50 protein-coding genes, 1 tRNA gene and 2 rRNA genes (2 of these 53 only partly in view) are annotated in these 57671 nt (G+C 54.0%); 34 read left to right on the plus strand and 19 right to left on the minus strand.

From position 1 onward, the window contains the following. The 3 genes from QBD29_RS03920 to QBD29_RS03930 all read left to right on the plus strand — a co-directional run. Window positions 1–2257: ribosomal RNA gene (locus QBD29_RS03920) — 23S ribosomal RNA — on the plus strand (it extends 572 nt beyond the left edge of the window). Window positions 2258–2336: 79 nt separating this feature from the next. After that, window positions 2337–2451 (plus strand): 5S ribosomal RNA (gene rrf / locus QBD29_RS03925). Window positions 2452–2615: 164 nt separating this feature from the next. Continuing rightward, on the plus strand, window positions 2616–3215 hold the full coding sequence (locus QBD29_RS03930; protein WP_280100015.1) for a hypothetical protein: 600 nt from the start codon (window positions 2616–2618) through the stop codon (window positions 3213–3215). A 34-nt stretch (window positions 3216–3249) separates the two neighbouring features. Here the strand turns inward: QBD29_RS03930 and QBD29_RS03935 are convergent, their stop codons facing one another. Further along, entirely contained in the window at window positions 3250–3657 is a 408-nt protein-coding gene (locus tag QBD29_RS03935; protein WP_280100016.1) for a YkgJ family cysteine cluster protein, read from the minus strand. 264 nt (window positions 3658–3921) lie between these two features. Here QBD29_RS03935 and QBD29_RS03940 point away from each other — a divergent pair, with 264 nt between their 5' ends. Together QBD29_RS03940 and QBD29_RS03945 are read left to right on the plus strand one after the other, a co-directional pair. Beyond that, entirely contained in the window at window positions 3922–4422 is a 501-nt protein-coding gene (locus tag QBD29_RS03940) for an acyloxyacyl hydrolase (RefSeq protein WP_280100017.1), read from the plus strand. A gap of 99 nt (window positions 4423–4521) precedes the next feature. Then, window positions 4522–4598: transfer RNA gene (locus tag QBD29_RS03945), tRNA-Met, on the plus strand. Window positions 4599–4793: 195 nt separating this feature from the next. On the opposite strand, the gene QBD29_RS03950 is transcribed toward QBD29_RS03945, so the two are convergent. The 3 genes from QBD29_RS03950 to QBD29_RS03960 all read right to left on the minus strand — a co-directional run bounded on the left by QBD29_RS03950 (window position 4794) and on the right by QBD29_RS03960 (window position 9359). Beyond that, window positions 4794–6365 carry a sulfatase-like hydrolase/transferase gene (locus QBD29_RS03950; protein ID WP_280100018.1) on the minus strand — a complete coding sequence of 524 codons (1572 nt, stop codon included), beginning with the start codon at window positions 6363–6365 and terminating at the stop codon, window positions 4794–4796. Next, window positions 6362–8281 carry a TRAP transporter fused permease subunit gene (locus QBD29_RS03955; protein WP_280100019.1) on the minus strand — a complete coding sequence of 640 codons (1920 nt, stop codon included), beginning with the start codon at window positions 8279–8281 and terminating at the stop codon, window positions 6362–6364. The genes QBD29_RS03950 and QBD29_RS03955 overlap by 4 nt, the downstream gene beginning before the upstream one ends. 70 nt (window positions 8282–8351) lie before the next feature. Further along, window positions 8352–9359: a TAXI family TRAP transporter solute-binding subunit gene (locus QBD29_RS03960; protein WP_280100020.1), complete on the minus strand. Its 1008-nt coding sequence runs from the start codon at window positions 9357–9359 to the stop codon at window positions 8352–8354. A gap of 89 nt (window positions 9360–9448) precedes the next feature. On the opposite strand from QBD29_RS03960, the gene QBD29_RS03965 reads away from it, so the two are divergent. Next, window positions 9449–10348 (plus strand): LysR family transcriptional regulator, encoded by a 900-nt coding sequence (locus QBD29_RS03965; RefSeq protein ID WP_280100021.1) that lies wholly within the window; start codon window positions 9449–9451, stop codon window positions 10346–10348. 207 nt (window positions 10349–10555) lie between these two features. Next, window positions 10556–12514 (plus strand): acetate--CoA ligase, encoded by a 1959-nt coding sequence (gene acs, locus QBD29_RS03970; RefSeq protein WP_280100022.1) that lies wholly within the window; start codon window positions 10556–10558, stop codon window positions 12512–12514. 65 nt (window positions 12515–12579) lie between these two features. On the opposite strand, the gene truA is transcribed toward acs, so the two are convergent. Beyond that, window positions 12580–13347, minus strand: a complete 768-nt coding sequence (gene truA / locus QBD29_RS03975) for a tRNA pseudouridine(38-40) synthase TruA (protein ID WP_280100023.1) — start codon at window positions 13345–13347, stop codon at window positions 12580–12582. Window positions 13348–13460: 113 nt separating this feature from the next. Here truA and QBD29_RS03980 point away from each other — a divergent pair, with 113 nt between their 5' ends. Then, window positions 13461–14867 (plus strand): YcjX family protein, encoded by a 1407-nt coding sequence (locus tag QBD29_RS03980; protein WP_280100024.1) that lies wholly within the window; start codon window positions 13461–13463, stop codon window positions 14865–14867. Next, window positions 14864–15847 (plus strand): TIGR01620 family protein, encoded by a 984-nt coding sequence (locus tag QBD29_RS03985; RefSeq protein WP_280100025.1) that lies wholly within the window; start codon window positions 14864–14866, stop codon window positions 15845–15847. The genes QBD29_RS03980 and QBD29_RS03985 overlap by 4 nt, the downstream gene beginning before the upstream one ends. 158 nt (window positions 15848–16005) lie before the next feature. Here the strand turns inward: QBD29_RS03985 and QBD29_RS03990 are convergent, their stop codons facing one another. Together QBD29_RS03990 and QBD29_RS03995 are read right to left on the minus strand one after the other, a co-directional pair. After that, window positions 16006–16425, minus strand: coding sequence for a group III truncated hemoglobin (locus QBD29_RS03990; RefSeq protein ID WP_280100026.1), 420 nt, complete (start codon window positions 16423–16425; stop codon window positions 16006–16008). Next, window positions 16422–16577, minus strand: a complete 156-nt coding sequence (locus QBD29_RS03995) for a hypothetical protein (RefSeq protein WP_280100027.1) — start codon at window positions 16575–16577, stop codon at window positions 16422–16424. The genes QBD29_RS03990 and QBD29_RS03995 overlap by 4 nt, the downstream gene beginning before the upstream one ends. An 87-nt stretch (window positions 16578–16664) precedes the next feature. Here QBD29_RS03995 and QBD29_RS04000 point away from each other — a divergent pair, with 87 nt between their 5' ends. After that, window positions 16665–17087 (plus strand): Rrf2 family transcriptional regulator, encoded by a 423-nt coding sequence (locus QBD29_RS04000; protein ID WP_280100028.1) that lies wholly within the window; start codon window positions 16665–16667, stop codon window positions 17085–17087. Here QBD29_RS04000 and QBD29_RS04005 read toward each other — a convergent pair. Next, complete coding sequence (locus tag QBD29_RS04005) at window positions 17051–18247, minus strand: NAD(P)/FAD-dependent oxidoreductase (RefSeq protein ID WP_280100029.1); 1197 nt, start codon at window positions 18245–18247, stop codon at window positions 17051–17053. The two genes, QBD29_RS04000 and QBD29_RS04005, sit on opposite strands and share 37 nt — an antisense overlap. A gap of 223 nt (window positions 18248–18470) precedes the next feature. On the opposite strand from QBD29_RS04005, the gene ileS reads away from it, so the two are divergent. Further along, window positions 18471–21377, plus strand: coding sequence for an isoleucine--tRNA ligase (gene ileS / locus QBD29_RS04010; RefSeq protein ID WP_280100030.1), 2907 nt, complete (start codon window positions 18471–18473; stop codon window positions 21375–21377). Window positions 21378–21533: 156 nt separating this feature from the next. On the opposite strand, the gene QBD29_RS04015 is transcribed toward ileS, so the two are convergent. The 4 genes from QBD29_RS04015 to rbfA are packed head-to-tail and all read right to left on the minus strand — an operon-like array spanning window position 21534 to window position 24069. Then, window positions 21534–22040 carry a DUF1643 domain-containing protein gene (locus QBD29_RS04015; protein WP_280100031.1) on the minus strand — a complete coding sequence of 169 codons (507 nt, stop codon included), beginning with the start codon at window positions 22038–22040 and terminating at the stop codon, window positions 21534–21536. After that, window positions 22033–22944, minus strand: a complete 912-nt coding sequence (truB, locus tag QBD29_RS04020) for a tRNA pseudouridine(55) synthase TruB (RefSeq protein WP_280100032.1) — start codon at window positions 22942–22944, stop codon at window positions 22033–22035. The genes QBD29_RS04015 and truB overlap by 8 nt, the downstream gene beginning before the upstream one ends. Then, window positions 22944–23630, minus strand: a complete 687-nt coding sequence (locus QBD29_RS04025) for a phosphodiester glycosidase family protein (protein ID WP_280100033.1) — start codon at window positions 23628–23630, stop codon at window positions 22944–22946. The genes truB and QBD29_RS04025 overlap by 1 nt, the downstream gene beginning before the upstream one ends. A 37-nt stretch (window positions 23631–23667) precedes the next feature. Next, window positions 23668–24069 carry a 30S ribosome-binding factor RbfA gene (gene rbfA / locus QBD29_RS04030; RefSeq protein WP_280100034.1) on the minus strand — a complete coding sequence of 134 codons (402 nt, stop codon included), beginning with the start codon at window positions 24067–24069 and terminating at the stop codon, window positions 23668–23670. Window positions 24070–24197: 128 nt separating this feature from the next. Here rbfA and dapB point away from each other — a divergent pair, with 128 nt between their 5' ends. After that, window positions 24198–25016, plus strand: coding sequence for a 4-hydroxy-tetrahydrodipicolinate reductase (dapB, locus tag QBD29_RS04035; protein ID WP_280100035.1), 819 nt, complete (start codon window positions 24198–24200; stop codon window positions 25014–25016). 68 nt (window positions 25017–25084) lie between these two features. Here dapB and QBD29_RS04040 read toward each other — a convergent pair whose 3' ends face one another. Then, a complete protein-coding gene (locus QBD29_RS04040) occupies window positions 25085–25267 on the minus strand; it encodes a DUF1674 domain-containing protein (protein ID WP_280100036.1) in 183 nt (60 codons plus the stop codon). Between the two features lie 78 nt (window positions 25268–25345). On the opposite strand from QBD29_RS04040, the gene QBD29_RS04045 reads away from it, so the two are divergent. The 9 genes from QBD29_RS04045 (at window position 25346) to rmuC (ending at window position 37019) form a co-directional block, all read left to right on the plus strand. Then, window positions 25346–26632 (plus strand): transcription antitermination factor NusB, encoded by a 1287-nt coding sequence (locus QBD29_RS04045; RefSeq protein ID WP_280100037.1) that lies wholly within the window; start codon window positions 25346–25348, stop codon window positions 26630–26632. 59 nt (window positions 26633–26691) lie between these two features. Beyond that, the gene (locus QBD29_RS04050; protein WP_280100038.1) at window positions 26692–28395 is read left to right on the plus strand and encodes a heparinase II/III family protein; all 1704 of its coding nucleotides are present in this window, start codon (window positions 26692–26694) and stop codon (window positions 28393–28395) included. 44 nt (window positions 28396–28439) lie between these two features. Then, on the plus strand, window positions 28440–30032 hold the full coding sequence (gene purH / locus QBD29_RS04055; RefSeq protein ID WP_280100039.1) for a bifunctional phosphoribosylaminoimidazolecarboxamide formyltransferase/IMP cyclohydrolase: 1593 nt from the start codon (window positions 28440–28442) through the stop codon (window positions 30030–30032). Window positions 30033–30046: 14 nt separating this feature from the next. Beyond that, the gene (gene lspA / locus QBD29_RS04060; RefSeq protein ID WP_280100040.1) at window positions 30047–30511 is read left to right on the plus strand and encodes a signal peptidase II; all 465 of its coding nucleotides are present in this window, start codon (window positions 30047–30049) and stop codon (window positions 30509–30511) included. A gap of 54 nt (window positions 30512–30565) precedes the next feature. Further along, window positions 30566–31105 (plus strand): DUF3035 domain-containing protein, encoded by a 540-nt coding sequence (locus tag QBD29_RS04065; protein WP_280100041.1) that lies wholly within the window; start codon window positions 30566–30568, stop codon window positions 31103–31105. Window positions 31106–31203: 98 nt separating this feature from the next. Then, entirely contained in the window at window positions 31204–32541 is a 1338-nt protein-coding gene (locus QBD29_RS04070) for a pitrilysin family protein (protein ID WP_280100918.1), read from the plus strand. Next, a complete protein-coding gene (locus tag QBD29_RS04075) occupies window positions 32538–33854 on the plus strand; it encodes a pitrilysin family protein (RefSeq protein ID WP_280100042.1) in 1317 nt (438 codons plus the stop codon). The genes QBD29_RS04070 and QBD29_RS04075 overlap by 4 nt, the downstream gene beginning before the upstream one ends. Before the next feature lie 77 nt (window positions 33855–33931). After that, a complete protein-coding gene (mutL, locus tag QBD29_RS04080) occupies window positions 33932–35752 on the plus strand; it encodes a DNA mismatch repair endonuclease MutL (protein ID WP_280100043.1) in 1821 nt (606 codons plus the stop codon). Window positions 35753–35807: 55 nt separating this feature from the next. Further along, window positions 35808–37019, plus strand: a complete 1212-nt coding sequence (gene rmuC / locus QBD29_RS04085; RefSeq protein ID WP_280100044.1) for a DNA recombination protein RmuC — start codon at window positions 35808–35810, stop codon at window positions 37017–37019. Between the two features lie 81 nt (window positions 37020–37100). Here the strand turns inward: rmuC and QBD29_RS04090 are convergent, their stop codons facing one another. After that, complete coding sequence (locus tag QBD29_RS04090) at window positions 37101–37739, minus strand: ChrR family anti-sigma-E factor (RefSeq protein WP_280100045.1); 639 nt, start codon at window positions 37737–37739, stop codon at window positions 37101–37103. Window positions 37740–37744: 5 nt separating this feature from the next. Then, window positions 37745–38305, minus strand: a complete 561-nt coding sequence (locus QBD29_RS04095; protein WP_280100046.1) for a sigma-70 family RNA polymerase sigma factor — start codon at window positions 38303–38305, stop codon at window positions 37745–37747. A gap of 221 nt (window positions 38306–38526) precedes the next feature. Here QBD29_RS04095 and QBD29_RS04100 point away from each other — a divergent pair, with 221 nt between their 5' ends. From QBD29_RS04100 to QBD29_RS04125, 6 genes are read left to right on the plus strand one after another with little or no spacing between them, the layout of a single operon-like run. After that, window positions 38527–39813 carry an FAD-dependent oxidoreductase gene (locus QBD29_RS04100; RefSeq protein ID WP_280100047.1) on the plus strand — a complete coding sequence of 429 codons (1287 nt, stop codon included), beginning with the start codon at window positions 38527–38529 and terminating at the stop codon, window positions 39811–39813. Beyond that, window positions 39804–40568, plus strand: coding sequence for a DUF1365 domain-containing protein (locus QBD29_RS04105; RefSeq protein ID WP_280100048.1), 765 nt, complete (start codon window positions 39804–39806; stop codon window positions 40566–40568). Before QBD29_RS04100 ends, QBD29_RS04105 begins: the two co-directional genes overlap by 10 nt. Then, complete coding sequence (locus QBD29_RS04110) at window positions 40565–41098, plus strand: hypothetical protein (RefSeq protein WP_280100049.1); 534 nt, start codon at window positions 40565–40567, stop codon at window positions 41096–41098. The genes QBD29_RS04105 and QBD29_RS04110 overlap by 4 nt, the downstream gene beginning before the upstream one ends. Continuing rightward, entirely contained in the window at window positions 41099–42343 is a 1245-nt protein-coding gene (locus QBD29_RS04115) for an MFS transporter (protein WP_280100050.1), read from the plus strand. It abuts the gene before it with no gap. Window positions 42344–42395: 52 nt separating this feature from the next. After that, window positions 42396–42896, plus strand: coding sequence for a DUF3833 domain-containing protein (locus QBD29_RS04120; RefSeq protein ID WP_280100919.1), 501 nt, complete (start codon window positions 42396–42398; stop codon window positions 42894–42896). Then, window positions 42896–43681: an SDR family NAD(P)-dependent oxidoreductase gene (locus QBD29_RS04125; RefSeq protein WP_280100051.1), complete on the plus strand. Its 786-nt coding sequence runs from the start codon at window positions 42896–42898 to the stop codon at window positions 43679–43681. The genes QBD29_RS04120 and QBD29_RS04125 overlap by 1 nt, the downstream gene beginning before the upstream one ends. 305 nt (window positions 43682–43986) lie before the next feature. Here QBD29_RS04125 and QBD29_RS04130 read toward each other — a convergent pair whose 3' ends face one another. Beyond that, a complete protein-coding gene (locus QBD29_RS04130) occupies window positions 43987–44514 on the minus strand; it encodes a hypothetical protein (RefSeq protein ID WP_280100052.1) in 528 nt (175 codons plus the stop codon). 223 nt (window positions 44515–44737) lie between these two features. Between QBD29_RS04130 and fdhF the strand changes: the two genes are divergently transcribed. Further along, window positions 44738–47518, plus strand: a complete 2781-nt coding sequence (gene fdhF / locus QBD29_RS04135) for a formate dehydrogenase subunit alpha (protein ID WP_280100053.1) — start codon at window positions 44738–44740, stop codon at window positions 47516–47518. A 187-nt stretch (window positions 47519–47705) separates the two neighbouring features. Beyond that, a complete protein-coding gene (locus tag QBD29_RS04140) occupies window positions 47706–48047 on the plus strand; it encodes a hypothetical protein (RefSeq protein ID WP_280100054.1) in 342 nt (113 codons plus the stop codon). Here the strand turns inward: QBD29_RS04140 and QBD29_RS04145 are convergent. From QBD29_RS04145 to QBD29_RS04155, 3 genes are read right to left on the minus strand one after another with little or no spacing between them, the layout of a single operon-like run. Next, window positions 48017–49354 carry an aminotransferase class I/II-fold pyridoxal phosphate-dependent enzyme gene (locus QBD29_RS04145; RefSeq protein ID WP_280100055.1) on the minus strand — a complete coding sequence of 446 codons (1338 nt, stop codon included), beginning with the start codon at window positions 49352–49354 and terminating at the stop codon, window positions 48017–48019. The genes QBD29_RS04140 and QBD29_RS04145 overlap by 31 nt on opposite strands. Before the next feature lie 47 nt (window positions 49355–49401). Further along, the gene (locus QBD29_RS04150; RefSeq protein WP_280100056.1) at window positions 49402–50112 is read right to left on the minus strand and encodes a response regulator transcription factor; all 711 of its coding nucleotides are present in this window, start codon (window positions 50110–50112) and stop codon (window positions 49402–49404) included. Continuing rightward, a complete protein-coding gene (locus QBD29_RS04155) occupies window positions 50109–52028 on the minus strand; it encodes a PAS-domain containing protein (protein WP_280100057.1) in 1920 nt (639 codons plus the stop codon). The genes QBD29_RS04150 and QBD29_RS04155 overlap by 4 nt, the downstream gene beginning before the upstream one ends. 267 nt (window positions 52029–52295) lie before the next feature. Here QBD29_RS04155 and QBD29_RS04160 point away from each other — a divergent pair, with 267 nt between their 5' ends. The 5 genes from QBD29_RS04160 to QBD29_RS04180 form a co-directional block, all read left to right on the plus strand. Continuing rightward, window positions 52296–54263, plus strand: a complete 1968-nt coding sequence (locus QBD29_RS04160; protein WP_280100058.1) for an AMP-binding protein — start codon at window positions 52296–52298, stop codon at window positions 54261–54263. Beyond that, the gene (locus QBD29_RS04165) at window positions 54260–55072 is read left to right on the plus strand and encodes an ABC transporter ATP-binding protein (protein ID WP_280100059.1); all 813 of its coding nucleotides are present in this window, start codon (window positions 54260–54262) and stop codon (window positions 55070–55072) included. The genes QBD29_RS04160 and QBD29_RS04165 overlap by 4 nt, the downstream gene beginning before the upstream one ends. A 53-nt stretch (window positions 55073–55125) precedes the next feature. Continuing rightward, window positions 55126–56031 carry a branched-chain amino acid ABC transporter permease gene (locus tag QBD29_RS04170; protein ID WP_280100920.1) on the plus strand — a complete coding sequence of 302 codons (906 nt, stop codon included), beginning with the start codon at window positions 55126–55128 and terminating at the stop codon, window positions 56029–56031. Between the two features lie 3 nt (window positions 56032–56034). Then, window positions 56035–57123: a branched-chain amino acid ABC transporter permease gene (locus tag QBD29_RS04175; protein ID WP_280100060.1), complete on the plus strand. Its 1089-nt coding sequence runs from the start codon at window positions 56035–56037 to the stop codon at window positions 57121–57123. A gap of 108 nt (window positions 57124–57231) precedes the next feature. Continuing rightward, window positions 57232–57671: the start of an ABC transporter substrate-binding protein gene (locus QBD29_RS04180; protein ID WP_280100061.1), read on the plus strand. It continues 859 nt past the right edge of the window; the window shows 440 of its 1299 coding nt (coding positions 1–440); its start codon is at window positions 57232–57234; its stop codon lies off the right edge, out of view.

Here is a 57671-nt window from a genome sequence, read left to right on the forward strand (position 1 = left end):
CTGACGGCGTACCTTTTGTATAATGGGTCAACGACTTGGTCTTACTAGCAAGCTTAAGCCGATAGGTGTAGGCGCAGCGAAAGCGAGTCTTAATAGGGCGAATGAGTTAGTAGGATCAGACCCGAAACCGAGTGATCTAGGCATGACCAGGTTGAAGGTAAGGTAACACTTACTGGAGGACCGAACCCACACCTGTTGAAAAAGGTCGGGATGAGTTGTGCCTAGGGGTGAAAGGCCAATCAAACTCGGAGATAGCTGGTTCTCCGCGAAATCTATTTAGGTAGAGCGTCGTCTGAATACCCCGGGGGGTAGAGCACTGGATGGGTAATGGGGCCCCACAGGCTTACTGATCCTAACCAAACTCCGAATACCCGGGAGTACTAGACGGCAGACACACTGCGGATGCTAACGTCCGTAGTGGAGAGGGAAACAACCCTGACCTCCAGCTAAGGCCCCTAATTCATGGCTAAGTGGGAAAGCAGGTGGGACGACCAAAACAACCAGGAAGTTGGCTTAGAAGCAGCCATCTTTTAAAGATAGCGTAACAGCTCACTGGTCTAATTAAGTTATCCTGCGGCGAAGATGTACCGGGGCTCAAGCCATGAGCCGAAGCTGAGGACGCACTATGTGCGTGGTAGCGGAGCGTTCTGTGATATAGAACGCTGCGTCTTTAGTACCTTCGGGTATTACGGACGCAATGTTCTGACTGTGAAGCCGGCCTGTAAGGGATCCGGTGGAGTGATCAGAAGTGAGAATGTTGACATGAGTAGCGATAAAGAGTGTGAGAGACACTCTCGCCGAAAGTCCAAGGGTTCCTGCTTAAAGCTAATCTGAGCAGGGTAAGCCGACCCCTAAGGCGAGGCCGAAAGGCGTAGTCGATGGGAAACCGTTTAATATTACGGTGCCAGGAAGATGTGACGGATCATGAAGATTGTTCGCCCTTATTGGATTGGGCGGGCCGTTAATTGGTCCCTGGAAATAGCCTTCCATTAGATCGTACCCTAAACCAACACAGGTGGACTGGTAGAGTATACCAAGGCGCTTGAGAGAACTGCATTGAAGGAACTCGGCAAAATGCCTCCGTAAGTTCGCGAGAAGGAGGCCCGGTCAGTAGGCAACTATTGGCTGGGGGCACAGACCAGGGGGTGGCGACTGTTTACTAAAAACACAGGGCTCTGCGAAGTCGCAAGACGACGTATAGGGTCTGACGCCTGCCCGGTGCCGGAAGGTTAAAAGGAGGAGTGCAAGCTCCGAATTGAAGCCCCGGTAAACGGCGGCCGTAACTATAACGGTCCTAAGGTAGCGAAATTCCTTGTCGGGTAAGTTCCGACCTGCACGAATGGCGTAACGACTTCCCCGCTGTCTCCAATGCAGACTCAGCGAAATTGAATTGCCTGTTAAGATGCAGGCTTCCCGCGGTTAGACGGAAAGACCCCGTGCACCTTTACTACAGCTTCACACTGGCAATAGGTCAGACGTGTGCAGGATAGGTGGTAGGCTTTGAAACTCGGACGCCAGTTCGGGTGGAGCCTCCCTTGAGATACCACCCCTGTCTGTCTTATTGTCTAACCGCGGACCGTTATCCGGTTCCGGGACCCTGTGTGGCGGGTAGTTTGACTGGGGCGGTCGCCTCCTAAAGAGTAACGGAGGCGCGCGATGGTGGGCTCAGACCGGTCGGAAATCGGTCGTCGAGTGCAATGGCATAAGCCCGCCTGACTGCGAGACTGACAAGTCGAGCAGAGACGAAAGTCGGTCATAGTGATCCGGTGGTCCCGAGTGGAAGGGCCATCGCTCAACGGATAAAAGGTACGCCGGGGATAACAGGCTGATACTGCCCAAGAGTCCATATCGACGGCAGTGTTTGGCACCTCGATGTCGGCTCATCTCATCCTGGGGCTGGAGCAGGTCCCAAGGGTACGGCTGTTCGCCGTTTAAAGAGGTACGTGAGCTGGGTTTAGAACGTCGTGAGACAGTTCGGTCCCTATCTGCCGTGGGTGTAGGAGACTTGATGGGAGTTGCCCCTAGTACGAGAGGACCGGGGTGAACGATCCACTGGTGGATCTGTTGTTGCGCCAGCAGCAGTGCAGAGTAGCTATGATCGGACAGGATAACCGCTGAAGGCATCTAAGCGGGAAGCCCCCCCAGAAACAAGGTCTCCCTTGAGGGCCGTGGAAGACCACCACGTCGATAGGTCGGAGATGTAAGCGTAGTGATACGTTCAGTTGACCGATACTAATTGCCCGATAGGCTTGATTTGATCCAGTAATAGTAAGACTGGACAAAAGTCGGAAAGACGACCTGCTTAGCAGGGTCTCGTGTAAAGAATGTTTTTTTGGTTTGGTGGTCATAGCACAAGTGAAACACCCGATCCCATCCCGAACTCGGCCGTTAAGCACTGTTGCGCTGATGGTACTGCGTCTTAAGACGTGGGAGAGTAAGTCACTGCCAGACCTAAAAAGCATTCTTAGTGTTCTCGAACGATGAAATAACGCCAAGGCTGTCCGCAAGGGCGGTTTTTTGCGTTTTGGACTGGTGATTTCTGCAAATTTTGGCTGTATATTTGTCTTCAATGTTCCCGTTGGGATCATATTGATTGGTTTTTTGAGGAACGATCTATGAAATTCAGCCCTATACTTCTTTGCTTGGTTGCTCTTTTGATGGCAACAGCAACAAAAAGTAATGCGGACGAGATCGACCCAGCCGGGTACAAGATTATTCGCCATTTCGACAAAGTGTTGTCTCGCAAAGGGACACGAGATTTGGGGAGAGCTTTTGTAAAATATGGATATTTTAGTGCGTTTGCCGTGTCTTCCGCCCCTGGCGAGACCACATATGGGTTCAAGGTTGGGGCGTCTGACCGAGAATTTGCGCAAAAACGGGCTATTGCGATATGTTCCAGCTATTTAAAACGTAACAGGCACAAGGGACCGTGCAAATTATACGCTGAGGTTATCCCTTCGAATGCACAGAAGGTGTATACTGTGAATGGCGATACTCTGTCTCAATGGACCGCGAAGGGCTATGCTCGTTATCTGGCTGACACAAAGAATAAGCACAAAGCCTTTGTCTATACGCGCAACGGAGGGTGGGCGTATGGCAAAAGCGCAGTCAGTTTTGATGATGCGAAGCGAAAGGCGATGACAAAGTGTAAGGGCTACACCAAGAGGACATCTGAATTGCCAAGCGAGATCACCATGTGTCGACTCGCGCCCTAACACGAGCGAATGCGGTTAGGTTTAGGTTGAGGGCTTATGCACGCAGAAATGCGGTCTTTAGTAGCTTTTTGAACGCGACTTTGGCCTGCTTTGCCTCTTCTCCGCCCGCATGATCGGCTGTGTCTTTTAGGTCTTTTAGTTGCGCGATCAGCGCTTGTGCTTTGTCCTTTGTGATGGCGCCGATTTGGGCGCGATGTAGGACAGAACAGGAAAACACGGCGCAAGACTTTGGCCTAATATGATACGCTGTACAGCCTTCAAATCGACTGAGGGCGATGCAGGGTAGGGACAAATCGGTTGTTGATCCGTTGCACATGCCAGGTTGGTGTTGTTCCAAACGACGCGCTTCGGTGGCGGAAATAGAGATAGACTTAAACAAAGAGCCATTGCAGCACATTTGGCAAGACACGCAGAGATCGGAAGCAAGAGTGCTGTCAGTCATTTGGAACCCCAGTTTTGTTGCTCAATGCTACCATATGGTTTTCAGAACAAAGGCCAAGGGAGCTGGCCCTAAATTCGTAGAGTGACTTCGAAATCAAGCATTACCTAGGTGCAACACAGTGAGGCGATCGCGCCCAAACACAAAATTGTAACTTGCAGTGTGGAACAAGAATGTGGTATTTTCCAAGAAAAGACGATGATTTGATTTTAGAATATTTATTTAAATCATCTTGTAAAAAACCGAATAATCGAAGGATTACTAGAAATGCAGAAGAGTTCTTTCTGTAAAAGCCTCCTAATTGCCCTGTGTAGCTCTTTCTGTGCAAGCGCCGCTTCAGCGGACGAACTTGTTTTTGGCGTCGCGACAGATTTTGGCAATAGCCAAAGAGATTCTATTCATGCTCTCGATGTCGAGTATCACTTTGACCCGTTCCGGAGATTTCTTGGCGGGCAGCTGGCGGTGTTTGGTGTTGGGCAAATTGATAACCAAGGGAGCGTCTATCTGGGGCTTGGCTTGTCAAACCAATGGAAGATTGGCGGGAATTGGTTTGCTGAAGGCAGTTTTGCAGCTGGTTATTACGATGCTGGTTCAACTGGGCTTGATCTGGGCGGGAATGTGCAGTTCCGAACGCTTGTTGGTGTTGGATATCAGCTGACAGAACAAAGCCGAATTTCCCTTGCTGTGGACCATATGTCGAATGCTAGCTTGGAAGAGTTAAACCCAGGGATCGACAAAGTCTCAGTGAGATACAGCCGAAAATTTTGATGGGCCAACGCCGTACGGGTTTGCAAAAAAATTGAAAAATTGTGTGTTTTTGCCATTGTAGTTGGCGTGTAACGGGGGTACATCGGGCTTCTAAATTGGCGCGGGGTGGAGCAGCCCGGTAGCTCGTCAGGCTCATAACCTGAAGGTCGTAGGTTCAAATCCTACCCCCGCAACCAACTTAGTTTCCCTTACATTGACGGTACGTGCGCCACTTCTTTTGCGCAGAACCTACGCTCTAACGGTCTATCGCTTTCGGGTTTTGTTACAAAACCCTGCCGCGACTGCGGACATCGGGATTGCTGGTTTTGAACCAAGGGTCCTGCACGCGTTGGAGTGCAGGGCCTTTGCTTTTTCGGCCCGCGTGTAGGCGATTATGCTCTGTATGCGGGGAGCGGTGCGCGGTCTTGGAGGTCGATCATACGGCGGAGCATTTGATCGCTGACCTTTGCACGGATCTGTTCGTTTGCGGGATCGCCGTAGAGGTTGTTCACCTCGTCTGGGTCGTTTTCCAGATCATACAGCTCGTCCCAGTCTTCGCCTTCGCGCAGGGACATGCGGTATTTGTCTGTGACAACCGTGCGCACCCGTTGGGGGCGGTCAAAACCTGTCATTGTGCGTTGGCTGTCTTCTTCGACGATGATCGCTTCTGGGGGAGTCGCGTTTAGAAGATCGCGACCTTGAAGGCCGTTGTAAGGTTGAATTCCAGCACGTGCGAGAATGGTGGCAGAGATATCAATGGACGAGCCGAGCCCCTGATCGAGTGCGTTTGACGCGGGTGCGGCGGGATCGTTCCAAATGAAGGGAACACGAATAATGCCTTGATAATGCAGCAGCAATTTCAGCATCAGACTGTGATCACCCATGTAATCGCCGTGATCTGACGTGAATATAACAACCGTATTGTCAGCCAAGCCGAGTGTTTCCAAACGTTTTAGGACCCGCCCAATCGCATCGTCGATCATTGTGATCATACCGTACGTCAGAGCGATAATGGCGCGAGCTTCGTCTTCGGTTACCGCAAATGGGCTTTGATTGTCGCGCGGGTCAGTTCCATTCTCCATCGCGTCTTTCATGGCTTTGATCGGGGGGAGCGTGCTTTTGCCAAAGGACGACGGCAGGGGAATATCCGCAGGGTCATACATATCCCAGTACCGACCAGGGGGTGTGAAGGGATGGTGTGGATCTGGGAAGGACATTTGCAAAAAGAACGGTGCGTCTTGTTCGGCTTGTTCTGCAAGCCACGCTTCGGAGCGATCAGCAACCCATGTGGTTGAATAAAGCTCTTCTGGGACCGCGGTGCGCCAGGCTTGTGGTGCGTCGATTCGATCGTCTGGCAGGGCGTTGTCTTTGCCTGTCAGGTTGTCAAAATCTGGATGCTGTTCACGCGCCCACAACAGATAGTCGCCCGATGCCTGATCGGCGTGGTCTGCGCAGACTTCAACGTGGTTAAACCCATAGAAATCACCGTCAATGCGGTCCGCCAATGGGGTATCCCATTGAGGCGCAAGTTCGAGATCGTAGTCTTCGGAGTGGCGGTTGTCTTTGTAAGCATCACGCAGGTTTGCGGATGGGGTGGACATGCCGTCTTTGGCTTCGAATGTGTTGGTTGCGGGCAGGCCGGTGAAGCTTTGGAGGTGGGACTTGCCAATCAATCCTGTATTGTAGCCCGCATCACGCAGCAATTCGACAAAGGTCGTGTGGTCCTTGGACAAAGGAATGCCGTTGTGACGTGCCCCATGCACTGAACACATGCGCCCTGTCATAATAGAGGCGCGATTGGGCATACAGATCGGATTGGCAACGTAGAATTTATCCCAGCGTGTTCCGCCTTTGGCGATGCCGTCGATGTTTGGCGTTTGCACGATGTTGTTGCCGTAACAGCCAAGATGATCCGCCCGATGCTGGTCGGTGATGATGAACAGAAAATTTGGTTTTTTGGTCATTGTGCTGCCTCGGAGTTGGATGCCGCAGTGCGAGCCGCGCGCACATCAAAGGCGATAAGCGCGAGGCCGAGGCATACGGCGGGGACGTGGAACATTGGGTCAGTGGCCAAGCAGGTGAAGGCCGTAACGAAGCGGATGACAATCTCGGGGATTGTAAGTTTGCGACGATCAAACCCTGACAGTGCGGAAGAGAACAGCCAGATGCAAAAACATGTGCGTGCTGTGATCCAGAGGAAGGGGAGCAGGCTGAATTCTTCGACGATCAGAATGGTCGGGTAGAAGGCAAAGACAAAGGGGATGATGAATTTTGCCATACCAAGTCTGAACGACATGAATGCAGTCATCAAAGGGTTTGCGCGCGCAATGGGCGCGGCGGCATAGGCAGCGATGGCCACAGGCGGCGTGAGTGAAGACGCAACACCGTAGTAGAAGACAAACATGTGTGCTGTCAGCATGGATACGCCCAAGGCTTGGATCGCGGGACCCATCACGAGGATGATGATGAGGTAGGCTGGCAAAGTTGGCATGCCCATGCCCAAGATCAAAGCCCCTGCCATGGCAACGAGCAGTGCGGAGAACAGGCTTTCACCACGAATGGCTGCGATGACATTGGCGAGTTTCAGCCCCAAGCCCGTGGAATCAAGCGAGCCTACAAGGATGCCGATGGCCGCGATTGCGATAAGCAATGTGGCCCCAGATTCAGCCCCCTTGAGGAAAGATTTCCAAACGCGGCTAGGGTCGCGGCGCACTTCGGGATTGATGGCGCACAAAAGCACCAGAACAACCACGGCGTAAAAGCCTGATGCAGATGTGGACATACCTGCCAGAAGAGAGCCAATCACGACGAGGATCGGACCCACAAACAGGACAGAATTGATCATGTCTGTGCGTGTGATTTCATCATCCACGGTCATTTCTTGTACGTCGATGCCTTGGCGGCGTGCTTCGACTGTGACGGCGGAAAACAGGCTGAAGTAATAGAACAAAGCGGGGAACAGGGCCGCGACAATGATGCTAAGGTAGCCAACACCTGTCAGGTCCGCCATGACAAGCGCCGCAGCCCCCATGATGGGCGGCATGATTTGTCCGCCAGAGGAGGCCGTTGCCTCAATCCCGGCGGCAAAGGTGGGGGAGAAGCCACGCTTTTTGATCATTGGAATTGTGAAAGTACCAGTGCCAACAATGTTGGCAACTGTCGAACCAGACATGGTGCCAAACATAGACGAGGACAGAATCGCAGCGTGAGCAGGGCCGCCCCGTGTGCGGCGCGTGGCGAGGAAGGCGAATTTCAGAAGTGTATCGCCGGCGCCTGTTCCTTCGAGCAAGACGCCGAAAATGATGAAGATAAAGACGGTGCTGAGAACGATATTGGTGATAGAGCCGAACACACCTTTGTTGGTGTTGTACCAGAGTGCTTCTGCCACTTCTTTGAGGGAGAAGCCTGAGTGGGCGAGAATGCTTGGTAGGTCTTGGCCGAAGAGCAAATAGACAACGCCGAAGGTGCCAACCCCAAACAGCCCCCAGCCCCAGAGGCGGCGGCACAGTTCGAGAAAGACAACAAGCCCAGCGAGTGCGGGCCACGCGTCTTTGGATGTGACGTCGTAGAGTGCTGTTTCCATTTCGGATTGCACGAAGTGGAAAGACCAGATCGACCAAAGCCCGACCACGACCAAAGCGAAATCGATAACGAGGTGAAACGGTGCGGATGTTGCGCCACGTTCTGCGCGACGTTTTTGTGACACGGAGACGGCAACGATCAGAGCGAGTGCAAAGCCAGCGGCCCGATGCAGTTTCGGATCAATCAGGCCAATGCCCGAGCTGTAGAGTGTGATCAGACCCAGCGCGAGGCAGGCAATGGCCGCAGCGATTGCAAACAGGCGGGTCGTGACGCTGGCTGTGGGGGCCGCATCCGTCATGGCGTTTCACTTTCTGAGAAATAAAAAAGAAGGTGTCGGGCAGCGTGTGCCGCCCGACAGGTGTACTTGATTAAGGGCGCAGAGCGTCTGGGATCGTGAAGCCTGCTTCTTCGTAGTAGCGCAAAGCACCTGGGTGCAATGGAACGTTCACAGATGTGAAGGCGCTTTCTTTTGTGACTTCTTTCAGGAAGAACGCGGTTGCGTGTACTTCGTCGAGGTTTTCCCAGAATGCTTTGGTTGCGTTGTACACAACGTCATCGGATACACCTGCGTGCGTGCCAACGAATTGTGTAAAGCCGAGAGCTGTGATTTCGCCTGTTGTCAGCTGGCCTTTGTAAACGCCGCCGTCAAATTGCAACATGCCACGACCAGGACGGCCAAACAGAGCCTTCATTTCGTCGCTGGCGATTTTGTCTGCTGGAATGGACAGAACGCGGAATTCGCCTGACAGGCCGAAGCGTTCGATGTTGGCTGACCCGATTTCAGCAGGGCGGACCATCATGTCGATTTTGCCGTCTGCCAGAGCGGCATAACCTTCGCCCCAGCTGAGGCGTACTGCGGTGTAGTCTTCACCTGCAACAAAACCAGTGACGATTTTGATCAGGGCTTCGGATGTGGCAGACGCGGAGCCAGCTGGCGGACCCGTGAACACGGTTTTGCCTTTGATGTCTGACCAGTCTTCGATGCCAGAACCCGCCAGCGTTACAGGGTGGTATGCGCCCGCTTTAAAGCCGAGGATTGCGCGAATGTTTTTTGACAATTCGCCTGCGCCTTCGACGTTTTTATACATGCGCTTTTGGCCAGCCATCAGATTTACCAAAGACGGCACGGTTGAGAAAAAGTCGATGTCGCCTTTGGCGCCTTTGAGCATGGATTTCGTGAGCGTTTGGCCCGCGTTTACCTGAATTTCCACATCTGCTTTGCCTGCTTGGTTTGCAAAAGCCACAAACATTGTGTGAACAGGATCACCGACGCCGGCGGTTTCGCCTTTGAAGATTTCTGCGGACACTGCGGCAGGCAGTGACAAAGCAAGAGTTGCAGCCAGAACCGTTTGGCCCAGCGATTTTAAGTTGATCATAGTATCCTCCGATTGAACTTGCCGCGATGGTATCAGGTTCGATTGTTGTGGAATAATCAATTTATTCGAGGTATACATATCAATTAGTTATGAAAATTGATCCCAAACATTTGGCCCAGCTTTCGGTTATCGTCGAAGCAGGGTCGTTTCAGTCGGCCGCCAATCGGTTGGGCACGACACAGCCTGCGTTAAGCCGAAATATGAAGGCGTTGGAAACGCGGTTGGGAACACCATTGTTTCATCGGGAAGGGCGCAGATCGGTCGCGAACAGTCTGGCGTTGCGTTTGGCGCGGAATGGGATGGCAATCCGTTTGGCCGAAGAGCAGGCGGGTATTGTGGCGGATCAGACAGCAAAAGGATCGGTGGGTGAGTTGCGCATCGGTGCGCCGCCCATTGTGTCGGGGCGGTTCCTGAGCGAGCCCATGACACGGTTTATCCGAGCAAACCCAAATTGCAGCGTCGAGATTCGCACTGGGCTGGTGCATGAGTTGCGCAGTATGTTGGAGCGCGGACAGATTGATCTTGTGTTTGGGCCAGACAGTTTGGCCGAACCGATGGATGGATTGGTGTTTGAAGAATTGATCGATGACGGCGTGGGCGTGATGTGCCGTTCTGGCCATGTTTTGGCGACCCGCAAGCAGATTATGGCGTCTGATCTTGAAGCGCAGGTTTGGCTGGCGCATTCGCGGGGTAGTTTGTTACGGCAACAAACAGAAGCGGCCATGACCGCATCTGGTGTGCGATCCATGCAGATTGGGTGTGAAACGGATTCAATTCGCTCGGTTCTGGAAATCGTGGCTGAGACAGATTTGATTACAACAATGCCCAAAGCAACGACGGCCCCATACCTTGAGGATCGATTGGTATTTTTGCCGTTTGATCATCCGCAGTTTCACAGACCCCTTGGTGCGATACGGCGCGGCAATACTCGATCGAGCAAGATTGAGGATAGTTTTCTGCACTTGCTGCGGCAGATGTTTCAGAGCTGAATCGATGCCAATAGAGGATGGGAATGGGTTGTGAGTCACAAAATTGATCAATAATTGGGCCATTCCGTAAGAAATTTTACAAAAAATGCGTTCTAAACCATTGGATTAGGCGATTTTTGACAGATTTCCCTGTATGCGTTGACTAAAGGTGCGGGGTTCGGTCAATTGGGCGGACACGCTTGTTTGGACTTTGTGGGAGAACGACCAATGGCTGCTGACAGCTCTAACTCTGAAATTATTCCTGTTCCTGCGGATATCGCAGCCAATGCGCATATTGATGCGGCCAAGTACAAGGCGATGTATGATGCGTCCATTGCGGACCCTGACGCATTTTGGGGGGAACAGGCCCAGCAGTTGCAGTGGTCAAACCCGTTCACAAAGGTGAAGAACACAACATACGAACATCCAAATGTTTCCATTAAGTGGTTCGAAGATGGTGCGTTGAACGTGTCTGAGAATTGTATTGATCGCCATGTGGCGACGCGCGGTGATCAAACGGCGATCATTTGGGAGCCAGACAGCCCGACCGAAGCATCCAAGCATATCACCTACAAGGAATTGCACACTCAGGTGAGCAAGTTGGCGAATGTGTATAAATCCTTGGGCGTTGGCAAAGGGGATCGTGTGGTTTTGTATATGCCTATGATCCCAGAGGCGGCTTATGCGATGCTGGCTTGTGCGCGGATTGGGGCGATTCATTCGATTGTTTTCGGTGGTTTTTCCCCAGATGCCTTGGCGGCGCGGATTTCTGGGTGTGATGCGAAACTGGTTGTTACGGCGGATCAAGCACCACGTGGCGGCAAGGCGACGCCGTTGAAAGTGAACGCGGATAAGGCGATGGAATCCTGCGGTGACGTGACCATGTTGGTTGTGGAACGCACGGGTGCGGATGTTGGGTTGAAGGCGGGGCGGGATCATTCCTATTCTGCGTTGATGGCCGATGCGTCTGCTGACTGTCCTGCCGAGCAGATGAACGCTGAAGACCCGCTGTTTATTTTGTACACGTCTGGGTCAACAGGGATGCCCAAAGGGGTTGTGCATTCCACGGCGGGATATTTGCTGTATGCAGCGATGACGCATAAATATGTGTTTGATTACAAAGATGGCGACATTTTCTGGTGTACGGCAGATGTGGGCTGGGTCACGGGGCACAGCTATATCGTGTATGGGCCGCTGGCGAATGGGGCGACGACCCTGATGTTTGAAGGGGTTCCGACATACCCAGATGCGAGCCGTTTCTGGCAGGTGTGTGAAGAGCATAAAGTGAACCAATTCTATACCGCACCAACGGCCATTCGAGCGTTGATGGGGCAGGGCGATGATTTTGTCACCAAATGCGATTTGTCGTCTTTGCGGATTTTGGGCACAGTTGGTGAGCCGATCAATCCAGAGGCGTGGAATTGGTACAACGACGTGGTTGGCAAAGGGAATTGCCCGATTGTGGATACGTGGTGGCAGACAGAAACAGGGGGTCATTTGATGACGCCGCTGCCAGGAGCCATTGGCACAAAGCCTGGATCCTGTACCTTGCCGTTCTTTGGGGTGCAGCCCGTGATTTTGGAGCCGACAACGGGTGAAGAAATTCACGATGTTGAGGCCGAGGGCGTATTGTGTATCAAAGACAGCTGGCCTGCGCAGATGCGCACGGTCTATGGGGATCATGATCGGTTCGTGAAGACGTATTTCGACGATTATAAGGGATATTATTTCACGGGTGATGGCTGTCGTCGGGATGCGGATGGGTATTACTGGATCACAGGTCGTGTGGATGATGTGATTAACGTATCTGGCCACCGCATGGGTACGGCGGAAGTGGAAAGCGCGCTTGTGGCCCATGACAAAGTGGCCGAAAGTGCGGTTGTTGGCTATCCGCACGATATCAAAGGGCAGGGAATTTACGCCTATGTTACGTTGATGTCTGGCGAGGAGCCAACGGAAGCGTTGCGTAAGGAATTGTCTGATTGGGTGCGAAAGGAAATCGGCCCGATTGCAAAGCCTGATTTGATTCAATGGGCTCCAGGATTGCCAAAAACGCGGTCAGGCAAAATCATGCGGCGCATTTTGCGCAAGATTGCTGAGGATGATTTTGGTGCGCTGGGCGATACGTCAACGCTGGCGGACCCAAGTGTGGTGGATGATCTGATTGAGAATCGGATGAACCGCTGACGGCAAATTTTGAGTATTTTAGGACAAAAGAAACAGGGCGTTGGAGTTTTTTCAGCGCCCTTTTTCTATGCGAATGGGTCAGTGGGGTATTTCACATGGGCGAGGTAGAGGCCGTGTGGGGGGCAGACTGTTCCGCAATGGCTGCGGTCTTTTGCGTCTAACGCGTCTCGCACGCGGCCGGGGTGCCAAGAGCCGCTGCCCACGTGCTCTAGGGTGCCAACAAAGCTGCGCACTTGGTTGTGGAGGAAGGAGCGGGCGCGAATTTTGAAGTGGTATTCTGTGCCGCCTTCGTAGGCGTGTTCGGTGATGGAGAGTTCATCGAGTGTGCGCACAGGGCTGTCTGCTTGGCAGATTGTGGAGCGGAACGTTGTGAAATCGTGGCGGCCCAAAAGGTGGTTTGCCCCCGTTTGCATGGCGGCAAGGTCGAGGGGTTTGCGGACTTGCCACACAAGGCCTTCGTCGTGGGTGACGGGGGCGCGGCGTGCGATGAGGCGGAAGTGGTATGTGCGTTCCAGCGCAGTGAATCTGGCGTGGAAATCATCTTCAACGCGGGCGCAGTTGGTGATGGCGATGGGATTCGGTTTGAGGTGGAAATTCAACGCCTCGGACAAACGAAAAGGGTCCCAATCGGTGGCCATGTCCAGATGTGCCACTTGGCCGGTTGCGTGAACGCCTGCGTCGGTGCGGCCCGCCCCTTGTATGCCTTGATGATCTTTCTCCAGCACGCGCAAGGCGGATTCGATGCAGCCTTGCACCGAAGTGAGGTCCGTTTGGCGTTGCCAGCCGACAAAAGGTTTGCCGTGGTATTCGATTTTGAGCGCATATCTGGGCATTTCAGTGCGATACCCTGTGGATGCGTGTTTGCCAAGTCTATGAAATGGAGCGCAGCATGCCTACATTAGGACGGAAGCGTTGAAAGGATTGCGTTATTTTAGGCATTGGCACAGTGATTGATGGCATCACGCGGCAGGTTGAATTGCTGTCTGATGGGGTGAGTGAAACGTTTTTCGAACCTGTTATTCGGTTGGGGGTGACGGGTTTGTCACGCGCCGGTAAGACGGTGTTTATCACGTCTTTGGTGGCGAACCTGCTTGATCGGGGGCGGATGCCGGCCTTGCGGGCTGCGGGGCAAGGACGGATTGAGGCGGCGTTTTTGCAGCCTCAACCCAATGATATTGTGCCGCGGTTCGACTATGAAACACATCTGTCTGCGATGACGGGTGAGGGTGCGCATTGGCCCGAAAGCACACGGGCGATTTCGCAGTTGCGGTTGTCGTTGAAGGTGGCCCCTGCGGGGGTGTTGTCGGCGCTGAAATCGGCGCGGACCGTACATATTGATATTGTGGATTACCCTGGTGAGTGGTTGTTGGATTTACCGCTGATGGAACAAAGCTTTGCTGAATGGTCCGAATCGGCGATTTCGCTGGCGCGTGGACCAGCGCGCGCGGAGATGGCGGCAGAGTGGTTGGCGCTGTTGGACGAAACGGACGGGGCGTCGGCGCTCGCGGAGCCAGTGGCGCAAAAGTTGGCGGCGGCGTTTACGGATTATTTGCAAGCGTGTCGGGCGGCTGGACTTTCGGCTTGTGCCCCTGGTCGGTTCTTGATGCCAGGGGATTTGGCTGGGTCGCCTGCGTTAACGTTTTCACCGTTATTGCCGAGCGATACGCCGCGCCGCTCTTTGGCGCGTGAAATGGCACGGCGGTATGAGGCCTATAAAAATCAGGTGGTGTATCCGTTTTTTCGGGATCATTTTTCGCGCATAGATCGCCAAGTGGTGTTGGTGGATGCGCTGGGCGCAATCCATGCGGGCCCCCAAGCGGTGGGTGATTTGCGCGATGCACTGGCCGAGATTATGGGATGTTTTAAAGCGGGGCAGAACGGTTGGTTTTCGGCGTTGCGCGGTAAATCTGTGGAGCGGGTTTTGTTCGCTGCCACAAAGGCGGACCATGTGCATCAATCCCAGCATCAGGCGTTGACCCATATCATGGGTGCGTTGGTGCGGTCGGCGCGGCAAAAGGCAGAATTTCAGGGGGCACGCACGGATGCGATGGCGATTGCGTCTTTGCGGGCCACGACCGAAGAAACGCGCACGCATGATGGGGAAACTCTTGATCTTGTGCGCGGGCGCTCGCTTGAAACAGGGAAGCAGGTGGCGATGTATGCGGGGGCGTTGCCAGAGGATGCGTCGGTTTTGCTGAAACCTGCAGAAGCGGATCAGCAAGGGTGGTTAAACGGAGAATATGCGGTGATGGGATTTGCACCTGCGGAGGCATCGCCCAAGGCAGGGGATGGGCCACCCCATATTCGGCTGGATCGTGTGGCGGAGTTTTTGATTGGGGATCGGTTGGGATGAGTAAAAAGCCTGTGGTGATCGAGCTGGATGACAGCGAGCCTGTGCCGACTCCTGTAGACGCCCCTGTTGTGATGAGCGAAACGCCCGCGCCTGCGCTGGAACATGGCTTGCGATTTGCGGCGCGGCGGCGTGGGTTTGGAATTTGGCGGCTATTTTGGGCGGCGGTGGTTGCGTTGATCACGTTTATGATTGGCGTGTTCGTCTGGGATTTTGCGGCAGAAATGCTGGCGCGCAATGTTTGGCTGGGCCGTGCGGCGCTGATCCTGCTGGGGTTGGCGATGTTGGCGTTACTAAGCGTGGCAGGGCGCGAGTTGGCGACCCTATCGCGGCTCAAACGGATTGATGGGCTGCGCGGTGATGCGGAAGCTGTCATTCAATCAGGGGACATGGGGCAGGCCAAAGCGTTTCAAGCGCGATTGCTGCGGCTGTATCGCGGGCGGGCCGATGTGCGCTGGGCGCTTGCAGAGATCGAGGATGGGCAGGCGGATGTGTTTGATGCGGCGTCGTTGGTGCAGCTGAATGAAACCCAATTGATGCGGGCATTGGATGACCAGGCGCAAGGGTGTATCGAAAACGCCGCGCGGCAGGTGGCAACGGCAACGGCGATTGTACCTTTGGCCTTTGCCGATGTGATTGTGGCGTTGACGGCGAATTTGCGCATGATCCGACAGATTGCGCAGATATATGGCGGGCGATCTGGCACCTTTGGCGCGTGGCGATTGACCAAAGCGGTTGCGGCGCATTTGGTGGCCACGGGAGCTGTTGCTATTGGCGATGATCTGATTGGATCGGTTGCTGGTGGCGGTGTTTTGTCAAAAATCTCGCGTAGGTTTGGGGAAGGTGTGATCAACGGCGCGTTGACCGCGCGGGTTGGAGTTGCCGCGATGGAAGTGTGCCGCCCGATGCCGTTTATAAATGAAGACAAGCCGCGTGTGACGGGAATTATTAAGCGCAGTTTGACGGGGCTGTTTGGCCGATGATGTCCCGAGAGGTTTGGCGCAAAGCTTAACAATGAGTTAACCTTGACGCGTCTTAGAACACGCGTCGTCAACAACGCGTCGAGCAAGACGCGTCTGGGTTAGGTGTTTGGTAAGGACTTGGGGGCAATTGACGGCGCTGTCGTTTGATGGGCGGCGTTTCATACCAAATTTGGTGGTGCTCCGGTGCGATGGCTTTGCATCTCTACCCCCATGCGCAGGCTCCGCCCGATGCGGTGGGCAAGGGCAGACCATTGAACTGCGATTTCTGGTGAGAGTATGGCGCTTAACGTTGCATCAAAAAGGTTCAGCCAATCCGTAAACATGCGCGGTTCGAGGGCTGAGATGCCCGAATGTACGAGCATGGGATTGCCGTCATAGCCGCGTTCATACAGGAGCGCATTGGACCAGAAATCTGTGATTTTGGCTTCATGGGCGTGCCAGATAGCGGGGTCTTTGGACAAGATGTCATTAAACAGCGGTCCAAGAACAGGATCCACACGCACGTTTGCGTAAAATTGGTGAACCACCTGTTCGATTTGGGGGCGTGTAACGGCTATGCGTGGCGGTTGCGCGGTCAATTCAGAATCCAAACCACGATCAGCCCAAGCGGCAACCAAAACAGCATGTTGAAAAAGGAGCGGAGCAAGCCGAGCTCGCCTTTTGGGTCTACGTCGAAGGCTTCGCACATTTTGGTGCCAGGCCAGAGGATGACATCTGCGATCTTTTCCATTTGGGGAGTCCTTTAATAGGTATTTTGGATGCGTATTTTATATACTTGTTAAATGCGTATTGTAAATGCTAATTATGTCGCATGCAGATGACGAAATACACAGACTATGGTTTGCGGGTGCTGATGGCGCTGGCGGTTACGGACGAAAAAGCGTTGGGCGCTGGGGTGATTGCGGCGCAGTACGGAATATCAACACACCATGTGGCCAAAATCGCAACGGCGCTGGTGGCTGGCGGTTTCATTGTTTCAGAACGTGGGCGCGGCGGTGGGTTGCGTTTAGCGCGCCCTGCGGCGCAGATCAGTTTGGGCGCAGTGGTGCGGCATCTGTCTATGGGGGACACATTGGTGGAATGTTTGGGCGACGGATCAACCTGCTGCATCCTGCCTGCCTGTGGGTTGCGCGGACCGTTACAGGTGGCGCAAGAGGCGTTTTTTACAACGCTGGATGGGTACAGTGTGGCGGATACAGTGGTTCAACGTTCGGCGTTAAGATCGCTGTTGGCGAGTTGACCGAGGGAGGTTAATTCGCCGCTGACCATCTTTTGCAGGACCGTGCGGATCACGGGCAAGTCACTGACAGGGGCCAAGAGGTGATCGCGCAGGATTGGCAGGATCGTGCTGTCAGATTGATAAAACGGCGTAAACGCACGGCTCATGACTTGATAAATGCGTACATGCCAGCGGCGCAGGGTTGCATAATCGGCCAGTGCCATCTCCACCGTTTTGTGGCGCAGAGAGTGCGCAAGGGCCATGGCATCAAGCAGAGCCATATTGGCCCCTTGGCCGAGTTGTGGGCTGGTACGGTGGGCGGCATCACCGATAAAGGCAAGGCGGTCATCGGTTGGGTTGCGCAATGTGCCGTGGCTGTAACGGGCCATGGTGAGGTCGCTGTGATCTGTCAGCAATTCTGCATAGGGGGCAAAATCGGGCCAAAGGGATGAAGCCTGTTTTTTCCAATCCGCAAACGGAGCCATACGCCAATCTTCAAAGCTGTCACGCGGCAAAGACCAGAACAGCGCGGTTTTGTGGGCTTGGTCATTTGGTAGAAAACCCACGGGCAAAATACCGACCATAGTAGAGGCCTTGCGGTAGCATTGGGCGAGGGTATTCTGTGGTGCGATTGGTGTGTCCACGACCCCCCAAAGCGCGCCATAACTGAGCGGGATCGGTTGCATGGGGGACAAGGGGGAATCAACGCCGCTGCCGTCAATAACAAGATCGAAAGGGCCGAGGTCTGTATCATTGCTGAACAGGTGGCGGCCAGCGGTGCGGTTTTTGCTGGCGGTGATCGGGGTGGCTGATACGATGGTGGCACCTGCCGTTATCGCAGCGTGATGGACGCAATCAAACAGGCTGGCGCGGTGCATGGCGAGGCCGAAACGGGTTCGCTCTTTGTCGTAAGTAACGTTCAGAACTTTGCGCCCAGAGGTGGCCTCTACCCCGATCATATCGTGGATTTTGTTGCCCAAACCCATGGCGCGATCCCCCACGCCAAGCGCGTTGAGAACCATCAGTCCAATAGGTTGCATCACAAGTCCAGAGCCAACGGGGGCGGGGGCATCGAATTGATCAAAAACGGTGACGGCGTGGCCATCGCGAGCAAGAAACGCTGCGGCGGCGAGACCGCCAATCCCAGCCCCTGCCACGGCAATATTGTATTTAAGTGTCATGGCCTGAGCCTAGCGCAATACGGGCGAATTGGAATGCCCGCGATTGTCGCATTTCATTGGCTGGACGGATGCGCGCAGCGTGGTTATAAGGCCTGCCATGGAACAGATATTCGGCATTATTATTCGAATTACTTACCCGGCGCTCTAAGAGTTGAGACGCCGGGACAAGGCGTTTGAATCCCGCGCCGCCCCTCTGACATGATGACAAGACGGAGCCACGACCATGTGTGCCGATACCCCTGAATACAAAGACACCCTGAACCTGCCGCAAACGGATTTCCCAATGCGGGCGGGTTTGCCAACGCGCGAGCCTGTGTGGCTGGAGCGCTGGGCCAATCAAGACATTTACCACACGCAACGCAAAAATGCAGAAGGGCGCGAGCCGTTCATCCTGCATGACGGACCACCCTATGCGAACGGCAATTTGCACATCGGTCACGCGCTGAACAAAATCCTGAAGGATTTTATTGTGCGCAGCCAGCAGATGATGGGCAAGGACGCGCGGTATGTGCCGGGCTGGGATTGTCACGGTCTGCCGATTGAATGGAAGATCGAGGAACAGTACCGCAAGAAGGGCAAGAACAAGGATGATGTGCCGATCATCGAGCTGCGTCAGGAATGCCGCAAGTTTGCCGATGGTTGGATTGATATTCAACGTGAAGAGTTCAAGCGGTTGGGCGTTCAGGGTAACTGGGAAGACCCGTATTTGACGATGAATTTCAGCTCTGAGGCGGTGATTGCCGAGGAGTTCATGAAGTTCGTGATGAACGGCGCACTGTACCAAGGGTCCAAGCCTGTGATGTGGTCGCCGATTGAACAGACTGCGCTGGCCGAGGCAGAGGTGGAGTATCACGACAAGGAAAGCTTCACGGTTTGGGTGAAGTTTAAGGTTGTTGGTGACAGCGATTTGGCCGACGCGTTTGTCGTGATCTGGACAACGACCCCTTGGACCATGCCGTCGAACAAGGCTGTGGTTTATGGCGAAGGTATTTCCTACGGCTTGTATGAAGTCACTGGCACGCCTGATGAATCTTGGGCGAATGTTGGGGACAAGTTTATCCTTGCGGATAATCTGGCTGTTGACGTGATGACCAAGGCGCGTTTGGAAGAGGGGCAGTACACGCGGGTGCGCGATGTTGCGGCGTCTGATCTGGAAGGTCTTGGTTTGTTGCACCCACTGGCTGGGGCCGAAGGGTCCAATGGCGAGTGGGATGATGTTCGTGATTTCCGCGCGGCTGAGTTTGTGACCGATACAGAAGGCACAGGTTTTGTGCATTGTGCGCCGTCCCACGGGATGGAGGAGTATGAGCTGTACCGCGATCTGAACATGCTGGAGCAGGTGATCACCTATAACGTGATGGATGACGGGTCTTTCCGCGCTGATTTGCCGTTCTTTGGTGGGAAGTACATTCTGAGCCGCAAGGGCGGTGAAGGGGATGCGAACAAGGCGGTGATTGATAAACTGGTTGAGGTTGGTGGTTTGCTGGCGCGTGGCAAGATCAAGCACAGCTATCCACATTCTTGGCGGTCCAAAGCGCCTGTGATCTATCGCAACACTCCACAGTGGTTTGCGGCGATTGATAAGCCGATTGGCGGCAACGATACCTATGGTAAGACCATTCGTGAGCGGGCGTTGAATTCCATCGATCAATTGGTGAAATGGACCCCCGTGACGGGGCGCAATCGGCTGTATTCCATGATCGAAGCGCGGCCTGATTGGGTGCTGTCACGCCAGCGGGCCTGGGGTGTTCCGTTGACGTGTTTCACGCGTCGTGGCGCTTTGCCAACGGATGCAGATTACATTCTGCGCGATGATGCCGTGAATGCGCGTATCGCCGAGGCGTTCCGCGCAGAGGGTGCAGATTGCTGGTATGAGGATGGTGCGAAGGCACGGTTCTTGGGTGACGATTTCAACCATGATGAGTGGGATCAGGTGTTCGATATTCTGGATGTTTGGTTTGACTCTGGCTCGACACACTCTTTTGTGGTGCGGGACCGTGAAGACGGGTCTCCTGACGGGATTGCGGATGTGTATTTGGAAGGGACCGACCAGCACCGTGGGTGGTTCCATTCGTCGATGTTGCAGGCCTGTGGCACCAAGGGGCGCGCGCCGTATAAGGCGGTTGTGACACACGGATTTACGCTGGATGAGAAGGGCATGAAGATGTCCAAGTCCATCGGTAATACGATTGTGCCAGAGACCATTGTGAAACAATATGGTGCGGATATTCTGCGCCTTTGGGTGGCGCAAACGGACTTTACTGCCGATCAGCGGATTGGGCCTGAAATCTTGAAAGGGGTGGCGGACAGCTATCGTCGTTTGCGCAATACGATGCGGTTTATGCTGGGCAACCTGCATGGCTTTACGGATGCCGAAAAGGTTGAGCCGAGCGAGATGCCTGAGTTGGAACGCTGGGTTCTGCACCGTTTGGCGGAGTTGGATGTGGTGGTTCGAGAGGGCTATGCTGCCTATAATTTCCAAGGTGTTTTACAGCAGCTGTTCCAATTTGCGACTGTGGATTTGTCCGCCGTGTATTTCGATATCCGCAAGGATGTTTTGTACTGCGATGGGAATGATACTCTGCCGCGGCGCTCGGCCCGTACAGTGCTGGATATTCTGTTTGATCGTCTGACCACTTGGTTGGCACCGATGTTGGTGTTCACCATGGAAGACGTTTGGTTGCAGCGGTATCCAGGTGAGGACAGTTCTGTTCATTTGCGCGATTTTGCAGAGACACCAAGCGATTGGTTGGATGCGGATTTGGCAGCGAAGTGGGATGCAATTCGCAAAGTGCGCCGCGTTGTGACAGGCGCGATTGAAGTGCAACGCCGCGACAAAGTGATTGGTGCGAGCCTTGAGGCGGCGCCGACGGTGTATGTGGCGGACGCTGATGTATTTGCGATGCTGGCATCCGTTCCGTTTGATGACATCTGTATCACATCGGGCATTTCGGTATCTGGTGACGCGGCCCCAGAAGGGGCATTCACAATGCCAGACACAGACGGCGTTGCGGTGGTGTTTGATACGGCCGACGGCGAGAAGTGCCAGCGATGTTGGAAGATTTTGCCAGACGTTGGCACACATTCCCATGCGGGTGTGTGTGGACGATGTGAAGACGCGCTTAGCTGATATTCAAGGGCCCTTTAAAGCGTTTCGACTTTATTTTGAAACGCAATTCCCTGCCTGTGGCCAAGGCCACAACGGGATTTGCGTTACATGATGATCAAAGGGTCGAAACGCTATAGGGCCCTTTTTCTTTGAGTATTTTAGGAACAAAGAAACGGCTTAGCGCCAGAGTTCGGGCTGCACCGCATAGCTGATGTAAAGCGGATGTTTGGGGTGGCCTGCTTTGGATAGGCCGAGGTGGTAGAGCGGTTTGGGCTGGGCGCGCAGCACGGTTTCCATTTCAGGGCCGCGGTTCAGGTGTTCGCCGTGTGTGCCCCATGCGCAGATGATTTGATCGGCGGTTTTAGCAGCATTTAGGATGGCGGCGTCATTTTCAGGGCCCGTTGGATCGGCTTGGGCACGCATTACGCGTGGATCGGTGGCGCGGAAGGCGAAGATGTTGGTCACTGTAAACGCGGCAAAACCGAGCGCACGCGCGCGCCGTTCGCAGCGTTCCACCGTTGGATCGTTCTGGACCTCGGTCGCTTTGGATGGGTTGAGCATGATGAAGAGAGCGTGTTTGCCCGTTTCGCCCCATGTGCGTGTCAGCGTGTAGCGGTAGTTTTCGCAGTCGGAGTAGGTGGCGATGCTGGCGGCGTCACCTTTTTGATGGGTGCGTTCAATCATGTTTCACGAACACGCGGGTTGGATGCAATTCGCCCGCTTTGTAGATGCCGATGGCGATGGGTTCGTCTTGACAAGCGACCCATGCTTCGTCACCATATTCAAGGTCTGAAGCGATGACCATAGCGGCGTTGCCGTTGCGCAATTTGCCAACGTCTTCGGGTTTGCAGGTAAGGCGGGGGAGTTCGTCGAGGCCGACTTCCAGAGGATGGAGGTATTGATCGAGGTCTGGGGTTTTGGCTAATGCGTCGATTTGTTCAATGGTGATGCCGTCAGTGGTTTCAAAGGGGCCTGACCAGATGCGGCGCAATTCACGCACGTGTCCATAGCAACCAAGGGCTTCGCCCAAGTCACGTGCGATAGAACGCACATAGCCGCCTTTGCCGCAGGTGAGTTCGAGTTCCACATGATCCGCATCGAGGCGGGACAGGAATTTGAGGTCTTCGACATAAAGATCGCGCGGGGCGATTTCGATGTCTTCGCCTGCGCGGGCCAGTTTGTAGGCCCTTTGCCCGTCGATCTTTACGGCGGAGAATTTGGGGGGAATTTGTTCAATATCGCCAATGAAGGCGGGCAAAGCAGCGATGATTTCGGCTTCTGTTGGGCGTGTTTCGCTGGTGGCGATAACCTCGCCTTCGGCGTCATCCGTGTTTGTGGCTTGGCCCAAGCGGACGATGAATGTGTAGGCTTTGAGCGCATCGGTGATGTAGGGGACGGTTTTGGTGGCTTCGCCCAGAGCCACGGCCAAAACACCTGTGGCATCAGGGTCAAGCGTGCCTGCATGGCCTGCTTTGTTCGCGGTGAGGGCCCATTTGACCTTGTTCACCACAGCGGTGGAGGTCATGCCTGCGGGTTTGTCCACCACGAGCCAGCCCGAAATGTTGCGTCCGTTTTTCTTGCGTCCCATTATTTGTCCTCTGTCACGGCGATGATGGGGCCAAGTGTGTGGAACCCAAAATCGGATCGGCTGATGGAAGGTGCGTACAGGCGCGAGATATTGCCGTCAAAATACAGGGCTTGGTCAATGTTCAGCGCATCGCGAAAGTAGCTGGCGAAGGCGTGGAATGTGACCGTGTTGTTGGAAATCACGAAGGTGGCCGTGGTGCCATCGCGAGAGGTGCCAACACCGTTGCGGATGTATTTGCTGGTGCTGTTTTTCAAAAATCGCGGGTGCAATTTCCCATCAATCACCAGCATGGGGCCAGATTGAGTGGCGTGTGTACAGGTCGGGTTGGTTGCTTTGAATTTCAGGGTTTCGATCACATTTGCTCGGTTTTTGCCGATGCAAAATACGCCATTGGGCAGCAGGCCGAAGTTGCCCGGACCTGCGTTTGTGATCAGACCTTTGAGCTGTTTGCCGTTTTCGACGTAATGGCCCACAGGATCGCGTTTTTCGTGGTACATGCCTGCATTCATGGCGAATGCCAGTTGTTTACCTGTGGCAATCAGGGCGCGATCAAGTGTGGTGAATTGGCCGTAGGGTTTGCCATCTGGTTTGTACAAAAACAGGGATATGTCGGCGGTTGTTACATCCACCGTGCATTTTGTGTAGCTGTTGTCTTGGTAAACCTCATCCACGCACTCCACGGACATTGCAGGGCCCGCGAGACACAAAAAGAGGGCGGCGAGTTTAGCCTTCATCGTCAGTGAGATCCTGTTTCACGCTGTCTTGGTTAAGTAAGCGGCGGGTTTCGTCCATTTGATCAAAGGTCTGATCGTAGACGAATTTCAGATCGGGCGAATACTTTAGCGTGATGGATTTGTTAATGGCACGGCGCAATTCATGTTTGTTGCGGTTCAGTGCGGCAATCACCACATCGGCATTGATCCCGCCAAGGGGTGAAACATGCACAATGGCCATGCGCAGATCGGGTGTGGCGCGAACCTCGCCCACAGTCACGGAGACATGTGCCAGATCGGGATCGTGGATGTCCCCACGGGCCAGCGTTTCGGCCAATGAACGGCGCAGCAATTCGCCAACGCGCAATTGTCTTTGGCTGGGGCCAGCGGAGGAAAACGTGTTTTTTGCCATGATATATCCTTTGGACGTTCATTTAGGGCAGAAAAGGCGCTGATACAACACAGGTTTGCGTGGGTTGGGGTTTGATTTCGCCGCTAAGCGGGGGTAAGCCGAAAGGCGAAAAACGAAGGATGACCCTGATGACTGACCTGCCTGCGATTGCGATTGTTGGAGCCTCTGGCCGAATGGGACAGATGCTGATCAAGACTGTTCTTGAAAGCGATGCCTGTACTTTGGCGGGTGTGACCGAGCGCACCGGACATGATTGGGTTGGCCGTGATTTAGGGGCCTGTATGGGCGGTGGCGATCTGGGGATTGTTGTGTCTGATGATCCGCTTGAAGTGTTTGCCAAGGCGCAGGCGGTGATTGAGTTTACATCCCCTGCGGCAACGGTGGCCCATGCAGCGCTGTGTGCGCAGGCCCGCGCGGTGCATGTAGTGGGAACCACAGGCATGACCGATGCGGATATGGACAAATTGCGTGCAGCCGCCCGCCATGCGCCAATCGTGCAGGCTGGTAACATGAGCCTTGGGGTGAACCTGTTGGTGCAACTGACCAAGAAAGTGGCGGCAGCGCTGGATGAAGATTTTGATATCGAGGTGATCGAAGCGCATCATCATCACAAAGTAGATGCGCCAAGTGGCACGGCATTGATGCTGGGCGAAGCCGCAGCCGAGGGGCGCGGTGTGGCGTTGGCAGATGTGCGTGACAGCGGGCGTGATGGGATTACAGGCGCGCGCAAGCGTGGCGATATCGGGTTCACGGCCATTCGTGGGGGCGACATTGTAGGCGAGCATGATGTTCTATTTGCCGCCGCAGGGGAGCGCATCGTGTTGCGGCATCTGGCGACGGATCGTAGCATTTTTGCCCGTGGCGCGATTAAGGCTGCCTTATGGGGACAGGACAAAGGTCCTGGTCTTTACAATATGTTGGATGTGCTGGGCTTGTCAGAGGACTGAGGCGCGTTGCGCCGCAATTTTGGTTTATGCCTGCGGCGCGGTTATTTTTGGACAAAAGAAGCTGAGCGTTAGAAATCGGACGTAATGCCCTTTTTCTCCCAATCGCCAAAGCGGGTGGGTTCGGGGCCGTCACGTCCGCCAAGTTCGGTTGGCAGTTCTGATTTGGCGGCTTTGGATTTGCGGGCTTCTGCCTCGGCCAAGGCGCGTTTGGCGGCGTCTGCCAGCTTTTGTGCTTTTTCTGAATCGGTCATTTGTGTGTGTCCTATTTGTGGTCTAAGTAGGCCGCAACACAGGGCGTGGCAAGGTTGGCACGCGGATAGGAGTTGGCCATGACCACTGCAACGATTTCAGCGCGATTTGGGGCCGTTGCCTTGATCCATGCGGTTTTGATGGACAAGCAGATGCTGGGCGATGCGATTTCGCGCGAAGATGGGCCGATTTCAAAGTTGGCACCGCCAGATCGGGCACGGGCGCAAAGTTTGGCGGCGCTGACCCTGCGCCATATGCCGCGATTGGATGCGATCCTTGATGGGTTTTTGGAACACAAACCGCCATTGCGTGCGTTAAATGCGCTGCGGGTCTGTGCGGCAGAGATTGTACTGGATGGAATCCCGGCCCATGGAGCGGTGAATGCGGCGGTGGAAATTGTACGTGGCAGCACCAAAACCAAACATCTGGGTGGGATGGTGAATGCGGTGGGGCGCAAACTTGGATCACTCGATGTAGATAGTTTGCAGGATTTACCTGTCCCGCAGCTGCCAAAGGCGCTGCGCGGAGCGATGGTGAAAGCCTATGGTGAAGAGAGCATGGTTGCCATTGAGCGTGCGCATTTGGAACGCCCGCCGTTTGATTTATCGCTCAAAGACATACGCAAAGCGCAGCAATGGGCCGAAACTTTGGGGGCAGAGGTTTTACCAACGGGCAGTTTGCGATTGCGCAAATCCGTGCAGATTTCTGCAATGCAAGGATATGAAAGCGGCGATTGGTGGGTTCAAGATGCGGCAGCGGCGATGCCTGTGCGCTTGCTTGGGGACATCAAGGGTAAACGGGTGCTTGATTTGTGCGCCGCACCTGGTGGCAAAACGATGCAGTTGTGTGCGGCGGGTGCGGATGTCACCGCACTTGATCTGTCACCGGAGCGGATGCACCGGGTGATGGAAAACACGCGACGCATGGGGTTCAAGCCGCGCATGGAAGTGGCCAACGCGATGGACTGGGAACCTGATGCGCCGTTTGATGTGATCCTTTTGGATGCGCCGTGTTCCGCAACAGGGACCATTCGTCGCCATCCTGATTTGCCTTATGTGCGCCCTACGCTTGATCTGAAGCCGTTGTTGAATTTGCAACAGGCGATGATGCAACGTGCGGCAGGGTGGCTTAAGGCGGGGGGGCAGATGGTTTATGCCACTTGTTCATTGATCCCAGCCGAGGGAGAGCGGCAGATTGCGCGGGCTGTTGACGGTGGCGCATTGGAAGAGGCCAGCCTTGATCCTGCAACATTTGGGTTGGACCCTGCGTGGGCAGTTTCCACGGGGGCCATTCGGTTACGGCCTGATTACTGGTCTGATCTGGGTGGCATGGACGGGTTTTATATGGCGCTGTTGAACAAGCGGTGATGACAGGGGCCGCGAGGCCACCTATACATTTCAAAACAACGGGCGGGCGATCTTTGTAAATGAACGGAGCATTTCGAATTTTGCAAACTGTGGTGGCGCCCTTGCGCGGGGTGCGCCGTGTTGGCCCACGTGTTGCGGATCGGATTGCATTGCGCACGGCGCGGTTGTCATCGCCTGCGACAGCGTTTGTTTCGCAGCCAGAGCCGCGGTCTTATGGAGAGGCGGCGCATGGAGTGCAAATGCTGGCGGGCAATTACCTTGTGCGCGGCAATATTTATCAAAAACCCGATACGGCGCCATGGGATGTGGTGAATTTGGGCGCGGATCAACGTGTGGCCTTACATGGGTTTGCATGGCTGGACGATGTGGTGGCCGTGGACACGCCCCAAGCGCGGGAAAAGGCACAAGAATGGGTGTTTGACTGGTTGGATCGCTATGGGCGCGGGCGCGGGGATGGGTGGTCGCCTGATTTGGCAGGACGGCGTGTGGTGCGTTGGATCAATCATGCGATTTTGATCCTGCATCGGGCCGACAGCGCGCAATCGAATCTGTTTTTCAAAAGCCTGTCGCATCAGGCGCATTTCCTGCGCAAACGGTGGAAATCTGCACGGGTTGGATTGCCACGGTTCGAAGCGTTGGCGGGCTTGGCCTATTGCGGGTTGGCGTTGGAGGGGCAGGGGCATTTGCTGCAGCCTGCGCTGCGGGCGTTGGGCCGTGAATGCGCCAAGGAAATTGATGGGGATGGGGGGATTGCCAGTCGGAACCCTGAAGAGTTGATGGAGATTTTCACGCTGTTGTCGTGGACCAATCAGGCCGCCAGTGATCAGGGACAAGACGTTGATACAGAAATCTTGCTGGCGCTCGAACGTATTGCGCCTGCGATCCGTGCCCTGCGGCTGGGCGATGGGCATATGGTGCAATTCAATGGCGGATCTGCTGGTGTGGCAGAACGTGTGGATCAAGCATTGGCGGATGCCGGTATTCGCAGCCCTGCAAATATTGGCGGTGTTATGGGGTATTCGCGAATTGCCGCAGCGGGCACGGTTGTGGTGATGGACACGGCCAAGATGCCCGAAGGCGTGCAGGCACAGAACGCCCATGCGGGTGTTTTGTCGTTCGAAATGTCATCGGGGCGGCAACCGGTTTTGGTCAATATGGGGCCTGCGCGTGGATATTCGGGTGCCATTCGCGCCGCCGCAAAGGCAACAGCGGCGCATAATGCAACGGTTGTGGATGGCAAATCTTCGGCGCGGTTTGTGAATGCAGATCACAATTTACAGTGGGTCGAGGTGCCAGAGGTTGTGGGCGTTCAAAAAGAGGACAACGAACATGGGCAGGCGCTGTTGGCGCAACATGATGGGTTCAGTCAGTCCCATGGCTTAGTTCATTCGCGCCAGCTGGCAGTGGTTCACTCAGGGGATGAAGTGCAGGGTGAAGAGCGGTTCTTTTGCGAAACAACCGCACATCGGGTTCGGTTTGGTCGCAAATGTGATGCCAACCGCAGTATGAAAATCGAAACGCATTTCCGCGTGCATCCCGATGTGGATGTGGAATTGGGGCTGAACGGCGCGGTTGCATCGATTCGCCTGCAAACGGGCGAGATATGGTTGCTCCGCGCGATGGGCGGTGAACTTGAGCTGCGAGACACAATATTTATTGAACAGGGCCGATTAAAGCCACGTGCGACACAAGAGATTGTGGTCACGGGGCTTGTTGTCGATTATGAGGGCGGCATTAGCTGGACTTTGACGCGCAGTGCCTGATCGGTGATCTGTGCGCACATATGAAAAAGGATAGAACTGCTCCTATGTCTGATACTCTTCAACCGCTGCGCCGTGCCTTGCTGTCTGTTTCTGATAAGACGGGTCTGATTGATCTGGCTCAGGCGCTGGATGCACGTGGGGTGGAATTGCTGTCCACAGGTGGCACGGCCAAGGCGATCCGCGATGCGGGGCTGCCTGTTAAGGATGTGTCCGAGATCACCAATTTCCCAGAGATGATGGATGGACGGGTCAAAACGTTGCACCCGATGGTGCATGGTGGATTGCTGGCCTTGCGGGACAATGCGGACCATGTGGCGGCGATGGATGAACATGGGATCGGCAACATCGACCTGTTGGTGGTGAACCTGTATCCGTTTGAAGCCACTGTCGCGGCGGGGGCGGATTACGAGACCTGCATTGAAAATATTGATATCGGCGGGCCAGCTATGATCCGCGCGGCAGCCAAGAACCACGGATTTGTGTCTGTGGTGGTGGATGTTGAAGATTATGCTGGTTTGTTGGACGAGCTGGATGCAAATGACGGGCAAACGACGCTGACGTTCCGCCAAGGGTTGGCGCAAGCGGCTTATGCGCGGACCGGGGCCTATGATGCGGCGGTGTCGACGTGGATGGCAACTGCAATTGGCGCGGATGCGCCACGGCGCAAGGCGATTGCAGGGACGTTTGTTCAGGAAATGCGTTACGGTGAAAACCCCCACCAAGCAGCGAGTTTCTATTCCAACGGCGATACGCGATTTGGGGTGGCAACGGCAGAACAACATCAAGGCAAGGCGCTGTCGTATAACAACATCAACGACACGGATGCGGCATTTGAATTGGTGGCGGAGTTTGATCCTGCGAACGGGCCTGCTTGTGCGATTATCAAACATGCAAACCCCTGTGGTGTGGCCACGGGTGCGACATTGGCCGAAGCCTATCAAGCAGCGTTTGATTGTGATCGCACGTCGGCCTTTGGCGGGATCATTGCGTTGAACCAGACGTTGGATGGAGCCACCGCAGAACAGATTGTTGAGATTTTCACCGAAGTGGTGATTGCACCTGACGTGACGGACGAAGCAAAGGCCGTGTTTGCAGCGAAAAAGAACCTGCGTTTGCTGACCACGGGCGGTTTGCCAGATGTGCGAAGCGGCGGGCAGCTGTGGAAGCAGGTGTCAGGTGGTTATCTGATTCAGGACCGTGACAACGGGTTTGTCGAACCATCAGATTTGAAGGTTGTGACCAAACGCCAACCCAGTGCGCAGGAAATGGCCGATCTGTTGGTGGCTTGGAAAATTGCCAAACACGTTAAATCAAATGCTATCGTTTATGTAAAAGATGGCGCAACAGTGGGTGTTGGAGCAGGACAAATGAGCCGTGTGGACAGCACGCGGATTGCCGCACGTAAGGCACAGGATATGGCAGATGTGTTGGGTTTGGATACGCCTCTGACGCAAGGGTCCGTTGTGGCGTCCGACGCGTTTTTTCCGTTTTCAGATGGGTTGCTGACTGCCGCCGAGGCAGGCGCGACAGCGGTTATTCAGCCAGGTGGGTCCATGCGCGATGAGGATGTGATTAAGGCGGCGGATGACGCTGGCTTGGCGATGGTGTTCACAGGGATGCGGCACTTCCGCCACTAAAGGAAAGCAACGCAATGAAGCGCATTTTGGCAATGAGCATTGGGATTTTCGTGTTTGATCAGATCACGAAGTTCTTTGTGGTGGAGTTTTGGGACCTTAAAAACATTGAGCGTATCGACGTTTTCCCACCCTTCTTGAATTTCCGAATGGCGTGGAATGAAGGTATCAATTTCGGCCTGTTCGGTGATTTTGATTTACGCTGGTTTTTGATCGCAATTTCCATCGTGATATCCATTTGGGTGTTGTGGTGGGGGCGCAATTTCACGGGGTGGTTCGGCGCGTTTTTGGTTGGCTGTATTGTCGGTGGGGCGCTTGGAAACACAGTGGATCGCGTGGTCTACGGCGCTGTTGCCGACTTTTTGAACATGTCGTGTTGTGGGTGGCGTAACCCTTATTCCTTTAACGTTGCGGATATCGCTATCTTTGTTGGCGCGTTTGGATTGGTGTTGTTTTCTGAAAAGCTGCATAGAAAAGCGTGACGACCCGTAAAAACTTCGATAAACACGTTTCAAAGCAGGCTGAGGGCATTGGCAATGAAAATTGCAGGACTGAAAATCATTACGACTGTTGCACTGGTGGGTGCGCTGGCTGGCTGTGACACGTCAAAAGGGGTCGGCCGTTTTTTCGCGGGTGATGAAGTCGGACAAGCGGGTCCTGATGAATTTGGCATCGTACCGACAAAACCTTTGCAGTTGCCTGACGATTTGACGGCTTTGCCAGAACCGACACCCGGCGCGCGCAACCTGACCGATCCATTGCCAGAACACGATGCGGTTGCTGCACTTGGCGGGCGTCCAGAACGTTTAGACAGCACACGTGTTGGTGCGGGTGAAGGTGCTTTGCTGGCTGCGGCGGAACGCAATGGAACGGCGCCTAATATTCGAACTGTACTGGCAGAAGAAGACGAAAAGTTCCGTGATAACAACGGTCCTTTGCTCTTTGAGCGGTTGTTCAAAGTGAACACGTATTTGAAGACATATGACAAACAAACGCTTCAGGCGCGCCGCACCAATGAATTGTTGCGCCGCAAGGGTGTTAAAACGCCATCTGTTTCCCCGGAAAGTGACAGATAAGCGGTAACGTTCCTCACATTTGTGTGGATTGCGTTGAATGTGCCGAGCAACAGTCTACTGTTTCATCAACGATTACTTTGATTGGAGGTCCCATGTTCATGCGGACGCTTGGCATTTGTGTTGCCATTTTTACCTCGGCCTGTGCGGTTTCTGCGCAAACAGGTAAGGTTACAACTTTCGAATTGGATAACGGATTGCAAGGGGTGGTGATCGAAGATCATCGCGCACCCGTGGTCACGAATATGGTGTGGTACAAAGTGGGGTCTGCGGATGAACCTGCGGGATACACGGGCGTTGCGCATTTCTTGGAGCATTTGATGTTCAAAGGAACAAAAACGTTGAAACCTGGCGAGTTTAGCAAAACCGTTAAGGCAAACGGGGGCATTGATAACGCGTTCACGTCTTATGATTATACAGGGTATTTCCAGCGGGTTGCGGCGGATCGGTTGCCGTTGATGATGAAGTTGGAAGCCGATCGTATGCGCAATTTGGTACTGTCCGAAGAAGATGTCATTACAGAGCGCAATGTGGTGATCGAAGAGCGTAACACGCGCACAGAAAGTGATCCCAACAGTCTGTTCCAAGAGCAGCGCCGCGCGATGATGTTTATGAACCATCCTTATCGAAACCCTGTGATTGGCTGGCGTCATGAAATCGAGGATTTGAATCTCGAAGATGCGCTCGATTTTTACAAAACCTATTACGCGCCGAATAATGCGATTTTGGTTGTCGCAGGGGATGTGACCCCTGAACAGGTTAAGTCATTGGCGGAGGAGTATTACGGCCCGCTTGAACCATCGGATAATATCCCGCCACGGGTGCGCCCCAAAGAGCCACCGCATTTGTCCCCTGTGCGGCTGACCTTCCAAGATGAACGGCAAACGCAGCCGTATTTGGTGCGCAGTTATCAAGCGCCAAAGCGTCAGTCTGGCAACCAAAAAGAAGCGGCTGCGTTGGTTCTGTTTTCCCATTTGTTGGGCGGGTCAGGGATTTCATCTGTAATGGGCCAAAAGCTGCAACTGGAACAGAAAATCGCGGTTTATACGGATTCTTGGTATGACAGCATGTCCTATGACCCAGAAACCTTTGGCATTTACGCGATGCCACGCCCAGGTGTGAGCCTTGAAGACCTTGAAGCGGCAGTGGATCAGGTTCTGGCAGAGTTTCTGGAAGAAGGTGTTGATGCAGATCATTTGGCCCGTTTGAAGGTGCAAGTGGCTGCCGAAGATATCTATGACTTGGACAATCAATCTGGTGTGGCGCGGACCTATGGTCAGGCGTTGACGGCAGGTTTGACCGTAGAGGATGTGCAAAGTTGGTCTGCGGTTTTACAATCCGTAACCGAGGCCGACATCATGGCTGCCGCACGTAAGGTATTGGTAATGGAACAATCGGTAACCGGTTTGATGTTGCCACCAAAAGGAGCCTCCGAATGATCCGTATTTTCATTGTTTTCTGGGTTGCGATGATTGCTGCCCTGCCTGCCGCTGCGCAGATAAAAATTGAAGAAGTTACCAGCGCAGGTGGCATCAAAGCGTGGTTGGTGAATGAACCGTCAATCCCGTTTATAGCCATGCAAGTGGCGTTTAAAGGCGGGACATCGTTGGACCTGCCCGAAAAATCGGGTGCAACCAATTTGATGGTTGGTCTGTTGGAAGAGGGCGCTGGAGATATGGATGCGGCGGCGTTTCGTCGAGCCTCCGAGAGTTTGGCTGCGAATTTCGGGTTTAGCCCGCGCCGCGATGCGGTGACGATTTCGGCACAAATCCTGAAATCAAATGCGAATGAAGCATTGGCATTGCTGCGCAAAGCCATTGTGGAGCCTGCGTTCAATGAACCCGCGATCAATCGTGTGCGTGCGCAGGTGATTGCTGGGATCGAGAGCGATTTGAAGGATCCGCAGGCGATAGCAGGACAAGCCCTGAATGAAATTGCCTTTGCGGGACATGCCTATAGCTTGCCCAATGACGGTACGCTTGAAACCGTTGCGGCGTTAACCCGTGATGATTTGGTCGCAGCGCATCGTGCGGTGATGAGCAAAGATCATTTGGTTGTGTCTGTTGTTGGAGATGTCACCGCAGCGGAATTAGGTCCGATGTTGGACGCACTGTTGGGGGATTTACCCGAAACAGGTGCGGCGTTGCCTCCAAAGGTTGCCTTTAGCGCAGGAGGGGGCACCACAGTGGTGGAATTCCCATCGCCGCAATCCGTGGCATTGTGGGCTCAACCGACCGAAGTGAACCTTGACCACCCTGATTTCATGCCGATTTTCGTGATGAACCATATTTTGGGCGGCGGCGGCTTTGGATCACGCCTGACGGATGAAGTGCGCGAGAAACGGGGCCTGACCTATGGTGTTTACAGTTACATCGCGTGGTTGGGGGCGACCGAATACATCGGTGGGTCTGTTGCATCGGCAAATGGCACAATCGGTGAGGCCATCGATGTGGTTGCTGCCGAGTGGAAACGCATGGCCGAGGGGGGTGTCACCGCGGCGGAGTTGGATAAAGCCAAGAAATACATGACGGGATCGTATGCGTTACGTTTTGATGGCAACGCCAAAATCGCACGGGTGATGACGAGCATGCAGCTTGATGGGTTCAAACCTGATTATATCAACACACGTAATGATCGACTGAACGCAGTGACGGTGGAAGATGTTGCACGGGTTGCCAAAAAGCATTTGCAGCCTGATGGTCTGCGGTTTGTGGTAGTTGGGCAGCCTGAAGGTGTAAGCTCCACTGATTGATTTCTGCCTGATGAAAGATTGAGAGGCCCCGCATTCGGCAATCGCGAATCGGGGCCTATCGTGCTATCTGTTGTGGCATGAACGCCCCTGACCCCAACATACACACCAAACGTGCGCCCATTCGGCAATTGGATGATGCCGCTGCCAACCGCATCGCGGCGGGTGAGGTGGTGGAACGGCCCGCGTCTGCGGTGAAAGAAATGGTGGAAAACGCCATTGATGCGGGAGCCACGCGGATCGACGTGGCCTATGCAGATGGTGGCAAAACTTTACTGCGGGTGACCGACGACGGATTTGGCATCCCAGAGGATCAGCTGGTGCTGGCGCTTTCGCGTCATGCCACATCCAAAATTGACGGATCGGACCTGCTGAACATTCACACATTTGGGTTTCGTGGTGAGGCATTGCCGTCCATGGGGGCCGTCGGTCGACTTACGATCACGTCGCGTGCAGCGGGGGCAGACACTGCGGCGGTGATTTCGGTGAACGGTGGTGTGATAAACGCCGTAAAACCTGCGGCCTTGTCCCGTGGCACGGTTGTGGAATTGCGTGATTTGTTTCATGCCACCCCTGCGCGATTGAAATTCCTGCGCACGGATCGGTCCGAAAGTGGTGCGATCATCGATGTGATTAAACGGCTGGCGATGGCAGAACCATTGATCGGCTTCACGCTGCGTGATGTGACAGGTGGCGGTGAAGGCCGTGTGGTGTTTCAAGTGCCCCCGCAAACAGGTGATTTGTTTGACGCTTTGCATGCGCGATTGGCAAAAATTCTGGGTTCCGATTTTGCAGCCAATGCGTTGCGCATCGATGCAGAGCGCGAAGGATTGGCTTTAACAGGATTTGCCAGCCTTCCGACATATTCCCGTGGATCAGCAACAGCGCAGTATATGTTTGTGAACGGGCGGCCTGTGCGCGACAAAGTGTTCTTTGGTGCGATCCGTGGGGCCTATTCCGATTTTTTGCATCGGGATCGGCATCCTGCACTGGCGTTGTTTTTAGAATGTGATCCGACGCTGGTGGATGTAAATGTGCATCCCGCAAAATCCGAAGTACGGTTTCGTGATCCAGGCGTTGCACGGGGGCTGATTGTGTCGGCACTGCGCCATGCCTTGGCGGAGGCGGGCCATCGGGCTAGTACAACCGTGGCGGATGCAACGCTTGGGGCGTTTCGACCCGAAACACGGCCAGAAGGTGCAATATATCAGATGGATCGGCGACCTGTTCAGCCGAGTTATACGCCAATGCAACAGGGGTTCGCCGAAGCACCAGCCCCATCGGCGCGGTTTGAACCTGCCGTGGAAGAAGTGGTTGAGGATCAGCCCTTAGGCGCGGCCCGGGCACAGGTGCATGAGAATTATGTGATTGCGCAGACATCCGATGGGATTGTGATCGTGGATCAACATGCGGCGCATGAGCGGTTGGTTTATGAACGTCTGAAAAACCAGATGGCACAAAACGGAGTGGCGGCGCAGGCGTTGCTGATCCCTGAAATTGTGGAACTGGCGGCCGATGATCATGGCCGCGTGCTGAATGCGGCGGCGGATTTGGCGGGCTTTGGTTTGGTGATCGAGGATTTTGGTGGTTCGGCGGTCTGTGTGCGGGAAACCCCTGCGTTGCTGGGCGAAGTGAATGCGGTTGCGTTGGTGAATGACATTGCGGATGAGTTAGCGGATTTGAACCAGACGCAAAGTGTGAAGGATAAGCTGGAAGCGATCCTGAGCCGCGTGGCGTGCCATGGGTCAATCCGATCTGGGCGTGTGATGCGTGCCGAAGAAATGAATGCCTTGTTGCGCGAAATGGAAGCCACGCCGCATTCAGGGCAATGCAACCATGGGCGGCCGACTTATGTGGAACTGAAGTTACATGACATTGAAAAACTATTTGGGCGCCGCTGATGGGAATGAGAACGTTGGGCATGTTTTGCGATACTAAAAGAGACGGGCGGCGCTGATGGGTCAAATTGATTTCACCGATCCCTTGGTGCTGGCGATGTGTGCGTTGGGAGTCGTGCTGCTGTTGGTGTTGTTCCTGCTTATTTTTGCGTTGCGAGCCTCGGGGCGTGCGGCAAAGGCCGCCGAACCGCTGGCCAATCAGATGTTAATGATGGGCGAAGGTCTGAAGGCCATGAACGAGAGCCAGCATGTGTTAAAAGGCGGGCTCGACAGTGTGGCGAGCTCACAGGCGCAGGCCATGCACACGGTTGAGGCACGGCTGGGGCATGTGCAACAGCAGATGCAGGATAAGTTGCACGAAGGGGCGATGAAAAACGCACGCGCGCTGGCCGAGTTGCAGGAGCGGATGAAAGATACGCTGCAAGGGAGCAGTGAAAAAACGACGCAATCTTTGACGCAGTTGCAAGAGCGGTTGTCGACCATTGATAAGGCGCAGACGAATATCGAAAAACTGTCGGGTGATGTGCTGTCGTTGCAAGATATCCTGTCGAACAAACAGACACGCGGGGCGTTTGGCGAAATTCAACTGAACGATATTGTACAAAAAGCAATGCCGCCTGACGCCTATTCGTTTCAATCCACGCTGAGCAATGGAAAGCGGGCGGATTGCCTGATCCATTTGCCCAATCCCCCAGGCCCAATTGTGATTGATAGTAAGTTTCCGCTTGAAGCCTATGAGAAAATTCGTGGGGCAGACTCGCAAGCGGAGTTGCAAGTCGCGGTGCGCGATATGAAGACAGCGGTGCGGGCGCATATTCGGGCGATTTCGGAAAAATACATCATTGATGGGGAAACCGCAGACGGGGCGTTGATGTTCCTGCCATCTGAGGCGGTTTATGCGGAATTACACGCGAATTTTGCGGATGTAGTGCGCGAAGGGTTTGATGCACGCGTTTGGATTGTGTCCCCCACCACCTGCATGGCGACACTGAACACAATGCGGGCGGTGTTAAAGGACGCGCGGATGAAAGAACAGGCGGGGGCCATTCGTAGAGAATTGGGTCTGCTGAACAAAGATGTGGGGCGGCTGGAAACACGCGTTAGCAATTTGGATCGGCATTTCAGCCAAGCAGCCAAAGACGTTGAGGATATCAAGATTTCCGCAACAAAGGCAGGGAATCGCGCCAAACGGCTGGACGCGTTTGATTTTGCTGAAATGGAAGACAGCAGCGCAGAAAACATCGTGCGTCTGAGCCCAGATGATCCATAAACTGTGAATATGAGTGAGGTTTGCGTGCCGTCGTCCGACGAAGACACGCAGAAAAAAGGGGCCTTAGGCCCCTTTAGCATTTCAGATTTTAAAGAACGGTTGTAACAGGCGAGGGATCAAGCTGTTAAACCGCAATGGGGCGTCTGTGGCGGCGATGCAGATGCAATCTGCATCCAAGCTGGCCACTGGCTGGTGATCCAAATCTTCGTTCGCGATTTCGATATCGCCACGAGCGAAGTGATCTACTTCGTCGCTGAATGACCCTTGCAGGACCAAAGTCAATTCGGTGCCTTGGTGACCATGATCTGGTACGGATTGGCCCGCTGGGATGAACAGCAGGCGCGCCTGTGCCGTACCATCTGTTGGCAGGATGGCCTGTTTGACACCACCGCCCAGCGGTTTCCATTTAACTTTATCCACATCGCCACCTACATATTTTTGGATCGGCGCTGGCAGAATGCCAGATGGTTTCACTCTGGGTGTGATCGCATCGTTGGCTTTGATACGGCTCAATGTGGCGGAAAGAGCCGTATTGCTCATTTCAACGGTTTCGCACTCTTCCATGACGCATGCGCCCACAGCTTCGTAGCTGTTTACGAGGGCACGACTTTCGTCGGACAACGAAAGATGCGCTGCGACCACTAGGTCGAAGGCTTCGGGCAATACGCCTGCTGCGTAACCCATTGCTAACTGATCGTTCAAAACATGTTTAACGGTCATTTTACTTACTCACTCAGTGTCTGGCGGAGGCGGCCAAGCGCCAACCTAATGCGGGATTTGATTGTGCCAAGAGGTAGGCCAGTTTTTTCGGCCAACTCGGCATGAGATAATTCACCAAAATACGCCTTTTGTACGATATCGCGCTGCTTTTTGGGCAGGTCCGCGATTGCTTGGGCGAGTTTTTGGGTTTCCTGTTGCAGTACCAACGCGTCTGCTTGTTCGGGCTCTGGCTCTGGCCCCCAAGGGAGGTCTTCTGGCTCTGGCCGTGCAGATTTGCGAAAGGCGTCGATCTTTTTGTTGCGTGCAATTGTGAAAATCCACGTGGCCGCAGAGGCGCGGGTGGGATCAAACAAGTGAGCTTTGTTCCAAAGGGTAACCATGGCTTCTTGGGCGCACTCTTCTGCGAGGGTGTGCGAAGCACCTGACTTGATCAAGAAACCTTTAATACGTGGTGCGAAATGGGCGAACAGATCTGCAAAGGCAGCTTCGTCACGATTTTCGCGAACGAGGACAATTTTCGCGGACCAATCGGTATCTGGGCACGAAGAATTTTCCGAGCGTGCCATGTGATTCCTTAACTTTTGCTGTTTTGCAACGGCACTATAGCCTTTGCGCTGCGAGGGCGCATCGGTTTTTTCCGCGAGTGTCGTCATATCTAACATGTGAAGTTTACGCGCGGAAGTTTTGTTTGGATCACAATTCTAGGAATTTTTTTTCACTGCGAGTCAATTGATCCAATTTGAACGGTGGGGCGTATAGTTAGTGAATACCATTCAAGGAAGACAGAATGCCGTTTGAATATGCGCCGAGCGCGCCGTTAAAAATTGCTGTGATTGGCGCTGGAATATCAGGCATGGGGGCAGCGCACATGCTTTCAAAGGCGCACAAAGTGACGTTGTTTGAATCCGAAAAGCGCTTGGGTGGACATGCACGCACTGTGGTAGCAGGCCAAAATGGCGACCAGCCCGTGGATACGGGGTTCATTGTGTTTAACTACGCAAATTATCCTCGGTTGGCCGCCCTTTTCAAAGAATTGGATGTACCCGTTGCGAAAAGTGACATGAGTTTTGGCGTATCTGCGGATGGTGGACGCGTGGAATACGCATTGAACGATCTGGCAGCGCTGTTCGCGCAAAAGCGCAATGTGGTGAACCCAAAGTTTTTGGGCATGTTGGTCGATATCATGCGATTTAACGCCAGAGCGGTTAACGCTGCAAAAGACCCCAATGTTACTTTGGGTGAACTGATGGAGCGGTTGAAATTAGGCGAGTGGTTCCAGAAATATTACCTCCTGCCGTTTTCGGGGGCAATTTGGTCCACGCCGCTAGAACAAATGATGTCGTTCCCTGCGCAAGCGTTGACGCGGTTTTTCCAGAACCACAATCTGTTGGGCGTTTACGGGCAGCATCAGTGGTATACCGTTGAAGGCGGGTCCATCGAATATGTGAAGCGTTTGGATCGAGCGATGCGGGCGCAAGGGTGCGCCATTCGCTTGGGAGCGGATGTCGTTGGTGTGCGTCGATCTGCGCTGGGTGTTGAGGTCCGCGCGGTTTCTGGGGAATGGGAGCAATTTGACCGTGTGGTGTTTGCCTGCCATTCCGATCAGGCGTTGTGCATGTTAGAAGACCCCTCCGCTGATGAAACGGCGTTGTTGGGGGCGATCAAATATCAAAACAACCGTGCAGTTTTGCATGCTGACCCATCCGTTATGCCAAAGCGCAAGGCGTGTTGGGCCAGTTGGACGTATTCCACTGCGCAACAGAATATCTCGGATCCTGTGGGCATTACCTATTGGATGAATTCGCTACAACCGATCCCGCATGATGATTTGTTGCTGGGCTCGTTGAACCCAAGCGTTCAGATCAAGGATGAGTTGATCTACGAAGAAGCGAACTTTATGCACCCCGTGTTTGATCGGGCTGCTTTGGCGGCGCAGGATCAGTTGAAAGCCATACAAGGCACGAACAACACATGGTTCTGTGGCGCGTACATGCGCAACGGATTCCACGAAGATGGCTATTCCAGTGGTGTGGATGTGGCAGAAGATATGGGGATGGTGCCGCAATGGGCGTGACACCTGAACATATCTGTGGACACACCTATCACGGGAGGCATGGGGCGATTAAAAATGCGTTCCGGTATCGCGTAGATTATGTGCTGACGGACCCTGATGAAACTTGTGACGGTCCGCGTCTGTTTTCGCGCAATCGGGGCAATGTAACGGCCTTGTTTGACAAAGATCACGGCGGTGAGCGGACCAACGGGCGCGGCGTTGCCTGGGTGCGTGATGTTCTGATGGATCACGGATTTGATGGTTTGGCTCAGGGGCGGATTTTGCTGCTGGCACAGCCGCGTGTATGGGGCCATGTGTTCAATCCGGTCAGCTTTTGGCTGATTTATGACGACAGTGATGTGTTGCGCATGGTGATAGCCGAGGTAAACAACACCTATGGGGATCGCCATTCCTATCTATGTTACCACAAAGATCTAAGCCCGATTGAGGCCAGTGATCGGTTGAAGGCGCGTAAGATTTTCCATGTATCTCCGTTTCAACCCGTTGAAGGGGAATACACATTTCGCTTCGATATCACACCTGAACATATTGGCATCGTGATTGATTATCGCAGCACCGAAAGCGGTGTTTACGCAACATTTCACGGGCCACGCAAACCCATGACAAACGCTTCCATTGTGGGGGCCGCCTTGGCCCGCCCAATGGGATCGTTGCGGGTGTTGGCGCTGATTCATTGGCAAGCGGTGCGCTTGTGGTGGAAAGGTGCTGGATTTCGTGCCCGTCCACACGCGCCAGAAACGGAGGTTTCATCATGAAGATGTATCAATCGACCTTAGCTGCACTCACAATTGCGGTGGTTTGCACGGCCGCCCATGCGCAGGCTGCTCCGCGCGAAGTAGAGACAGAATTTGCTGCGCCGAATTTGCAAGGGCAACACACCGCGCGGTTTTGGGGGTTCCGACTGTTCAATGCAGAATTATGGACGCCAAAGGCGGGGGACTTTAGCCTTGATCAGGAGTTCGCGTTGTCACTGAATTATCTGTATCCGTTCAGCAAAGAGGTTTTGGCGCGATCTTCGGTAGAAGAAATCGCGCGGGTTGAAGGATCGTCCCCCGAAGATCATGCGCGGCTAGAACGCAAATTGGTTGATTGCTTGGTTGACGTGGACAAGGGCACACGGATCACGGGCGTGGCCGAGGCGGCAAACCGTCTGGTGATGTATGTGAACGGGCGCAAAAGTTGTACCATCAGCTACCCGAATTTACGAAAACGGTTCTTTGGCATTTGGCTGGCCCCGACATCGCGCGATGCGCGTGGCGCAAAGAAGTTGCGTGGTAACGGTTAAATGGCGAGCGGATTTTCTTTGGGGCTGCATCGGTATTCCACCTTTGCAGGGATATTAGCAGCGGCAGGTTTGCCGCTGTATATTCATGCGCCAAAGTTTTACGTGGATCAGTATGATTTGTCGCTTACCTCTATCGCATCTGCGTTGTTGGGGTTGCGGATGCTGGATTTTATTCAGGACCCGATCTTGGGCTGGATCATTGATCACCTTGGCCCGTGGCGGGCGCTGTTTGCGGGTGTGATGACCGCGCTGTTGGCGGGGGCCATGGTCGCGCTGTTTGCAATTCCCGCGCCGATTAACCCGTTGGTGTGGTTTATTCTGTGTCTTGCGGTTTTGTTTACAGCCTTTAGCGCCTTGTCGATCCTGTTTTACGCGCGAGGCATCGTTAAAGGCGACGCAATAGGAGATGATGGCCATGTGCGTTTGGCGGGCTGGCGTGAAAGCGGCGCGTTGGTCGGCATTTGTTTGGCTGCGATTTTGCCGACGATTTTTCTGAGCCTTGGGTTTGGTGCGCCGATGGCCGCCTTTGCCATCGTGTTTGCGGTGGCCTGTTCCGTGGGCGTTGTGGTTATGTCGCGCGAATGGACAGGCAAGGCGCGTGTCGTTGCGACCAACACGCGCGTTTTGTTGGCTGATCCCGTGCTGCGCCAATTGTTGGTGGTTGGGCTGTTGAACGCTGCGCCAGCCGCGGTGAGTTCTAGCCTGTTCCTGTTTTTTGTTGAATATCGTTTGGGCAGTGCAGAGGCCGCGGGACCGCTGTTGTTGTTGTTCTTTTTGTCTGCTGCAGCGAGCGTGCCATTTTGGGCCAAGGTCGCCCACGCCAAGGGAGCGAAATGGACGTTAATGGCGGGCATGTTGATGGCGATTGTCACCTTCAGTTTTGCTGTCACGCTTGGGGATGGGGATGTTTGGGCCTTTGCCGTGATCTGTCTATTTTCGGGTGCAGCGCTGGGCGCTGATATGACCTTGCTGCCAGCGATGTTCAGTAAGCGTGTGAAGGCGGTTCATAGAGGCGGTGGGCAGGCGTTTGGATTGTGGAATTTCTGTGCGAAATTCACCCTTGCACTGGCCGCCGTAACCGTTCTGCCCGCGCTCGATAACGCTGGCTTTTCCACCAATGACGTGAACCCTCCACAGGTGCTGCTGGTGCTGACCATCACCTATGCGGTGGTTCCATCCGTTCTAAAGATTTTTGCTTTGGCTGTCCTGTATTGGACACCGATTGAGGAGACCCAATATGTCTGATCTGTTGATGTTTGCCTTTGGCGCGTGTTCTGTGTTTCTAAGCTTTATCCTGATGTTTCGCTATTTTGGATTTAAAGCGCAAAAACCGCAGGATTATGTGAATGGTGGACCTGAATTTGATATTCGGACCCATCTGAATGGGCCTCTGATATGCGAAGGTGTTTTGTATGGTCCAACAGGGCGCGTCACATCGCGATTTGTGGCGGATATGTATGGCACATGGGATGGCAACAAAGGCCATTTGGTAGAGAATTTCCATTTTGACAGCGGCACAAAACAAAAGCGCGAATGGTTTTTGACGTCGAAGAATGACGGCACGTTTGATGCAGAAGCCCCCGATGTGATCGGAACGGGTGAAGGTGTGCAGATGGGGTCGGCGATCAAGCTGAACTATCGGATTAAATTGGCAGATGCCGCAGGTGGGCACGAGTTGGAGACAACTGATTGGATGTATCTGCTGGACAACGGCACGTTGGTGAACCGCAGTCAGATGCGCAAGTTCGGGATCAAAGTGGCCGAATTGGTTGCCACCATTCGTAGGGCGGATGCGTGATGCAAAAAGGTGCGCGATATTGGTTGGTGGGAGCGTCCGAAGGTTTGGGTCGTGCGTTAGCGTTTAAACTGTCCGAAGCTGGGATCGAGCTGGCCCTGTCCGCACGAAATGGGGATCGGTTGCAAGAGCTGGCGGATGCGTTGCCAAACAGTGCAAGCGTGCATCCTTTGGATGTATCAGACGCGGCGGCTGTCCAAGCGGCGGCGGCAGATGTCGGCCCCGTGGATGGTGTGATTTACGGTGCGGGTGTTTATTGGCCGATGGCAGCACAGGATTGGGATGCAGAGGCCGTAGAGGCCATGTGTGACATTAATTTCACGGGTGCAGCGCGCGTAATGGGTGCCATCGTGCCTGCTATGATCAAACGTGATTCAGGCCATGTCGTTCTGATCGGCAGCCTGTCAGGATTTCGCGGATTGCCCGGGGCCATCGGGTATGGAGCGAGCAAAGCTGGGATGATGCATTTGGCTGAAAATCTCTATGCCGAATTGCGCACTACAGGTGTGAAGGTGCAGTTGGTGAACCCTGGATTTATCAAAACACGCCTTACAGACAAAAACGATTTTGCCATGCCTTTTGTGATGGACGCAGACACGGCCGCAGATCACGTCATCTCGGCAATGCGATCAAATCGGTTCCAGAGCAATTTTCCACGTGTGTTTTCTTGGCTGTTTCGCGGTGGAAATTTTCTGCCCGCTTGGGCGTATTATCGCATTTTTGGAACGAAGCCCGATACGGCTGAAAAGGGTAAATCAACCAGTTCAAAACCGCACGCGGCAGAATGATTTAGGGTCTGTTAACAGTATCGACATCACCGCAGTTTCAGTCGAATTTTCGTCAGAACAAGGCATCTGGCCGCAGGAATAGTGATCTATTTCAAGGGCCGATAACGCAGGTCTGGCGAAAATTCGCGAAACCGCAACGCGGCGCGGTGGATTTTGCCCTGCTCCGCTGCCCGGCAGGGCATGCTTGCATGCCCGAAAGGGGGCGTTATCTGGCGCTGAAAATCGCGAGATTTATGCACGCCAGATGCCTTGTGCAGAGCGAAATCCGTCTCGCGCTGCGATGATGTCGATAGTGTTAACAGGCCCTAGTTTTTGGCGAGAAAGGCGTTGACGGATTTGAGCGCCTGACCATCGCGGAAGCGGCGATATTCCAAATCCAAGCCCCCTTCGGCCAAGGTTCGGTGATACTCCTGAACCATATAGTTGCCGTTTTCGTCGATAAGCAGGGAAAACACGCTGAGCGTGTCATCTGACAGACGCGACCAGACGTAGGGATCACCTTTGAGCGGATCCAGCGGCACCGCTTTGCCAAAAACATTGGTTTTCATCGCGGATGCAAAGATGTCATCGCGCTGTGTCGGGATGAACAGGATGGTATAGGTGTTTTCCTTTGTGCGCCCATCAGATCTGGAAATGACAGAGGTCCAAGACACCTGAAATCCTTTGTCTGTTTGGGCGATTGTCACGCTCATATCACGGTCTTCTGTGGTGTCGTTTTCCGTGATTTTAGCGGTTCCTGTGAACGTGCCAAAGAAATCGGTGATATCCGCGGCAAAGGCCGGAGCCCCAAAGAGGGTGGTCAGCAAGGCGGCAAAAATCATCAGACGGCGCATGGGGCGATTCCTTTTGGATGTGCTTATTTCGTTGAAGTTAGCAGCTTTTTTCTGGGGCGTGATAGGGGGCAAGAGGGATAAAGGATCACTTCGGCGCGATGTTGTGATAGGAAACATTTCGATATCGACGTTATCGAACGGGAAAATGTCGATTATCCACTTTGGTATTTTCCGCCTCTATGGTGTATGTATACAAATGCCTACACTCTTGGGAGATTCCGTTATGGCCGATGCAATCCAGTTCACATTAGACGGTCAAGTTGTCGTCGCTGGTCCTGATGAAACCATTTGGGAAGTGGCCAAGCGCGAAGGTACGACCATTCCGCATTTGTGCCACTCAGGGGAGAAGGGCTATCGCTCTGACGGCAACTGCCGCGCCTGTATGGTTGAAGTGGACGGGGAGCGCACATTAGTGGCGTCCTGTATTCGCAAGCCATCTGAAGGCATGGTGGTAAAGTCCGAAAGCAACCGCGCACAAACTGCCCGTAAAATGGTGATGGAAATGCTGGTTGCCGATCAGCCAGAGCGTGACGTGGCCCATGATAAATCATCCCATTTCTGGGATATGGCGGATTTGAACGGTGTGACTGCCAGCCGTTTCCCAAAGCTCGAGAAAGATCGCATTCCGTTGCTTGATGACAGCCACGTGGCGATGTCTGTGAACCTTGATGCTTGTATTTCCTGTAACTTGTGTGTGCGCGCCTGTCGCGAAGTGCAGGTGAACGATGTGATTGGCATGGCGGGCCGTGGGCATGACAGCCAGATCGTGTTTGATATGAACGATCCGATGGGCGACAGTTCTTGTGTGGCCTGTGGCGAATGTGTGCAAGCCTGTCCAACAGGTGCGTTGATGCCTGCCAAGGCGCTTGATGAGTTCCTTGTGGGGGACAGCAAAGATTACGATGAAGAAGTGAAATCCGTTTGCCCATTCTGCGGCGTTGGCTGTCAGGTGTCCATGAAGGTGAAAGACGGCAAAGTGGCGTGGGTTGATGGTATCGATGGGCCAGCCAACGAGGGCCGTTTGTGCGTAAAAGGTCGTTTCGGGTTTGATTACATCCATCATGATCACCGCCTGACAAAGCCGCTGATCCGTCGCGATGATGCGCCAGCCAAAGGGTTGAACGTGCATCCTGATAACGTTCTCGATTTTTACCGCGAAGCATCGTGGGAAGAAGCGATGTCATTTGCGGCAGGCGGTTTGGCCAAGCTGCGTGATGAGCGCGGCGGTAAATCCATTGCGGGCTTTGGCTCTGCCAAATGTACAAACGAAGAAGCGTATTTGTTCCAAAAGCTGATCCGTCAGGGATTTGGGCACAACAACGTAGATCACTGTACACGCCTGTGTCACGCATCATCCGTTGCAGCGCTGATGGAAAATGTGGGCTCTGGCGCGGTGTCTGCCACGTTTAACGAGATTGAAAACGCAGATGTGGCGATTGTGATTGGGGCCAACCCGATTGAAAACCACCCAGTGGCCGCGACATTCTTTAAGCAGTTTACGAAACGCGGCGGCAAGCTGATCGTTATGGATCCGCGCGGCGTAGGATTGGGTAAACACGCAACACATCGTTTGAAATTCCGCCCAGGCACAGACGTGTCGATGCTGAACGCGATCATGCACACGATTGTTGAGGAAAACCTGTACGATCAACAGTATATCGAAGCCTACACGGAAAACTGGGAAGCGCAGAAAGCGCACCTGAAGGATTTCCCACCAGAAAAGATGGCAGAGATTTGCGGCATTGAAGCCGAAGAGCTGAAGGAAGTGGCGCGTTTGTTTGCCACTGCCAAAGCGGGCATGATTTTCTGGGGCATGGGGATTTCCCAGCACATCCACGGCACCGACAATTCGCGGTGTTTGATTTCGCTGGCCTTGATGACAGGGCAAGTGGGTCGCCCAGGTGCAGGCCTGCACCCGCTGCGGGGCCAGAACAACGTGCAAGGGGCATCTGATGCGGGCATGATCCCGATGTTCCTGCCAGATTATCAGCCTGTTGGCGAAGATGGTGTTCGCTCTGCGTTCAACGAAATCTGGAATTCGGATGTGGATTTTGGCGCTGAAAAGGGCCTGACCGTGGTGGAAATCATGGATGCTGTGCATGATGGCGATATTCGCGGCATGTATATTCTGGGCGAAAACCCAGCCATGTCTGACCCGGATGTCGAACATGCGCGCGATGCCTTGGCAAAGCTGGAGCATTTGGTGGTTCAGGATATCTTCCTGACTGAAACTGCGAACTATGCCGATGTCATTCTGCCAGCCAGCGCCTTTGCCGAGAAAACAGGCACCGTGACGAACACAAACCGTCAGGTGCAAATGGGCCGCCCTGCCGTTCCGCCCCCAGGTGAAGCGCGCGAAGATTGGGCGATCACAACCGAATTGGCAGATCGTTTGGGCCTTGATTGGGGGTATACACACCCGAGCCAGATTTTTGCCGAGATGAAAATGGGCATGTCGTCGCTCGACAATATCACGTGGGCGCGTCTGGAAAATGAGGCGGTGACTTATCCGTCCTTGTCTCCCGAAGACCCCGGCCAACCGATTGTATTTGGCGATGGCTTCCCGCGTCCCGAAGGCCGCGCGAAATTCACGCCCGCCAGCATCATCGCCCCTGATGATGTGCCAGATGCGGAGTACCCGATGATTTTGACAACGGGACGTCAGTTGGAGCATTGGCACACCGGATCAATGACGCGTCGTGCGACAGTTTTGGATGGTTTGGAGCCAGAAGCGAACTGTTCTTTGCACCCCAAAACGCTGCGCAAGATGGGCGTGGAGCCTGGCGGTATGATCCGATTGACAACCAAACGTGGGTCCATTGTGACAATGGCACGGGCGGATCGTGCGGTGGCCGAGGATATGGTGTTCTTGCCGTTTGCCTATGTTGAGGCGGCGGCGAATATTCTGACAAACTCTGCGTTGGATCCTTATGGGAAAATTCCAGAATTCAAATTCTCGGCTGTGAAGGTTGAGAAGTATGAAGATGCCATTGCGGCGGAATAATTCGCAGACAGTGTGATTTGAAAAGGGCATTGGAAGCGATGCCCTTTTTCTTTTGGCTCGTCCGATTTTATTACCAAACCTTTAACGTCGACACGTTTGTTTGGACGTGTCGACGTTAAAGGTTTGGTAATGTGGTTGGCGTAGTGTCGTAGACGTTAATATCATGTTTACAAAGGGAGTTTTCGCCATGCCCACACCTTATCGCCCAGATCATTTTGCCCGATTGGCGGCCACCCCTTTGGGGCAAGCGCTGTGGCACTGGTTGCACGAACCTGCGCATGTTCAAGTCATGGAAGTGGCCAGTTACCTGCGCCGCCCCGCGGTGGAGGCGTTGTCTCCCTACCTTGTCGCGGACTTCGGGCCCAACATCGGCCAAAACACCACGAAACAAATGATCGGGCATATGATCCGCCAGGTGCTGGAACACCGTGGGTATCATTTGGATCGCAACAACGTGCGCATCAAACGACCTGACAATGTCTTCTTTAGTGGGTCTGCTTATCGGCTGCCTGATCCTGCGTTCATATAGTGGAGTGATTGAAACTTTTTGCGTAGTGTTGCGGTTTCTGCGGCCAGAGACGCAGGATCGTTGGAGCGCAATGCGCGGACCAGTAGATCGGCAATTTTGGGGGCATCCGCTCGTGTCACACCAAAGCGAACGATTTCAGGGGTGCCAATGCGCAAGCCGTTTAAATCCCCTTCAACTTCGGCAATGGGCAGGCCGATGCCGCAGGTTAGAAACCCAGCTTGGCGCAGTTTTTTCGCCGCCGTTTGTCCACCGCCAAATGCTGCGGATTCGATGGCCAGTTGGTGCGAGGTTGTTCCCCCTTTTGCGGCGGCAAACACGGGGATGTCGCAACGAGTCAGTTCGCGTGACAGGGCCTGAGCCACGTCGATCATCTGTTTTGCGTAGGCCACCCCGTGGTCACGCCAATCCAGCAATGTCATGGCCAGAGCGGCAGATTTGGCCGCGTCGAAATTTGCGGTCATGCCAGGAAAGGCAATCGCGTCGAGCCGTTCTGCCATGTCAGCGTCATTGGTGACGATCAAACCACCTGCTGGGCCGCCAAGGGATTTATAGGTGGACATGGTCATCACATGGGCCCCTTCGGCCAGTGGATCAGGCCACGCACCGCCCGCAATGATCCCACATTGGTGCGCCGCATCGAACAATACCTTAGCGCCCACTTCATCCGCGATGACGCGAATATCGGCCACGGGATGGGGAAACAAGTTCAGCGAGCAGCCAATGGTAATCAACGCGGGATTGGATTTGTGGGCCATATCGCGCAGGCCAACCACATCAATTGTGTACCCATCTGCATCAATCGGCGCATGCAGAATGTTCAACCCATACAACCCTGCACACCCTGCAATGTGATGCGTGACATGCCCGCCAACAGATGCAGGGGGCGCGATGATTGTGTCACCTGGCTTGCAGGTGGCCATAAAAGCATAAAGGTTTGCGATGGCCCCAGACGGCACACGGATTTCGGCAAATTTAGCGCGGAACACTTCGGCGGCGAGTTCGGCGCAAATGACCTCGATTTCTTCAATCGCCTCTAACCCCATTTCGTATTTGTCACCTGGATACCCAAGGGACGGGCGTTCCCCGATGCCGCTTGACAGCAGCGCAGCAGCACGGGGGTTGATCACGTTGGTGGCAGGATTGAGGTTAAAACAATCCCTTTCGTGGATATGCCGATTGTCTGCGGCGAGCGTTTCGAGCCGCGCAGCGATGCCCGTGCTGGACGCGGTTGCGGTGGTGTTCGCGATCTGTTGAACCAGTGTTTCTGAATGTGCGGGAACCCAAGGGCGGTGGGAAAGGGACGTCATGAAAGCCTCGTTTTAGAATGCTGCGGTTCGGTTGGCCGTGTGTGAAGTTATTGCCAATCCACTGTGCCCAGAAAAATATATCCTGCGCCATAGATGGTTTTAATCAATTTGGGATTTTTCGGATCATCGCGCAGTTTTGTGCGCAAGCGCGAGACCCGCACATCCATGGCACGATCAAAGCTGTCTGATGCGTCACCGCCCAAGGATTCCTGCATAAACGCACGAGAAATCAGTCGGTTGGGAGCGTTCAAAAACAGACGCAACACTTCGCCTTCTGCTTGGGACAAGGGGGCAGGTGCGCCGTCATCTGGGGTGAGGAGGTATTGATCAAAATCTGCGGACCAACCGGCAAATTTGGCAACTTGCGATGTTTCGGATGAGTTGGATTTCCCGCGTCGCAGCAGGGCGCGGGCACGGGCCACCACCTCGGCTGGGTCAAACGGTTTGATGATATAGTCATCGGCGCCCAACTCTAATCCAGTGATTTTGTCTTGTACTTGATTGCGGCCAGAAATGATAATGATTGCCGCCCCTTGATCCGTTGCCAGACGGTGAACAAGGGCAAGGCCATCTTTGTCTGGCAGGCCCAGATCGACAAGACAAATGTCGGGTTTGGAAGAATGAAGCGAGGCTTCGAATTCTGTGGCACGTCCAAAACTGGCGGTGCGAAATCCCGCCGCCTCAAGCGCATCGGCGAGCATGAGACGTATTTGTGGTTCATCATCCAGAATGGAAATCAGGGGTGCATTTGTGCTCATGCGTGAACCTCGTGAAATTTCTCGGCCAATTGCGGGCCAGCAAAGGGTTTGCGCAGCAAAGGAAATTGTGCGCTGGCCTGTTGGTGAATGGGGTCGTCAACAGGTAGACCTGTCATCATTATGACGGGCATATTGTGTCCCGCAGTAAGCAGTTCTTGCGCCATTTCAAACCCGTTCATTCCATCGCCAAGCATAATATCGGTTAGCACGTGGCTGACCCCAGGAATTTGTGCAAGCGTAAGTGCTTCTTCGGCGTTGTCTGCTTCAATCACGGAATGGCCCATTTCGCGCAGCATTTCACGGGTTTGCAAACGCAGGTCTTCGCGGTCTTCGACCAGCAGAACCATACCCGGATCTGTGGTTTGTGTGCCAAATCGCAGGGGCAGCTGGATCGTGACTTCGGCCCCGACTTCGGGACGATTTTTGATGCGCACGCGTCCACCGGACATTTGCGCAAAGTCGTAAGCCATGGTCAAGCCAAGGCCCGAACCCTCGTCTTTCTTGGTGGTGAAAAACGGGTCAAGTGCGCTCTGCAAGGCTTCGTTGGTGAAGCCTGATCCTGTGTCGGTGACAATAAATTCGATCCATGTGGTGCCACGCAATCGGGCGGTCAGATGGATTTCCCCCGCTTCCCCGATTGCGTCACGTGCGTTCAAGACAAGGTTCAAAAGGCCGTCTTGAACAAAACCATGATCCAGCATCACGGCGCTTTCAATGCCTTGGTTTTCGGTGTCGAACGTGATCGTGTCGGGCAATGCCGCGTGTGCCAGATTAGAGATATCTTCAAACAGTGTATCAATGGAAACCGCAGAAATCGAAAGGTCACGGCGCGCGGACACATCAGAGAGTCGGTCCAGCAACTCCCCACCCCGCAGGGCGGCAGCTTTGGTGGTTGCGATCGCGTCCTTGGCGGTATCTGGCAGGTTTTCGATGCGTTCCAATTTGCTTTGCAGGCCTAAGATGACAGTCAGCAAATTGGCAAAGTCATGGGCGAGACCGCTGGTCAGTTGTGCCGCCAATTCGCGCTTGCGTGTTTGGGTGAGCGCGGCACGGGCCTGCGCCTCGGCGGTGATGTCCATTGATAAAACGTAAGCGCCGTTGTTGGTTCCATCGGGGGCCACATCTGGTGTCAGGGCGACACGAACACGGCGTGTGGCGTCTTGCAGGTCCACTTCGGTGACAGAAGGTTCGCCCGCAAAGGCGCTTTCGAATTTTGATTTCAGTTGGTTGTAGGCTTCATCGCCCAAAGCTTCGCGCGCCGTCAGACCAATGATGGAGCGCGGTTGTGAGCCAATGACTTCGGATAGTTTACGGTTGGAATAGGTATAGCGTTGGTCGCGGTCCACATGGGCGATGTGGGCTGGTGTCATTTCTGATGTCATTCGCGCGCGGGCTTCGGCTTCGGTGAGGTCCCGTTTGGTTTCTTCCAGCGTGGCGATGGTTGCGGCGAGGGAACGGTTGGTTTCGGCGAGTTCTTCGGAGCGATTGAACAGGTCCGCTTCGAGTTTTGCACCCTCTGATCGGAGCAAGGATTCTTGTTGTTTGATTTGCGTGATGTCGGTGTAAACCGCCACCCAACCGCCTGTGCGCAACGGGCTGCCTTCGACCGAAATCCACTGGCCGTTGCTGCGTTGACGTTCCATGTAATGGGGTTCAAATGCGCGGGCCTGTTCGGTTCGACTGACAACAAATTCTTCGAGATCGGCGATTTCACCGTAATCCCCACGCGATGCCAAATAGCGGATGGTGTCGGCAAAATCTGTCCCAATTTCAACGATATGATCGGGCAGGCCAAACATTTCCTGATACCGTCGGTTGGCCACAGACAGGCGGAGGTCTGCGTCAAAAATGGTGAGAGCTTGACCAATGAGGTTTAGCCCTGCGCGCATCATTTGGGTTGTGGTTTGATCCGACATGGGGATTTGCGTAGCAGAGGGGAGGCGGGGATTGCTAGGGGGAAAGTTGCGCGGGTGTGCTTCTCGAGCATTACTTTGCAATACTTTGTCAGCGCCACTTTGCAACGCAAAGGGGTCTGTAACATTTTGATACATTTCCGAAAAAGTTCAGAATGGTTTTGACGTCACTGTTTTCTCAATCAATGATGTCGTGCGGGGAATCATGAGCCCTGCGTGACGCTGGACGGACGCACAAGTCGGACGCTGGCAACTGGGAGGAAATGACTCGTGACATCTGGACAGTCCCCTGTTGGGAACCTCGATACTATTCCGCGCCTTTTGGCCCGCAATGTTGCGCAATACGGCGACAAGCCTGCGTATCGTGAAAAAGAATTTGGCATCTGGCAAAGCTGGACGTGGGCCCAAGTGGGCGATGAAATCAACGCCTTGGCGCTTGGCTTGTTGGACATGGGCCTGAATGAAGGCGACCATGTTGCGATCATTGGGAAAAACCGCCCCTATTTTTACTGGGCGATGGTTGCGGTCCAATCTTGTGGTGGCGTCCCTGTTCCGCTGTACCAAGATGCTGTGGCAGAAGAGATGGCCTATGTGCTCGATCACTGTTCAGCACGGTTTGTGTTTGCCGAAGACCAAGAGCAGGTTGATAAGTGTTTGGATGTAAAGGATCAGCTGCCAGGAATGGAGCAGATCATTTATGTCGACCCAAGGGGTTTGCGTAAATACGATCATTCGGCGTTGCACGGTTATCGTGACGTACAGGAAGCTGGCCGCAAAAGCAGCCAAAAGGCCGAGTTGGACGCGCGACTGGCCAAGCAGGATTTCGATACCACGTGTGTGATGCTTTACACCTCTGGCACGACAGGCCGCCCAAAGGGGGTGGTGCTGTCAAACCAGAACATCATTATGTCAGGTAAAGCGGCGTCAGAGTTTGATAACCTGCACGCAGATGACAGTGTGTTGGCCTATCTGCCGATGGCATGGGTTGGGGATTTCATCTTTACCATTGGTACAGGGTATTGGAGCGGATTTTGTGTTTGCTGCCCAGAAAGCCAAGAAACTATGCAGCATGACCTGCGTGAAATCGGGCCAAGCTATTTCTTTGCGCCGCCACGGTATTTCGAAGGTGTGTTGACATCGGTGATGATCCGTATGGAAGACGCCAGCCCAAGCAAGCAGCGGATGTTCAAGAAATACATGGATTTCGCCAAAGAGGTTGGGCCGAAAATTCTGGACGGTAAGCCAGTGAGTTTTGGCGAAAAGCTGAAGTATGCAATTGGTAATTTCCTTGTGTATGGGCCGTTGAAAAATACGCTGGGCCTGTCGCGTGTGCGTGTTGGCTATACAGCGGGGGAGGCGATTGGGCCTGAGATTTTCGATTTCTATCGCTCCTTGGGGATCAATCTGAAACAATTGTACGGTCAGACAGAAGCATCTGTTTTTGTTACTGTGCAGCCCGATGGGGAAGTGCGCGCCGATACGGTTGGTGTTCCAGCCCCAGGTGTGGAACTGCGCATCGCGGACAACGGCGAGGTGTTTTACAAATCACCAGGTGCGTTCGTGGAATATTACAAAAACCCAGAAAGCACGGCAGACACCAAAGATGCCGAAGGTTGGGTTGCCACAGGGGACGCGGGTTTCATCGAAGAAGACACTGGGCATTTGCGGATTATCGACCGCGCCAAAGACGTTGGGCAAATGGCCGATGGTCGTATGTTTGCGCCTAAGTATGTTGAAAATAAACTGAAATTTTATCCCAACATTCTGGAAGCTGTTGTATTTGGAAATGAAAAGGATCGCTGTGTGGCGTTCCTGAACATTGATTTGACGGCGGTTGGCAACTGGGCCGAGCGGAACAACATTGCGTATTCATCTTATCAGGAATTGGCGGGGCATCCGCAGGTTCTGGCGACGATGCAGGAGCATGTGGAGGCAGTGAATGCCTCTGTGGCCGAAGACCCGATGTTGTCTGGCTGTCAGATCCATCGGTTCTGTGTATTGCACAAGCAATTGGATGCCGATGATGGAGAATTGACGCGGACGCAAAAGGTGCGCCGCCGCATCATCGAAGAGAAATTCGCGGATTTGATTAACGGTCTGTACGACGGGTCTGCGCAAATTTCGACGGAAACAGAGGTGACGTATGAAGATGGGCGCAAAGGCTCCATCAGTGCGACACTGGAAATGCGCGATGCAAAAGTGTTTGCAACCGCGAGCGACAAGGTAGCGGCGGAATGAATACAGCTGAATCCTATGTAACCCCAGACGGGCGCACCATTGGGGGCGTTATGATGGAGATGAAGAACATCACGCTGCGTTTTGGCGGTGTGGTGGCCATTCAGGACATCTCGTTTGACATCCGCGAGGGTGAAATTCGGGCGATTATCGGTCCGAACGGGGCGGGTAAATCGTCCATGTTGAACGTCATCAACGGATTTTATCATCCGCAAGAAGGCGAAGTCTGGTTTAACGGCTCTAAACGCCCCGCGATGAAGCCCTATCAGATTGCAGCCCAAGGGATTGCGCGGACGTTTCAGAATATCGCGTTGTTCAAGGGTATGACTACGGTTGAAAATGTGATGACGGGCCGTCAGTTGATGATGAAGAAGAACTTCCTCTGGCAAATGCTGCGCGTCGGCCCTGCGGTGCAAGAAGAGGTGGAACACCGCCGCCGCTGCGAAGAGATCATCGACTTTTTGGAGATTCAGCACATCCGCAAAGAGCCCGTGGGCAGTTTGCCTTATGGTTTGCAAAAACGCGTGGAATTGGCGCGCGCATTGGCGATGGAGCCAAAGCTGTTGCTGCTCGATGAGCCAATGGCGGGGATGAACGTTGAGGAAAAAGAGGACATGAGCCGCTTTATCCTTGATGTGAACGATCAATACGGCACGACGATTGCGCTGATTGAGCACGATATGTCCGTGGTGATGGATTTGGCGGACCGTGTGGTTTGCCTTGATTACGGGAAAATGTTGGCGGACGGTACACCTGATGAGGTTCAAAAGAACCAAGCGGTGATCGACGCTTATTTGGGGGTTGAGCACTGATGTCGGATTTACTCTATAGCATTTTTGTCGGCCCTTTTGCCGATATGATCGCCCTGCCAGATTTCCTTATGCAGGTGCTGTGGGAAGGGTTTGTGGCTGGGGTTCTTTATGCCCTGATCGCGCTGGGCTTTGTGCTGATTTTCAAGGCCTCTGGTGTGTTTAACTTTGCCCAAGGGATCATGGTTGTGTTCTCTGGCCTTACACTTGTGGGGCTATATGAACTGGGTGTTCCCGCGTTTCTGGCGCTGCTGATTACGCTGGGGGTGATGTATTGTCTGGCCTTCTCGGTCGAACGGTTTGTGCTGCGAAAACTGGTGAACCAGCCTGATATTATTCTGTTTATGGCAACAATTGGTTTGACGAATATCCTGATCGGTCTTGGCCAGTGGATTTTCGGCGGTGAAACCAAAACGATGATTACCGAGCAGCTGTGGCTGCCCACAGGATCGAGCGTTTGGGAACCGGGCGGTGGTCTCGTGATCTTCCAACATATCGACATTGCGGCGACGGTAATTGCGGTTTTGATGATCGTTGGGCTTGGCTTCTTCTTTAGCTACACCAAAGTAGGCCGTGCCTTGCGCGCTGTTGCCGATGACCATCAGGCATCGCTGTCGGTTGGTATTTCGCTCAACCAAATCTGGGTGATCGTGTGGTTTGCCGCGGGAATCGTGGCGCTGGTCACAGGGATTATGTGGGGCGCACGTTCTGACGTGTCTTTCTCACTCCAGATTATCGCGCTCAAGGCGTTGCCTGTGCTGGTTCTGGGCGGGTTCACATCTATCCCAGGGGCCATTGTTGGCGGCCTGATCATCGGGATCGGCGAGAAAATATTCGAGATTTATTGGGGGCCGCTCTTTGGCTCTGGCGTGGAAGGCTGGTTCGCATATGTGATCGCGCTGATCTTCCTGCTGTTCCGTCCACAAGGCCTGTTTGGCGACAAGATTATCGAGAGAGTTTAACAGATGTTTTACCGCGAAGCAGGACAATACAACACGACGTATGAACAGGACCTTCAGGCGTTTCCGATCAAGCAAGACAAGATCGGTATCGCGATCTGGTTGGTGCTGGCCTATTTATTCGTGCCGTTCTTTGGCATCCCAGGGCTAGAGTATGGGTTCGCGATGAACGCCATTATGATCCCTGTGCTGATCTTTACCATCACCACCATCGGGCTCAACATTCTGGTTGGCTTCACGGGGCAGATCAGCCTTGGGACAGGGGCGTTTATGGGGGTTGGGGCGTATGCCTGTTACAAGCTGACGTCCTATTTCCCAGATGTGAATATCATCATCATTATCTTTGCCAGTGGATTTGTGTCCGCGATTGTGGGGGCGTTGTTCGGCCTGCCATCGCTGCGGATCAAAGGGTTTTATCTGGTTGTTGCCACGCTGGCCGCGCAGTTCTTTTTGGAATGGTGCTTTATTCGTGTGGGTTGGCTCTACAACTACAACCCATCTGGCGCGATTGAGGTGCCCCAACGCGAGGTGTTTGGCTGGATCGTAACGGGGGCCAGTGCGGAACCTGTTACGCGGTATTTGGTGGTGCTGTCGATCCTTGTGTTCCTGACCATCATTGCTGGCAACTTGGTACGCGGCCGCATTGGGCGCAGCTGGATGATGATCCGCGATATGGATATTGCGGCGGAATTGATCGGCGTGCGGCCTTTGACGGCGAAGCTGTCAGCATTCGCGGTGTCATCCTATTTCATCGGTGTGTCTGGCGCGTTGATGGTGTTCCTGTGGCTCGGTGCTGCGGAAGTTGAAAGCTTCGATGTGAACCATTCGTTCCTGTATCTGTTTATGGTGATCCTTGGGGGGCTTGGTTCTCTTACGGGGTCGTTTATGGGGGCCGCGTTCATCTGGACCTTCCCGATTGTGTTGAAGGAACTTGGCAAAAGCTGGTTCGGGATCAATGCGACCGTGATGGAAAACGTAAGCCTTGTGGCCATTGGTGTGATGATCGTCGTGATCCTGATCGCAGAACCGCACGGCATGGCCCGTTTGTGGCAAATCGTGAAACAGAAATTAAGAATCTGGCCGTTCCCGCACTAGGGATCGTGCCGCGATGCGCCAACAGCCAAACGAGACCGCGCTGTTGGCAAAAGGAGAGGTCTCATTCACGGGTTGCCACGGGGTGGCCCATCAAAGGGAGAATGCAACATGCTTAAGCAGCTTTTTGCAGGTGCTCTGGCGGCCGCAGTGGTCACAGGCGCATCATATGAAACAGCACAGGCGGAGGACACACTTTACGTTCCTTCCTTGTCATACCGGACTGGCCCATTTGCGGGCGCTGGCGTTCAGATCGCCAACGGTTTCGCCGATTACTTTGCCATGCTGAACGCACGCGATGGCGGCATCGGTGGTGCAAAAGTGGTGATGGAAGAGTGTGAGACAGCCTACAACGCGCAAAAAGGCGTTGAGTGTTACGAAGCCACAAAGGGTAAAGGCGCGCTCGTCTATAACCCGTATTCCACAGGCATCACATTGCAGTTGATCCCAAAAGCACCAGTGGATGAAATTCCGATCCTGTCCATGGGGTACGGTTTGTCAGCGGCTGCGAAGGGTGAAACATTCCCTTGGACGTTTACTTATCCAGCGTC

Origin of the sequence: Amylibacter sp. IMCC11727, from assembly GCF_029854195.1 — a bacterium.
Lineage (GTDB): Bacteria > Pseudomonadota > Alphaproteobacteria > Rhodobacterales > Rhodobacteraceae > Amylibacter.

Excerpts from the sequence above, each read along its gene's own strand:
- QBD29_RS03955 (WP_280100019.1), bottom strand. The coding sequence starts at position 8,281 with ATGACGGATGCGGCCCCCACAGCCAGCGTCACGACCCGCCTGTTTGCA.
- QBD29_RS04100 (WP_280100047.1), top strand. The coding sequence starts at position 38,527 with ATGCCGTTTGAATATGCGCCGAGCGCGCCGTTAAAAATTGCTGTGATT.
- rbfA (WP_280100034.1), bottom strand. The coding sequence starts at position 24,069 with ATGGCAAAAAACACGTTTTCCTCCGCTGGCCCCAGCCAAAGACAATTG.
- QBD29_RS04105 (WP_280100048.1), top strand. The coding sequence starts at position 39,804 with ATGGGCGTGACACCTGAACATATCTGTGGACACACCTATCACGGGAGG.
- QBD29_RS03950 (WP_280100018.1), bottom strand. The coding sequence starts at position 6,365 with ATGACCAAAAAACCAAATTTTCTGTTCATCATCACCGACCAGCATCGG.
- QBD29_RS04050 (WP_280100038.1), top strand. The coding sequence starts at position 26,692 with ATGAACGGAGCATTTCGAATTTTGCAAACTGTGGTGGCGCCCTTGCGC.
- QBD29_RS04040 (WP_280100036.1), bottom strand. The coding sequence starts at position 25,267 with ATGACCGATTCAGAAAAAGCACAAAAGCTGGCAGACGCCGCCAAACGC.
- ileS (WP_280100030.1), top strand. The coding sequence starts at position 18,471 with ATGTGTGCCGATACCCCTGAATACAAAGACACCCTGAACCTGCCGCAA.
- QBD29_RS04005 (WP_280100029.1), bottom strand. The coding sequence starts at position 18,247 with ATGACACTTAAATACAATATTGCCGTGGCAGGGGCTGGGATTGGCGGT.
- QBD29_RS04115 (WP_280100050.1), top strand. The coding sequence starts at position 41,099 with ATGGCGAGCGGATTTTCTTTGGGGCTGCATCGGTATTCCACCTTTGCA.
- mutL (WP_280100043.1), top strand. The coding sequence starts at position 33,932 with ATGAACGCCCCTGACCCCAACATACACACCAAACGTGCGCCCATTCGG.
- QBD29_RS04070 (WP_280100918.1), top strand. The coding sequence starts at position 31,204 with ATGCGGACGCTTGGCATTTGTGTTGCCATTTTTACCTCGGCCTGTGCG.
- QBD29_RS04125 (WP_280100051.1), top strand. The coding sequence starts at position 42,896 with ATGCAAAAAGGTGCGCGATATTGGTTGGTGGGAGCGTCCGAAGGTTTG.
- QBD29_RS03960 (WP_280100020.1), bottom strand. The coding sequence starts at position 9,359 with ATGATCAACTTAAAATCGCTGGGCCAAACGGTTCTGGCTGCAACTCTT.
- truA (WP_280100023.1), bottom strand. The coding sequence starts at position 13,347 with ATGCCCAGATATGCGCTCAAAATCGAATACCACGGCAAACCTTTTGTC.
- QBD29_RS04095 (WP_280100046.1), bottom strand. The coding sequence starts at position 38,305 with ATGGCACGCTCGGAAAATTCTTCGTGCCCAGATACCGATTGGTCCGCG.
- purH (WP_280100039.1), top strand. The coding sequence starts at position 28,440 with ATGTCTGATACTCTTCAACCGCTGCGCCGTGCCTTGCTGTCTGTTTCT.
- QBD29_RS04140 (WP_280100054.1), top strand. The coding sequence starts at position 47,706 with ATGCCCACACCTTATCGCCCAGATCATTTTGCCCGATTGGCGGCCACC.
- QBD29_RS04130 (WP_280100052.1), bottom strand. The coding sequence starts at position 44,514 with ATGCGCCGTCTGATGATTTTTGCCGCCTTGCTGACCACCCTCTTTGGG.
- rmuC (WP_280100044.1), top strand. The coding sequence starts at position 35,808 with ATGGGTCAAATTGATTTCACCGATCCCTTGGTGCTGGCGATGTGTGCG.
- lspA (WP_280100040.1), top strand. The coding sequence starts at position 30,047 with ATGAAGCGCATTTTGGCAATGAGCATTGGGATTTTCGTGTTTGATCAG.
- QBD29_RS04175 (WP_280100060.1), top strand. The coding sequence starts at position 56,035 with ATGTTTTACCGCGAAGCAGGACAATACAACACGACGTATGAACAGGAC.
- QBD29_RS03995 (WP_280100027.1), bottom strand. The coding sequence starts at position 16,577 with ATGGAAAAGATCGCAGATGTCATCCTCTGGCCTGGCACCAAAATGTGC.
- QBD29_RS04150 (WP_280100056.1), bottom strand. The coding sequence starts at position 50,112 with ATGAGCACAAATGCACCCCTGATTTCCATTCTGGATGATGAACCACAA.
- QBD29_RS04065 (WP_280100041.1), top strand. The coding sequence starts at position 30,566 with ATGAAAATTGCAGGACTGAAAATCATTACGACTGTTGCACTGGTGGGT.
- QBD29_RS04165 (WP_280100059.1), top strand. The coding sequence starts at position 54,260 with ATGAATACAGCTGAATCCTATGTAACCCCAGACGGGCGCACCATTGGG.
- QBD29_RS04145 (WP_280100055.1), bottom strand. The coding sequence starts at position 49,354 with ATGACGTCCCTTTCCCACCGCCCTTGGGTTCCCGCACATTCAGAAACA.
- QBD29_RS03965 (WP_280100021.1), top strand. The coding sequence starts at position 9,449 with ATGAAAATTGATCCCAAACATTTGGCCCAGCTTTCGGTTATCGTCGAA.
- QBD29_RS03930 (WP_280100015.1), top strand. The coding sequence starts at position 2,616 with ATGAAATTCAGCCCTATACTTCTTTGCTTGGTTGCTCTTTTGATGGCA.
- QBD29_RS03985 (WP_280100025.1), top strand. The coding sequence starts at position 14,864 with ATGAGTAAAAAGCCTGTGGTGATCGAGCTGGATGACAGCGAGCCTGTG.
- QBD29_RS03935 (WP_280100016.1), bottom strand. The coding sequence starts at position 3,657 with ATGACTGACAGCACTCTTGCTTCCGATCTCTGCGTGTCTTGCCAAATG.
- QBD29_RS03940 (WP_280100017.1), top strand. The coding sequence starts at position 3,922 with ATGCAGAAGAGTTCTTTCTGTAAAAGCCTCCTAATTGCCCTGTGTAGC.
- QBD29_RS04045 (WP_280100037.1), top strand. The coding sequence starts at position 25,346 with ATGACCACTGCAACGATTTCAGCGCGATTTGGGGCCGTTGCCTTGATC.
- QBD29_RS04000 (WP_280100028.1), top strand. The coding sequence starts at position 16,665 with ATGACGAAATACACAGACTATGGTTTGCGGGTGCTGATGGCGCTGGCG.
- QBD29_RS04015 (WP_280100031.1), bottom strand. The coding sequence starts at position 22,040 with ATGATTGAACGCACCCATCAAAAAGGTGACGCCGCCAGCATCGCCACC.
- acs (WP_280100022.1), top strand. The coding sequence starts at position 10,556 with ATGGCTGCTGACAGCTCTAACTCTGAAATTATTCCTGTTCCTGCGGAT.
- QBD29_RS04075 (WP_280100042.1), top strand. The coding sequence starts at position 32,538 with ATGATCCGTATTTTCATTGTTTTCTGGGTTGCGATGATTGCTGCCCTG.
- truB (WP_280100032.1), bottom strand. The coding sequence starts at position 22,944 with ATGGGACGCAAGAAAAACGGACGCAACATTTCGGGCTGGCTCGTGGTG.
- QBD29_RS04090 (WP_280100045.1), bottom strand. The coding sequence starts at position 37,739 with ATGACCGTTAAACATGTTTTGAACGATCAGTTAGCAATGGGTTACGCA.
- QBD29_RS04120 (WP_280100919.1), top strand. The coding sequence starts at position 42,396 with ATGTTTCGCTATTTTGGATTTAAAGCGCAAAAACCGCAGGATTATGTG.
- QBD29_RS04110 (WP_280100049.1), top strand. The coding sequence starts at position 40,565 with ATGAAGATGTATCAATCGACCTTAGCTGCACTCACAATTGCGGTGGTT.
- QBD29_RS04025 (WP_280100033.1), bottom strand. The coding sequence starts at position 23,630 with ATGTCCGTGGAGTGCGTGGATGAGGTTTACCAAGACAACAGCTACACA.
- dapB (WP_280100035.1), top strand. The coding sequence starts at position 24,198 with ATGACTGACCTGCCTGCGATTGCGATTGTTGGAGCCTCTGGCCGAATG.
- fdhF (WP_280100053.1), top strand. The coding sequence starts at position 44,738 with ATGGCCGATGCAATCCAGTTCACATTAGACGGTCAAGTTGTCGTCGCT.
- QBD29_RS04155 (WP_280100057.1), bottom strand. The coding sequence starts at position 52,028 with ATGTCGGATCAAACCACAACCCAAATGATGCGCGCAGGGCTAAACCTC.